The sequence below is a fragment of the Streptococcus sp. WB01_FAA12 genome (genome assembly GCF_012843315.1).
GTDB lineage: Bacteria > Bacillota > Bacilli > Lactobacillales > Streptococcaceae > Streptococcus.
Genome location: NZ_JABAEX010000011.1, coordinates 1 through 57,671, shown reverse-complemented (window position 1 = coordinate 57,671; position 57,671 = coordinate 1). Strand labels below are relative to the sequence as shown.

Sequence of the window (57,671 nt, the reverse complement as noted above, 5' to 3'; positions counted from 1 at the left end):
TGCAAATTCGCTATCTGCAATCCCTTTATCAACAATAAGCTGTTGATTTTTGACAAGTTGCTCTAAGCGAATTTTTGTTGTTTCAAGGTTATCAATAACATTATTGATCCGTTGAATTGTGCCGACCGGAGAGGTGAAATCAAGTTCAACAGTGTACATATTCTTACCAACAACTTTCAACTCTAATGATTTACCTTGGCAATATGGAGCATCTAACGTGAGTGCTTTGAGTTCAAAACCACGATATTTAGCTAAAGTTACAAATTTAGGAGTTTCAGACAAGTTGTATTGCATATTGTATGCAAGTTGATTACCTGCCTTAGTGGTTGAGTCGGTTGTATATCCGTCTGGAAATTCCATGACAAATGGATTTTTTACAATCGTCTCTTCATCGATAGTAAACTCTACTTTCTTCGTAGCTTTCGCCTGCTCAATATCCATATCAATCTTAGCAAGTTGACGGTTAGTAGCTTCAATACGCTCTTGCGCTGATTTAACACTCTTTTGTGAGAGTTCAAAGTCACGCTTCCATGCAACTTTACGCTTGCTCAACAAGTCCAATTCATTTTCTAACTCAATACGCATCTTCAAGAAAGGATTTCCAGTTGCAATAGCTTTGAAATCTGAAGCAGTCATAGCTTGCTCGTCGATATCACTTGCTGAACGGACAGGAGTTTTACTAGTCATAATTTGACTAATATAACGTAGTTTAGTTTCTTGAATTTGCCATAAGTAGTTATCAAACGAACCTGTTGTGATGTAGTAGTAAATTTGTACACGATTATACAAGTTTCCTTGTCGCACGATACGTCCGTTACGTTGGATAATATCAGACGGTTTCCAGGGCACGTCGATGTGATGTACTGCTTTCATACGTCGCTGAACATTCAATCCAGTACCACCTTTTTCAGTTGAAGCAAGTAAGATACGAACTTCACCAGCATTCATTTTGCGTTGTAGCTGCAACTTGGCATCTTTATTCTTCGCATCATGGATAAAGGCAATCTCTTCTTCTGGGACACCACGTTCAATAAGAAGATTTTTCAATTCAGAGTAAATCGAAAATCCGTCAGTTGAGGGAGTACCAATGTCAGAGAAAATCATCTGAGTACCACGGTTAATAGTTTCACGTTGATAAATTTTAAAGACATTATCAACTACTTGCATGATCTTATTGTTATCTGCTAGCGTGTAACTTGTATCCAATAAGCGCATATCCGTAGCCAATTTACGTGCTTCAGAAGTAATTTTCAACATGTTATCTACCGATGGATCAACACTTCCAGTCTTGATTTTATCAGTACGTTCGACCAATTCCCCTAATTTATCAGTTTGCGAATAAGTCATATCAGACTTAACTGCAATCCTTTCGACATCTGGCACAGGTAAGTCTAAATCTTCGGTCATTTGAATATCAGTGGTACGCTTGTAGAGTTTCATCAACTCAGGTAAGTTTGTAAACTTCGTGAAACGTTTACGAGCGATAAATTTATCACCTGTCGTGTTAATTTCAAGGTTATTCTCAATAACTCCGAAAGCACCAACCCAGGCATCAAAGTTATCCATCCCATACTCACTAAGGATATCTGGTTGGATATAGTTCATCATTACATACATTTCACTGATTGAGTTAGAAACGGGCGTACCAGTTGCAAAGACAACATTAGTACCGTTATGCTCATCTTGTAGGCTACGGATTTTCATTTCCATATCCATGTTCTTCTGAGCGGTTGTGTTACCAATACCAGCAACATTGCCGAGATTTGTAACCGGACGGACATTCTTGTAACGGTGAGATTCATCAACAAATAAGAAGTCAATGCCAAGCTGCTCGAATTCTACGAAGCTATCTGCTTTAGACAGTTTTCCTTCATCTAATTTTTCAATCTGTTTTTCTAAACGGGCTTCCATACGAACAGACTGCTTAAAGGTAACACGGTCTTGTTCACTTTCAGCAAGAGCCATGATGCTGCGAATTTCATCAAGTCGATCTTGATAAAAAGCAAGTTGACGCTCTTCAGATACCTTGATTTTCTCAAACTGGCTATGACCAATCACGATTGCATCATAGTTGTTAGAAGCGATACGTGAAATGAATAGCTTGCGTCTTGATTTCTCAAAGTCCCTTTCGCTTGTGACAAAGACTTTCTTAGTTGGGTAGAAACGTAGGATTTCTTGGCCGAATTGAGCAGTTAAGCTAGATGGAACAACATACAATGGCTTGTTGATTAGTCCAAGTTCTTTAAGTTTGAATCCGGCACTTACCATTGTTAACGTCTTACCAGTCCCTACTTCATGGGCAAGGAGCGCACGTTTATCTTCCAGAATGCGTTGAACCGCATTTAATTGGTGAGGGCGCAGTTCGTATCCTTGAGCTAGTCCTTCGATATGTAAATGACTACCGTCATATTTTTTATTGACGATACGATTGAAACGTTTGTTAAACGTAGTTTCAACCAATTCTTTTACATCTTCGTGATTTTCTACGAAATCAAGGAACATTTTCTGCATCTTACGCTCAATCTCACGTAGTTCAGCAGTTGCTACTTCATTTACAACCTTTTTCTCTTTGCCGTCCTCAATGACAGTTTTTTCGATAGTTGGTTGGTTAGAGCCTAGCAAACGCTCAAAGATAGCATGCCCTTTACTGTAAACACCAGCACCCTCGGAACGTAGTCCAAGACGTTGGTTTTCAGGAGAGTATTCTACATCCCTAACGAATGGAGTAGTTAGACCTCGACCAATTTTACTTGTTGCTACTACTCCTTCTGCCACGTCAGAATTAAGGTCAACTTCATAACCGTCTAGGATATGGTAAGCAAACTTACCAAGCACACGGTTTGGGATCCACATAGAGCCGATATTAAATTCCATATCGACCATTGTGATTGGTTCTGGTACTACCTCATTGATTAGTGAGAGATAGTATTCCCAATCAGCTTTAGTATCGCCTTTATCGACCAGCAGTTCTAGCAACTCTTTTGTAGTTAATACATCCCCGGAGAGAAATGTTGTTTTAAGTTCCCATTCAAAAATACCTTCTTTAAAGTATTTCTGGATATTAGGTGCTACCTCGTTGTAAATCTCAGCAAGCAGTACCTCTTTATTTTCTGCTGGATAGAGGGTAAGCATGAAATCTAAATCAACCCCTCGACCTTCTGAAAGACTGATAGACAAGGCTTTTTCAGCACTATCTACTTGCTCTAGTGATTTTTTAGGACGGATAGTTGGTTCAAAAAATGCTTTCGCTTTCTCAAAAACAACTTTTGAACTGTCATTATCATCTAGTGCTTCTTCTTCCAGACTTGCGATTAAAGGGAAACGATCATCACGCTCAAACAAGCGAGTGTTGACTGGAGTATTGATATACCCATATTCTTTCACGAACATATCATATGTTTCGTTAAGTTCAATCAGCATAGATTGAAACTCGTCAATATCGTAATCATCAGTTGATTGAATATCAATAACAGACTGGTAAGCCTCTTTAATAGCAATCATACCTTTAACACGCGCCACTTCTTTCTCTTCTAAAGGCTTCTCATAGAAATAGACACCTTTATATAGACCTTTGTTTGCGCCACGTACTGACGGTTGAGGACTGATATAAGTGCTTGTTACGACACTTTTATCCTCTTTTCTGAGTGTTTCAAAATCTTCAATCACACTTGCGCCATGTTTTTTATCCCAGGATACAAATTCACCATTAGCATCTTGATAGAATGTAATCTCAGCACCTTTTGACAAAACACGTGTTTCGTGTCCGTTGTGATACACTACCTTGCCATCTTCAAATCCGTACTCGTAAGGACGGACATTAGATTGTGATTGAACTTTAGATAAGATCGTGACATCAGCTACGCTATACCCTGCAAATGTAGGAGCATAGATAGATGATAGTCCCTCTTTAATATCCAAGAACAAGTCAGAATCTTTCCAAGGCTTAACAGATAGTGTTGCACCGTTAAAATAACGGATTTCATAGTCACCCAATACTTGATTGTTTTCAAAGTAAGGGTTAATAAAGACACGTCCCTCTTTGTCAAGGTCAGAGCGAATTGCATCTTCAAAGAAGATTTCATTGCTACTCTTTGTCTTTAGTCTATCCTTTTCAAAGAATAAAATATCAGATGATACCGTAGTACCAGCTAACTCTTTGAAAGCAGAACTAGGTAAGCGTACACCACCGAGGAATGCTACCTCGTCTTTGATTTCTTTCAAAATTGAGTTAGAACGCTTATTAGCAGTACCCATAGAGGTAATAAAACCAATCACACCGTTCTCATGCAGCAAGTCGACTGACTTTCTTAAGAAATAGTCATGGATAACATAAGGCTTCTCGTAGTTTGTATCAGAAATACGAAACTCAGAGAATGGCACGTTAGTCATGATTAAGTCAAAAGGTTTACCGTCAAATTCGACTGTTTCAAATCCTTGGATAAGGATTGTTGCATCTGGGAACAGTTGTTTAGCAATCTGGCCACTAATTGTGTCCAATTCAACCCCTACAAGAGTAGACTTCTCTTGAATTTCTTTGGGCATAGTTCCAAAGAAAATACCAGTTGCCATCGATGGATCAAGAATGTTTCCACCTTTGAAACCATTTTTGATAAGGTAGTCCCACATCTGCTCGACAATGCGAGGATCTGTATAGTAAGCAGTTAAAGAACTTCTTTGCATAGATTGATACTCTGTTGGAGTAACGAGGTTTTCCAAGCGCGTGCGCTCTTCCTCAAACTTGCCAGTGTATCTATCAAAGAACACGTTAGCAAGTCCACCCCAACCGACATACTTTGCTAAAATTTCTTGTTGCTCTGCAGTTGCTTGTTGTTGAGTTTCCTCTAACCTTTTTACAAGCGCTACTGCTTCTACATTAGCGCGGACTTTTTCCGCATCAGTTTTTGGAAAATTAAATCCTTTGAAGTTAAAATTTTTCATTGTTTCCTTATAAAATAAAAAGGCCATGAATTATATCACGACCTTTTCCCTTTCTTCCTTTTAATTTAGACTGCTATCTTATGCTTTTTAGCAAATGAAAGTAATTTCTTAGATGCTTCCAGAGCATCATCAGCAGCAGCTTTATTTTGTTTTCCTCTTAATTGAACAATCTTTCCATTACTTATTTCTAAGGTATAGAGTGGATTGTCAATTTTCTCTTTTTGACGGACAAAAACAATAACAGTTTCACCACTAGCAACACGGTCAGCATAAGTACCGACACAGTGGCTTAAGATTTTACCTTCTTCTTTTAACTCTTGCAATTCTTTAGGTAGGACAAAGGTATAATTACCGATAGTCTGTTCCAATCCCAAGAGTTTCTGAAGTCTTTTGTGGTATCCTTGTCTCTTGATCTCGTCCTTCATGTTATTGTAATTAGTAATTGCTAATTTATGAGCCTCGTTGAAATTTTTTGGCATAATTCTGAAGTCACCTTCAAAAGCTATACCAAGTTTTTCAAGCATGTTTCGGTAGTCCCTATATTCATACGCTTTCACTGAGTTTTTGATAACCCAATTTTGAAAGCGAATAGGTTTTATCCCCTTTGGAATATATTGTAAGTCTCCTGCGGTTCTGAAATATTTGTTGAACCCAGGTAATACCTTTCCACCTAATGCTTTTTCTAGCTCTTTTCTAATCTTATAGTCCTCAAAACCTTCGTCTGAATTTTTGAAAACATTTTTATGTGTTCGTAAAAACTTAAACGTCAGCTTTCCCATGTGAGCATGACAATGAGTATAACTGTAACCATACCCATATGTTATCCCACCAATCAAATCTTTGTGAATACCACGCGCATTTATTTTCTGCGCATATTCAATGATAGCTCGATATTTATAGATATGAGGCATCATCGTTGGTAAACAAAAAAAATATTTTGATAAGGAAATAGATTCTTTGATCTTAGTAAAGTCTAAGTATTTTAGCGCATCATTCTTTTTGAAACGCTTGAACACATCCTCTAAAGATTGTAGTAGCCAATAGTCTGAGTAAGCTCCTCTAAAAATACCAAGCATCTTTAGTCCAGGCACATATTCTGTACCGTAGTAGTGAACACTTAATCTGATATGTTCTTTCTCAGTGAACTTCTCAAAGTTATAGAGAGTGACAGAGAAATTCTCTTGTCCGTTTTCAAAGTATTGTTGAATACGGTACATTTGAAACTCAACTCTAGTCTTTGAAACTCCTACCCAGAGGAAATAGTCATGAGTATCCCAGAAATCAAGTTTGCTTTTCTTTGTCAGACGCTTTTGAATAACTTTAGCATCTTTTTGAGTGCGTTCAGAACTAACAATCTTGTCAGTTTTATTTTCCCAAATGTAGATAGGAAATTTCTTATAACACTCCGTAAAGAAAGACTTAGGAGGTCTTAAAGCGTTTTTAATATGTTCGTTGTTAGAGTTAGTAAAATCAATCATTCTACTTCACCTCCAAACAAATCAAATGTCACTTGCCCACCTTTTTCAATTCTGAGATTTTTGTCTTCTGCAACTACTTCCAGCACCTCTTCGACTTTTGGAACTGAAGCTAATTTTCTACGTAGCATCTCACTAGCAGTCAGATTAGCCATAGGTTTTGGTTTCTCAACTTCAATATGTTCTAACTTAAAGTATTCAACCACCCACTCAAAAACTTTCGTGTGATGCAATGCTGCACCATGCACGCCAGTTACCTTATGTTCCATTGACTGATATTGCTTAAAAGCAAGATCATATGCGTATTGATACGCTCCACCAATCGAGCGACCTTCTTTTAAAATACCAGTCACTAAATCGATGTCATAAGGCAACTCGTCACAAAGTAAATTGTGAATCAAGTCAAGGTCTGGTGAGTGTGGCTCACTCAGTTCTTCCAAAAGTTTAGCTTCAGCTAGAGTAAGCATAAACTCATTCACTACTGCTACTTTTCTTTCAATAACATTTTTCATTTTTAACTTCCTCCATACTATCTTTTAGATAGCTTTTTTAATACAAAAAGACTATGCGCGTGAGTTATCAGTTACATAGTCTATACTTCCTTAATTAAATGATATTTTTAAAACTTAAAAATTGTGAGCTTTGACGGTTTGTGTCAAAGCCTCTTTACTTAGCAAGAAATCATCTAAGCCTTTACCAATTTCCCAGGTAAAAACAGACACTTGTTTGTTTTTATCTTGTTGGTGAATGTATTCGATAATTCTCTTCAAGTAAGTATAAACAGCATCATTATCCTTGAAATCACTATCAAATGCGAGAAATACTCTAGCAAATGTAGTTTTTTTCAAGTGATATGCGACTTGTTTCCAAGAGTTCACACCTGCCATTGCTAAAACTAAGGTAGAACCCAACTTCTCTAATCGAGTGTTTGGAACTTGCGTAGCGATAATATCGCCCTTCAGCAGTCCCTCAGTTACAATGACGCTTTGGCAAAGCGAAATAAGGTTAACTAAACCGTTCCCGTTTTCGTCAAATCTAGCTTGCGCTAGAACAAGGTCTGGAAAAGCATAGTGCGGAACATTTTTAGCACCGCAGCCATACTCTTTAGACGATGTTGACAGCCAGACATATTTAGCTGATGTTTTTATCTTAAAAGATAAGCCATTCGGAAACGTTAGTTGTTTCTTTGGCGTAGTTCCCTCAGAATACACATCATAGTCTGGATACATGTAGATAGTGTAATGGTATTGACCGTCTACATGTTTAATGACAACCCTAGCTTTATCTTTCCAGATATCATTGACTTCAGCACTATATTTCATAGAAGCCTCGTCAACTCTAATCTGACCGCCAATAATCTGACCAAACTCATTTCTGTTTGGAATAAAAATTCCACGGTGAGTTGGCATGAAGATCGGCGTCTGGTTTTTAGTATCGTACCAGAACCCAGCGACACCTTTCCAAGCGTCACGGCTTAGTCCATTCTGTTCAAACAAATCTTCCCAGACAGTTTTACCGACGGTCTTATCGCCAACTGTTTCTTTGGTCTTGATTTGTTTTCTCAAGGTTTCTTCTGTAAAAGAAGCATAACCTCTTAGATAAGTCTGGTCTAAACTAAAACCTCTTTGCATCATCAGATGTGTTAAATGCTCGTTATCTAAACCGAAAAGCTCGATTACAAGCGAATACACCTTATGTAATACATTAGCAGGCGCTTGCTCTAGTTGTGGGATTTCCACAATTTCAATGTCCTTAACGTTTGAACCGTCAATGACATATTCAGTAGCGCCAGCAACACTAGGCTTGTCCTCGTCTAATTGACGGCAGCAATAAGCCTTTTTACAATCTGATGCCAGAAAGCACCAGTCCGTTTTTTTACAGATAGGACAAGGGAATGTTCTATCTACTCGCAGAAACGTTTGTTTCCCAATTTTAAAAGTTTTCATATAACTTCCTCCGAACCCTTTTGGGCTTTCTTAACTTTCTATTTTTTTCCATGAGATAATGTATTCTCGACACCTATCAATTCAACATTACCTAGAGCTAACATAGGCTTGCCAATCATCCACACGGACAAAAGCCTCACCTACCCCTACACCGTTGTCTTTTAAACACGAAAAAAAGAGCCTACAACTCAATACACCTATTTCCCTCAGTCCCTATCCAGTAAGTCCTAGAGTTACTCTCTATGTTCTGAGAACATAGAGAAAATAAGTGGTTAAATCTTCTGCTCTTTACAATTCTTTCAATATCTAAAAACAACTCATGCAATACACGACACTAAAACACCAAGCACGGATTGGTTTTATATTTAAATAAGTCTTAGTTGAAAACAAGTAATCTGCTTTAGAAAAATAAAATGATCTAAAGGCTATGCAGTTACAAGAAGTTTTTATCCAGACACCTGTCCAGACAGACATATCATAGCGATAAGTCTTGAAAATGTAAAATATTTTTACCCCCTTAGTATATCACAGTTGCTGCAGATTGGCAAATAGATTTTTTCTACTAAACATAAAAAAGACAGTGTATTTCTACACTATCTTTTTGGTTGTTTATTGTCTAATCTAGCTAGCATTTCTTGTTTTTGGTGCTCCAGTTCAGCCTTCGTCTCATCGCTCGTGGTATTTACATAGTTAGGATTTGACCACGAAGGAACGTTCGTTTTCTTGGGTTTAGTTGGTTTTTTCTCGTCTAATCCAGCTATCAATTCTAGTGTTTGTTGTTCTAGTTTTTTCCTTTCTTCTTCTTCTGTTGTATTTACATAGTCAGGATTAGACCAAGAAGGGACATTCGTTTTCTGAGGTTTAGAAAAAATTTCATCTTCTGCTCCTTCAATATCTTCTAATTTCTTAACACCTTGCTTTTCCCAATTTTCAAGCATTTTGAAAAGCCACCCAGCACCACGCTTCTTATCCATGGCTACTCTATCTAAAGCCTCTTCTACTACGTCATCAGACATACTTTCGCAGAATGCTATCAGTCTTTTTCTATTGTTTTTATTGTCATACTCTTTTTGACCGCTAAAGGTTTCTAGGAACTTTTCGATAATTCGTGTATGTTCTATTTGATTATCTGGTGCATTCAACTGACTTGTAAATGTAATGTTGTTCCCATCTATTCTTTTGATATAGTTTAAATCTACTGAGAAAGGCTTAAAGGTGAATGTATATTTTATTATTTTTCTTTTTCTTCGCTCGACAGTATATTCTAAATCTCTAAAGATTGGTCGTCCGTCAGAATATGTAAGATTTTTCAATTCTTCGATTGCTTTATTTAAGATTTTTATTTTTTCTTTTTTTGCAGACGGAGTAATGAATTTCATTATGACATTTTCAAACTCTTCTGCCTCTATAGGTATTGGATGCGTGAAAGAACGATACTCAGATATCCATCTATATAGGTTTTGGGCATACTTATTTAGTTGATTATGGAGTTCTCGTCCAAATTTTAAATATTTTGTTTCAGACCAATTTTCGTTATTAAATAAATCAGCAATACTTTTCTTTTTTTGGATAACATTGCCATCTTCGTCTATTATCTCATCTTGATAAATAGAGTCTGATATATGAACGGTTAATTCTTGATCGATATGATTTACGTCAAATTTATCCGTAAATAGAAAGTAATCATAAAAATGACTTTTTCCATTTTCATCTACCTTGATAAGTTTTCTATATGAAACTCTATGTATTTTCAGTAGGAGATTTTCTATAAATTTGTCGAAATGACTACCAGTGTTAGCATAGTATCGTCCTTTACTGTCTTTCATTACATTATCAGACATATAGGCAATATCTGTATATGAAATAGTTATTCCTTCTGGAGAGTATCTATCTCGGATTTCACCTAAAAGAGCATATACAACATTTGCCTCGTTTTTAGATAAATCACCAAGATTAAAATATTTTGGGAAATCTCTATCATATTGAATAACTGCTCTATATTTTTTTTGATTTTTTTCTTTTGGATAATTCATGTTTTTTCACTCTTATTTTTTTAAGTTTATCCATGTCATATATCACCTAAACTCTTATTTTTTTAAGGTTATATATCTAATTCAATGGATATTCATGTCATATATCACCTAAATTCTCATTTTTCTAAGGTTTTAGATGATTTTTAATATATTTTATCATGTTTTACCTTTAAAAAAAAGAGTGAACCTTAAAAAAATAAGAGTGAACCTTAAAAAAATAAGAGTAAACCTTAAAAAAATAAGAGTAAACCTTAAAAAAATAAGAGTGAACCTTAAAAAAATAAGAGTGAACCTTAAAAAAATAAGAGTGAACCTTAAAAAAATAAGAGTGAATACCGTGGAAGTCTTTGATATAATTGTTTTTTTACCCCCCTCTAACTAAATAACTTAGCTAACTTAATTAACTAGAGTAATCAATAACTATTATTAACTGACAGATATCCAACTTATCCTATCATACTTTGATTTACTAATGATTTTTTGTTATCCTAGTATTATAGAAAAAAGAGAAAATGAAAAGAATTTATGAATAAATTAGAACAGAATTATCAAGAATTGGAGAGCATCCTTTCTCCAGATATTCATTTATACCTAGATTACTTTTTCACTACGAATAAAAGGAACACCTCTAGCTACTATAAGCTAGTTGAGTTGAGAAAGTTTCTGGACTTCTATGCAACTGAATATCTAAAGAAATCTATCAGCGAAATCACTATGGACGACCTAGAGCAGACGCCTCTTGATGCAGTCGTTGATTATGTAGGCTCACTAAGGGTCAAACCAAATGGAAAGAAACTAGTCATTAAGATTTTGAGTGCCTTCTGGAACTACTATACCGTGGCATCTTTCACAATCGAGAAACAAGCACCTCACTTCTATCGTAACGTGATGAACGAGTGGGAGGTTGTTTATGGTGCTACTACTCTTTCCTCACAAAGCAAACCAAAGGAAAACACAGGCTATATCGAGAGTTACAATCTTCAAGAAATCCTTGACTATCTGGATATGATTGATAATTCTCTTGTTACCTACCTTACCAAGACAAAAGCACGAAATTGGGAGCGAAACAAGGAACGTGATTTAGCTATTGTTGCCTTGCTTGCTGGAACTGGAGTTGATATTGAACAACTCGCACAAGCTACATATCGAGATATCGACCTTAAAAAGAGAACTTTGAGTGTTTCTACACATAGAGGGGAACTCATTCAAAAGTCTATCATTAAGGAATTTATCCCTTATATCGCGCCTTACGTCAAAGAACGTAAGAAATGGTACAATACTGTTGCTACTTTTGGCTCACTATTCTTGAACTACAAGAAGCAGCCACTATCCTCACAAGGTATTGCATCCGTGATCCATAGGATTTCCACGGTTGCTAAGAAACCTTTATCAGCTATCATTCTAAAACAGACACACTCAGTCATTCTCTTTGAGAAAAACAAAGACTTGTCTGACTTAACAACGGCAGAGTCACAACGATTGACTAAATCTATAAAAGAAAGAGGGGGAATACTATGAGAGATAAAGAAAGAGGTTGTGGGTTAGGTTGCCTAAAGAATTTCATTATAGGACTACTGCTTATCGCTTGTGGTTTTTGGTTAGGAGATAGAGTTGGAATAAGTCCTATTGATATCTTCAATCAAGTATCCTCTTTTGTCAAGAATTCTGGAGCTATCGAGGACTTTAATAGTCAAGCAGATAAAGTAAAGAATAAAGTAGAGGGCGCAGTATCAGAGAATAAATCAGATACCTCTAAGGACACCTCAACTACTTCTACTACTTATACCCCTCTAGCATTCAATGGTAAGAAGCAACTAGAGCTTGGAGAGTATGACAGTCTAGGACGAGCAACATACTCGCATATTCAATTAAACATCAAGGACGCACCAAAAGAGGAACGCGAAGGAAAAATCACCTACGATCCTGTCGGTTGGCACAACTACAAACTGCCAGCCACTATCAATGGTAAAAAGACTGAAAGTTGGCTTATGAACCGAGGGCATCTAGTAGGTTATCTGTTTTCTGGATTGAACTCAGAGGGGAAAAACCTTGTACCAATCACACGTTATCTAAACGCTGGTACAATGGACGATAAGAAGATTGACCGCAGCAACTACTACTCTATGATTTTCTATGAAATGAACCTCAAAGAGTGGCTACGTGATAACTCAGATAAATACCTGGACTATTATGTAGTCCCTATCTACCAAGGCAATGACCTACTACCTAACAAGATTGCTATGTACTGGACTTCCTTTGATAAGAATGGCAATCAACAAGCTATTGAGTTGAAAAGCAAAGGTCAAGCGACCACAGAGGGCAATATCTCGTATGTTATACTGGATAACACTTCCCCTAATGCAACAATCAACTACGCAGACGGAACTGCTGAAGCTAAATAGCAACTCTAAAAGATGAATGTTTTACGCATTCGTCTTTTTTATTTATCAATACAGTATAAAATAAATACTCTATATTTATTCTATAAATAATAATTATTTATTAGGATAAAATAAATCCATTTTATTTATTTATTATTTATAAAATAAACTCTTATTATTTCTTTTAAATTTATTTTTTAAATATTTTTTATTTATTTCTTTTGACAACCTCAACTACTTCTGCTATAATGTAGCTAAATAAAATAATACATAGGAGAATTACAAATATGAAGATTATCAGTTTTAATATTGAGGCTGGAGGAGTTGGAAAAACTGCAATATGCGTCAATGCTGCTTTCTTGCTTGCGAGCAAAGGGTATCGTGTCCTTGTTCTTGGGACAGATAGAAGCATGAACTTAACAAATCGTATGATTGGGTATTATGCGCGAAAGAATGATTTAGACACAGACGAGCTGCTTGCTAATATCAAACCAGAAAATACAGTTGAAATGCTTTTCCAACGTTTACCGTTTTCACCTATTAAGATCACTGACAACATTGACTTAATTGCTGAAACAAAAACACTCTATAACCTATCCGATGTAAAAAGTTTCTCTTTACTACATTGGTGGTGGGATGTAGAAAACTATCTTACAGAAGAGTATGACTATATCTTAATTGACACGCATAACGACCAGTCGGAGTTTACTAAAGCAGTCTTTGCAATTTCTGATATCGTCACTGCAATCATTAACAAGACTGAAAAAACTTACGATAAAAAAGTTGCCGAAGTTAGAGCATTACTCGAAGTTGTTAAAAACGAAAACAGAAGTCGGACAGAAACGTTTGTGAATGCTAGAGTAGTCGTACTTGCTAACATGATTGATAAAGGCACTTTAGGAAAGCAAATGCGTAACATGATGAATAAACTAGTCCGAGAATATCCAGAGGATTTTGTTGGTTGTATTGAGGCGCGAGAGAGTTTTCCTAAATCAGATGCCTTGTATATGCCGCTTTGGGAATATCGGAAATATGACAAAGGGGACTGGAGCTTAGATAAGTTCTATCGTGACACAGAACGCCTTTTGTTGAAATTGGCTGATATGTAATAGCATTAAATAAATAATAACTATTTAATTTTTAAATAACAATTATTTACTAATTAAATACATAATAAATCATAACTAAGGAGAAGATTATGCCAGCTAAACGTCCATCAGATTTTGAAACAAAACCAGTGAAACCCTCTTTTGAAAAACGGAATAAGGATATCAAGGATAATTTATTATCGGAAACACCTACCCAAATCGGAGTGGTAACATATCCAGAAAAACAAGAACCTAAAAAAGAAAAGAAACATATCCCTGCTTTTCAGTTGAAGCCAGATGAAACCATGCACGAAAACCTAGAAGCTATTAAAGAGCTTTTAGGAACAAATAACAAGACTCAAATTGTTAAACAAGCAGTTGCATGGTATAGAAAGAAATTAGAAAAAGAATTATTGTAATTGTAAATATTAGGTATTTATAAAGTAAATAAAAAGAATTTATTTTATAAATCACTTTCATTTATTTAATGTACAAACAAATATAGGAGAAGAAGCATGATGTATGTAGTTCCCAGTGTAGTGTTACTCTTTACACTCATTGGAATTTATCAAAAGAAAATCCGAACCAGCGCATTGGGAGTAGTAGTTCTACTCTATATGATCGCCCTAGTTTTTGAAGTTATTTTTTAATCAAACAAACGAAATCCCATAGGCTAAAATTGGCTTGTGGGATTTTGTCTATCATAGCTTGCAATTTATAGTGGGTAGAGGTTAAAATATAACATATAGAATAAAATAAAATTTAGGAGATATTATGCTACCCTTAAAAATCATACAGGAAAACCACCCAAGTGCGTCTTACTTAACTAAAGACAAAAAACGTATCCGTGATATTGTTGTCGCTGACAAGAAGAAAGGGGATGTATTTTGGTACGATTACAGTAAAAAAGATGAATACAAACTAGAATTTATACCAAAAAACTTGGTTGCTGAAATCAATGACCTATCCAGACCATTTATAACGGATACGCGACCACAGGCATATCGTGATAACATTGCCAGGACAAAAGTATTTCCAGCATTGGTTGAAAGCGTGATTGAATCCATGCCTACACCACACGAAACAGACGATAGCAAGATTGTCTTTAAAGACTACCTTGTTTTAGTTCCTCTTAACCCTATTTACGCTGAACTGAAAGTCTATGTCCCTTCTGATAAAGCAGGTATGCTTAGAATCCCTCGTACTAACATAAGAGATATGGTAGGACGATATGTAAGTTGTAAGATTATCAACTTACAACGTTGTGTATTGCCTAACTCATATGATACCAAAACGATCTGGAACAACTTCTATGCTGAAGGCAGCATTGAGAAAGCCGAACAACTAGCATGCGCTGATATTAAAGCGACAGTAGCAGAAGCACAAAAAGGCGAAGTGAAAAACAATGTTATTCTCAATCAGAGAGTTATCGAGCGTATGAAAGAAGAGAAAGCCGAGATACTTTCTCGTACCTATAATGGAGTTATCGCTCAAACAAGCAATCGTGGTATCTACGTTGTTTCTACTGAAAAGGAATATCATTACTTTACTGTATTTATTCCTAGAACAAAAATTAGTTACTTATACGAATCAGTAGTCCCTACTGCATCTTTAAAATTCAAAATTGGTGAGCAAATCCAGTTCAAAATTTTACCAGAACAGATTTACTTACAAGGTGGAGGACTGGAGAACCAAATCGTCGCTGACGCTAAGTGTTTAGAAGTTCCACCAAGAGAGCGTATTCTTAGATTGATTGACGAGAATAAGATAGTGGGAACAACTCACAAGGCTTATGTAGTCGCTTATGACGTTACACGTGGACACAGAATTGAGTTTGAAGATATAGCAGGCGCGATTGTCAAACTTAATGCTAACGCACCAATTACACCAGACTTTGTGATTAAACAAACGCCTATCTTTGTTAAAGTTGAAAGAGCAAGAAGAGTTCCTAGTCCAGAGAATGATCCGAGATATACAGTGTACTGTTCTTATATCTCGGATGCTGGAACAAAGGAAAAAGCAGTTAGTGCGTTCGAGTTCTAATTAAACCAGAAACGAAACAAAGACTTTGTTTCGTTTTTTTGAAAGGAGTATCATGGTACACAACATTTTTTCTTGGATAATATTATTTTTCCAGATTGTCCCTTGGATAGTAGTAGTGGTAGGATTGTTAGTTTGGTTTATCAACCGACAAACCACGAATATCAAGTGGAAATATCTATCGTCCCTTTGGGTGATTATCGCTTTAATTGTTATTTACTTGTTTAGGTTCATACCTTTACTAGCTATGTCCTATCTTGAAACTATGAAAGTCAGTTCTGGTGACGCATCGGAAATGTTTAAGGGGATGCTCACAGTTATCCAATTCTTGATAGTTGCAGTTATCTGGAAATTTGCTCAGATACAGTCAACTATATTCTACTATCAGCAAATCATAACAGAGAATGAAAAGCATAGCAGCGGACTTCAAAGACGGTTCTTTCTTTTCGGAGGGATTGCTTTAACCGTATTGACCGTAGGCATCATTGAAATGCTTAAATTTATTTTTTAGAAAAGAGGCAAGATTATTGAAATTCATTCTAAAAAGACTTCCATATTCAATAAATAGAAAGGCTAGTTTTGACTATGTACTTGTCGCTTTGAGAGGTACACTTGCATTCTTTTTTGTAGCAAGTAGTGGACTAGCATTATTCTCTTTAATCACCCTTATTTTTGGTTATACAATATCAGACACTTCTTATAAGGCTCTATTTTTCGCTCTACTGGCTTTTACAAGCGTTCAGCTATATCTGGGGATCTGGCACACTAGGATAACGAGCAGGCAAGTATATGAACCTTTTAAGCGTCCTAATAAGGTCAAGAGAGTTAAACGTGTTGAACTAATGACAAAGGGGTTGCTTGCTTCTTTTGGAGGGGCAATAATCGCACAATTAGGTTTGATCATTCTGACGATTAGCAACTACATTTTAAAGACATTATCAACTACTTATCATTCAGCATCACTCTTCAGCACACATAACGAAACATTCTTAGGTTACAACAACCAAGAAAGTTTACTTGCTTCACCAATACCATTTATATCACCAGAATTGTATAATGCAATCCTAGTGATTGCACCTATCTTTATCCTAGTTATCTTGTATGCAAACTCTTATATTTTTGATATTAGAAAGTATCACAAATTAGTCGAGCAATGGATAAACAGACGATTTTATAAAGACGAGTGTATCGAACACTTAATCTTTGATACAGAAGCTAAAGGAACTTTCTCTTTAACTATCGGTATCAACTCAGAAACACAGTCACCAGTCATCATGGAGCCTAACACTCTAGCTTTAAATACTGCATTCTTTGGATTGATTGGTACAGGTAAATCATCATCACTTGCCAAGCCTATTGTAATCTCAGTATCACAAAACTTTGCTATCTATTTACGTGAGTTTGGTAGTTACGTTAAGAGAGTACAAAAGAAAGTGAAACGACTTCCTCTTTCTGATAAAGCCAAGAAAATCAGAGAGAAAGAAATGATAGAGGAATGGTTTACGAAAGGACTAGGGAAAGACCTCGTAAGTGGTTTTTATCTGAATGAACCAACAGGGGACTTGGTAGGTGACAGTCGCTTTATTTTAGAAAAGGTAGGAATACCTAAAAAGGCTATCTGGGACATTGATCCGTTAAATCCTTACACGGATGCAATCAATATCTTTGACGCAGATATAGAAATGGCATCATCACTTGCTGCAGACCTCTTTAGAGATTTCTCGGAAGGGAATAATAGTAGTGGTAATAGCTTTTTCCTTAACTCAGAAGAGGCACACACAAAGAGCCTTGTAACGCTTCTGATAGCTTCGTCAAAAGTACCAGACATAGATATCAATAAGCACCTAAACGGAGGCGCACCGACCTTCTCAGAGTTCTATCAACTACTAACAGATAACAACTTCATATTCTCACGTGTCAACATTCTACGAGTACTCTATCAGAAAGAATTGAGAGATTACAATAACTGGAAAGCTGACTATGAAACAAGGTACGAAAAAGCCTTTGACGAGTGGGTAAATTCTGGTAGAGATAAAGAACTTTTCAGAGGAAATCAACCACTAGAATTATGGAATGAAGGGCGAGAGTTAGAAGATAAATTCTCAGAGATTAGCAACCTAAAAAGTGCTATTGATTATTTCACTAAATCATACTATATCGACCAGAGAACAAACAAACCAGCCTTTGCCTTTGATGCAAATATCCAAGGTCTTGTGGCAACTATCCGTAGGCTTGCAATGGATAAACGTGTCAGACGTGTATTCTTTTCTCAATCAACTAAAAACATTGACGTATTATTGAAATACGGAGGGGTGCTATTAGTCAATTCTGCATCTGCCGAATTGGGAGAAAATAATAGTAAAATGGTTGCCCAAGTCGCTGAAATCATCATGCAAAGTTCTGCCTTTAGACGACTGCCTAACAAGTATCCTTTATTCGCATTTATCGAGGACGAAAAGAACTCATTCTTAATGACAAGGGATAGTGGATTTATTGATAAAAACCGTAAAGTTAGAACACCAGTTATTCACTTTTATCAGAACTACGAGCAAGCAGTTGCAACGATAGGAGTAGAGAAAGCAAACGCACTTTTCCAATCTTACCGTAACGCATTTATGTTCCAACAACAAAGTCCAGAAACAGTAAACTACCTAAACAATCGTGCAGGGAAAAAGTGGGCACTATCTTCTAGTTTTCGTGGAGCAGAGGGAAGATTATTAGCTTCCAATGACGATAACAAAGAGCAGTTAAGTGAAACAATCGAAGAGGTTGACCAAATCACACAAGCTGACGTTAGCAAGCTAGAAGAAATGGAATTTTTAGGTATCATGGTAGTAGAAAATGAAGTAAGCGAACCTATGAAAGTTACCTCAGTACCAAGTTTCAAAATGCCTATTTTCACTGATAAAAATTATCAACCAGAGTTCGATATTTCCAAGAAGAAAGACAAAGAAGTTTTTGAAATCTGGCAGAATTGTGTTGATGAATTTTATATCGAAAACATCAAAAAAACATCTTACTATGAAGATGATTTTACACCAGAAGAGTGGCAAACTTTATTGGAAGTTATCAACCCTATCAATCTATCTTTAGCATCTTTTGACAACCAAGACGAAGAAGAAAATGCCTTTGCAGTTGGAGAAGAAAGAAACAACTATTCTAAACAAGATCTCGGAAAAAATAAAGACATAAAAGATGATAGAAAAGGAACTACTACGGATTTATACAAGGCTTCAAAATCTGAAACTTTAGACGGAGAAGAAGTACATATAGAAGTACAAACTGACGAACCGAAAGAAGTAAAAGAAGTTATTCCAGAGGTTACAAAAGAACAACCAAAAGAAGAAATCAATCCAGTTGATAGGATACAAGAAATTGATAAAACTATCCGGCCAGAGAAACAAGATACAGTCGCTCAAAACGTTCAATCTTATACCGACTTAACAGAAGTGGTAGAAGAAAAAGAAGATATGTTTTAAAAAACAAAAGCTAGTGAACCATCACTAGCTTTCTTTGTTATCCTTGTTGATTTTGCTCTTGCGATTTTTGGTTTTTAATCGCTTGTTTTTTATTCTGAACATCCTTAGAAATGTTCTTTAGAATATCTTCAACAGTTAAATCTTTATTATCTAAATTGACAAGTTGCGCATAGGCTCTACCAATTTTCAAAAGCACACTTTCCTCATGCTTTTTACGGTCTTGTTTAATCTTTTCAATCTGTTTTTGTAGCTTCTCGATATCACTATCAAAAGTATCTAAAGACTTAGTTTTTACTGCCATGATTTTTTTCTCCTTTCTTTATGACTATTTCATTTTATCATAGTTTTTCAAAAAAGAGAAGTTATGATATAATCTTAGAAAAAGAACCAAGAAAAAAAGAAACCTTTAGGGGTTATATGAGGGCATCTAAACCCTTGATACAACTAATTGTATCTAGTTTTTCAAGTTCCCCGACAAACGTGTTTCTCAAAAAAAGAAACCTTGACTGCCTATATAGAGTGGTCTAAACCCTTGATACGACTGCTTGTATCCAGTTTTTCAAGTTCCCCGACAAACGTGTTTCTCAAAAAAGAAACCTTTAGGGGTTATATGAGGGCATCTAAACCCTTGATATAACTGCTTGTATCCAGTTTTTCAAGTAAGGGGACTTATGTGGTAAATTTTGGTTGTTTTTAATAAAAGTATTGATGAAAGGATAAAATTAGTGGTTAAAAGTATGTATAGTGGAGGTAGCACGGAGAAGAAAATAGAGCATGTGCCTAAAGATGCGATTGCTTATTATCTACCACACCCAAACGGAAATAAGAAAGTGTTTTTTACCAAGGACACACTCTTACTTATGTATCATCTAGTCCGTCTAAAATTCTTTTCAAGAGAAATGATTTTAGATCAGTATTACATCTTAACAGGTAAGGAATTATATAATGACGCATTGTATAATCTGATAGGAAATAGCAGAATGCCTATCTGTTATTTTAAGCCTAGCTATAATATCGGTTGTACTAAATTCATGTACGTTCCTACGGTATTTGCGACATGGCTATTGGATATCATTCAAGAGATACCTGAACTTGCTGAACTGACAGAGGTAACAGAGTTTAAAGGTTCACATTATAGCCTCATGACAAATAAAATGCGAGGGGGGACTTACGGTATTAAGAGTATCAACATTCATGACTTGAATACTCGTAAGCTGACACTCAAAATTGGCAGAAAGATTGTAGATCAGTCCACGGACTTTTCACCCAGAGAAATGAATATCACTTGTTTCTTTCCTACCAATCCGAAGCTCATATCACTTGTACCAGATGCAGTAATTTTTGTAAACGGCCAGAGGTATTTCATCGAGTACGATAGGAACACAGAGCAGCACTATAAACTGCTCGGAAAGATAATCGGATATTTTGAAGAGAAGTATTATAAAGGCGATACAATCTTCTTTGTGTTTGCGAATATATCAGAGCCAAAAGATAACCGTCTGCATAAGCGCGTGGTGAATTTTATTGACAATTTATATACCGTACCTTTTAGAGATAGTGGTTTTTCTTATTATGAAAAAGCACAAGGGAATAACGTGACATTGTTTGCTCTTCCAGAGGTCAATGCACTATCCCAAATCACAGAGGTTATCATACACGATTTAACGATAGACGATAGTCCGGAAAATGAAAGATTGTTAGAGAAGTGTAAGAGTGATGATATCTTACCTTATGATGTAGTATCGGCTGAACTAGTAGAAGATAATGATAGTCCATTCTCTTTAATCTTGACTTACATAGATGATTATTTTGATGAGAAAAAAATGCCACTTATAAAATTAAATTATGGTGACGTTAGCAACCATGATTATTTTGAAAAACTCTATGAGAGATACAAAGACGAATATACTATGGTTGGTTTACTTTTTTCTTCTGAGATTACAAAACAATACTACCAGATGCCTCACAGTGATTTTTTCATGGAACTTTATATCCGATAATTTCTATCATAGTGTAGAACTCGTTGCAATTTTTAAAAATATCCGATACAATGTATCTATAATCAGAACAGAAAGTAGGTGATGATCGTGGTATATCTTCACAGATTTTTAGGACAATGGTTAGACAAAAACCACTCTTCAGATAAATCCTCGATTATCCGAAAAGCATTGTCTATCGGTAGTGGGATTGACGAATATCTAAAACAAATAGAAGTGCGCAGACGGTTCACGCTGGCAGTAAATCAAGACCGATATTTTTATACCGTACCTAAAGAAATTGAAATCGGAGATACCAGGGCAGATAGGTATTATCGTTTGGAAATGAGAGGGTACGAAAACATAGTATCTAACACCGTCTTTTACGGTAACGGAACATCTATTCTAGTCAAGGCCTTGTTTGAGGGCAAGGGAGAGATTGAGCGTATTTATGAATACGAAACACTCGACCTATTCATAGAGGATTTAAGAGAGGAAGTAGCTATCACAATTAGTTGCACCTACAAACCTTGTTATGTTATTGCTAGTGACTTTGAAGTGTTTCGACCAAAGCTAGAACTAGGTAACATTTATTGTCACAATCCTCACGCGCCAAGGTATCGTAAACCTATCACGGAAGTAGAGATTTAAGAAAAAGAAAGGGACTTAACCATGACTACAAACAAATCAGCAAACGCAGCAATCACAAACCATGAAGAGCAGGAAAAAGTAAACTACTTATCTATGCGCTTCCTAGATATTCTGGAACTACCTTACAAGGAGAACAAGCGAACAATCGACATCACGTGTCCTTTAGAAGATAAGAATGTTATCGTTACAATCTCAGTCAAGGAACTAGACGAGCAGGGAACAGTACATCCTAGTCATGAGAATAAAACACTTATGGATATGATTGAGTTATTGTCTGAGCATCGTGCGCGTGAAATCGACGTAACTGTTCCACGGTTGAATGGAGAGGTAGTAGTAGCAACTATTAAAGTCAGCATCAAGGAAAAGACAGTCGCTTAATGAAATAGAAAAAGCAGTGAATCAAGATCACTGCTCTTTTTTTATTTAAAAAATAGTATTCTGTTTTTCTAGCTTTTCTAACAACTCTTTTAAAGTCATTTTTTCTGTACGATATCCTTTTAGACTTTCAATACCCTCTTCGTATTCTTTCAGCATTGCTTGGTAGTCCTCTTCATCTTCCAGAGCGTCAAATTCGATAATCTTTTCTCTGGTAGGACGGTCAGCATCTACATAGTCCACGATAAACTCACAACTATCATTGTAGAATGATTGGTATTTAGCAAAGACCATGAAATCATCACCGAATAAGTCTATATCAGCAAGACATTCTTTGATTAGTTCATCGCTATCGTAGGAAACCTTAATATCATCAACAGACCATTTTTCTTTCTTTGCTAAAGTCTGGAAAGCATCCCAGATATCCTCTAGTGTTTTGTTTGTCGGTAGAATACCGTAGCAGATATAATCAGTCATGACCTCAAAAAGATTGTCGCTATTATCAAGTTCACAAGGCACTTGATATGCAGGGTAACATTCTTGCACCTCGTCCTTGTATCTTTGGGAAATTTCTTCCCTAACCGCGCGTGCTTTTTTGAGATTGTCAATAAACTGTTCTTTTGTCAGCATCTAGTCACCTTTACTTTCCATTCTTGTCAATCCAGGTTTGCACCTTGATAAGTGTTTCAACCGTGATATTCTTAAACAAGCGTTCCTTGTTTCTTAACCTGGTGATCGTTGATTGAGATACACCAGCTTCCTTTGCTAAACGATAAGTAGAAACAGTCTTATCCATTAAGACTGCCTCTACCTTAGTAGTATCTATTTTCAAATCATTCCCTCGTTTTCTAGCAATTCTTGATTTTCGTAGATGTTTCCTACAACAGAGTAGCATTGAATGAAATCAATTAAAGGCCCAGAGATACCATGTGGATTATTTTCTTGGCAGTAATACATACCATCTTTGCTAATGACAGATACATACACCCACCCATCTTCTAGCTCAGAACCTTCATCTGTTAAAATATCCCCCTCAAAGATTTCTTGACCTTCCTTGTCACAAAGACCAGTTGACTGCATGCGGTATTTATCATCAATCGTCCAGCCTTTTAAGTAATTGCATGAAAGTTTTTTGCTATCGTTAGCATAGACATTACCATTCCAGATAATCAATTCATCATTAGTAAACATCTTTTGTCCATGTATATCCCACGCGCGAAACTTCAGTATCATTTTTCTTCCCCCTTGTGAAATTCAATCTTTGCAAAGTGTTTAGGATTTATCGTGATGATAGTTTCAGTAGGTTCAATCTGTTGTAGTTGGAGGCAAGGTATATTACCTACTTCTAACCAACCCAACATATCAGTTATATGCTTGTAGCTTTCCTTTACCTTGATTTCTTCCTCAAAGTAAGGATTTTTCAATACTATCCTAGTCATGTACTATCCCCCTTAATCTTCTTCATTCATGATCTCATTGAACTGTTCTTCGTCAATAAGACCTCGTTCAATCATTGTCTGGACTGTCAGTTCAATCTTAATCAGTCTGTTTAGTTCGTTGTTTGGTAATGTTGCCATAACTACATCTTTCATGTTATATCCTCCTAAAATAATTTCAGTTGTTTTCCATAATCATTAAGTCTTTCTTGAGCAAGGTGAAAAATGCTCCCATCAAGTTCACATCCAACATACTCAAAGCCTAATTCTTGGCAAGCAATCAAACTGCTTGCTGAACCGACGTGAGTATCGAGTATTTTATCACCTTCTTTTGCGTAAGTTTGAAGTAACCAAAGATAAAGATTTATCGGTTTTTGTGTTGGATGGATTCTAATTTCATTCATGGACTTATTCCCTTGTTGTATATGGCCTTCAGAGATTGATTTACCTTGCATCATACCATTCCACATATAGCGAAATAGGCGCGTGCTATCATGTAAGCTGCAGTATGCTAGCTCACAATCTGAAAAACTTGACTGACCATTAACTTTATCCCAAACGATACGGCCAGAACCAAAAGAATAATTAAAGTAGTTCACGCCCCAAATGATTTGATTTTTTGAAACTCTAAATAATTCATCGAAATAATCTTTATTTGGGACTTGCCATTCTGAAGTTTCGCCATAAAGCCTATTGACACCAATCTGACTGACTTTTCGACCATAGTATTTTCTTTTTTCTGGGCCAGAAAAATACGGTGGATCTACAATAGCTAAATCAAAATAGTTATCAGGATATTTTTTCATGACATCCATACAATCTTCATTGAAAAATAGATTCAAGTTACCACCTTTTATCCTTTCACTAATTTTTTTAGTTCTGGGTTTGCATACACATTCCCAATCACTGTTACCTTGTAATCTTCCACCAGTTCCTTTACTGTCAAAATCACAAGGTAATTTTTATCGACTTGATTTTCTTTAACCTTTTCGATAAACGATACAAGGAAACAAGAACCGTCATAGTCAATTTCAGCATAGGTATCATTGATTTTTAGGATGTCTCCCTTGAACATCTCGACATCGTTCTGGTCTTTGTATCCAGTCGCGCGTGATAGGATAACCTTATCAGCAGCAACTTTCTTTTCTGGCAACCCTTTAGCATTGCTTAACCAGACCTCGCCATTATTGATCCACACTTCACGTGGTTGGTACATGACGTTTTCTGTACCAGTTACCCACGCTCTATACTTTTGAATTTTCATTGTGTCCCCCCTTTTAATTTTTAGTATTAAATCCGTACTCACGGTCTGTTGCATTGTACTCAGCTATGTACTTGCTTTCTAACTCCAGTAAATCTTTTTCTGAACCTTCTTTCAGTACGTCTATAACTTCATACGTCCAATCTGTTATGTCGCTATCTTTCATTACTTCATGGAAGTAGCTATCAGATTGCGCTTTGAAATGTTGAAACCAGCGAAAGATTGGATGATTGACGGTCTTGCCTATATATACTCGACCTGTTTCTTTTTGGGTTATCTTGTAGATAAAACCAATTAGCTCACCTTCACGATAAGTCCTTGTATCTTCAGCAAGTTTGTCAGCGTAATACTGATCGCTATGTTCTTGGCAACAGAAGTAGAGGTTGCTATGACCGTTGTTTTTTAAATCAATTCTAGTAACTGGATTTAAACCACAGTATTTGCATGGAACCGGTTCAGTCCAATAAGTTTCCCAATGTTCGACCAGTTCATAAATGTTGACATAAAACAACTCACCTTCAACAGAACGTTGAGGGACTTTCTCAGAAAAGTATTCTGGGTAGTCCTTTTTAATCTGAGCTAATACGTCTTTTTTCGTGTCTAAATCATAGTACAATTTACGCTCTGTTTGTTCTGAATAGAAAGCATCTTTATTGTACTTTCTATGATTTATCCTTACAAACCAATTTGTCACATTTAACTTCCTTTAAGGCTTTCGCCTTTCCTTTCTCTATATAAGTATTATATCATAATATATGACGTACGGCAACTATTTAAACGGTGTTATCTTAATTATTTTTATTTTTTTTATGCTTGCCATGAGGGGAGAGGTATGATATACTAAGAGAGTAAATATTTATTTTTTACTTTCAAGACTTGTCGCTATGATATGTCTGTCTGGACAGGTGTCTGGATAAAAACTTCTTGTAACTGCATAGCCTTTAGAACATTTTATTTTTCTAAAGCAGATTACTTGTTTTCAACTAAAACTTGTTTTGATACAAAACCAATCCGTGCTTGGTGTTTTAGTGTCGTGTATTGCATGAGTTGTTTTTAGATATTGAAAGAATTGTAAAGAGCAGAAGATTTAACCACTTATTTTCTCTATGTTCTCAGAACATAGAGAGTAACTCTAGGACTTACTGGATAGGGACTGAGGGAAATAGGTGTATTGAGTTGTAGGCTCTTTTTTTCGTGTTTAAAAGACAACAGTGTAGGGGTAGGTGAGGCTTTTGTCCGTGTGGATGATGGTCAAGCCTATGGTAGCTCTAGGTAATGTTGAATTGATAGGTGTCGAGAATACATTATCTCATGGAAAAAATAGAAATATATAAAGCCTATCAATAAGATAGGTAAGGAGGAAGTTATGTTTAATAATTTTAGAACAGCACGCGCTTATGTGAGCGCACGTAAACAACAGAGAACTGCTCGACGCAGAACTTTCTGGGACGCAATCTCATTGACCGAACTCACTCCTAGCGAGTGGGCTAGCGAAAAAATGCTAGGTCAAGATAGTCTCCTTGATTTACGAGTGTCTAATGACACGATCAAGGGTAGAGAAAATCTTCCTAGATTGGACTACAAGTTAGGTACGCTACTAAACGGACGTCGTTACCGTTTAGGTGATAAAAAGAAACCTGCATCTGAGATCGTGCCTTTTCAACCACGGAAAGACGATGACGACTTGCTGAGCTCAGAAGAGTTCGAGCAGTTGTTGAGTACACTTTAAAAAGTGTTCTGTTGTTAATTTATTTATTTATTTTAAAAGCCTAAAGATAGGCAAGGAGGAAAACATGTACAATAAGGTAATTTTGATTGGACGTACTACGTCAGAAGCAGAACTTCGTTACACGAAAGACAATAAAGCAGTGGCACAAGTAACACTCGCCGTTAATCGCCCGTACAAGAGCGCTAACGGCGAACGCGAAGCGGATTTCATCCGCCTTGTAATCTGGGGAGAGAACGCAGAGCGATTCTCGAACTGGATTAAGAAAGGTTATATCGTGTCCGTAGACGGAGTTCTACGTACTCGTAGTTACGATAATCCGCAAGGTCAACGTATCTATGTGACCGAGGTTATTGTTAATTCGTTTGTCAATTTGACAAAACGTGACGATAATCAAGGTCAAGGTATGGAACAGACACAAGGTTTTGGTGATGCGTTTGGAGGAGGTTTCCCAATAGACGACGATTTACCATTCTAATCTAAAAAATCAAAAATAACTTATAATGTAATGTAAAGGAAAAAAAGACTATGCAAGGTATCACGCGCATAGTCTTTTTGTATTAAAAAAGCTATCTAAAAGATAGTATGGAGGAAGTTAAAAATGGAAACTAGTCTAGTAAAAAAAATCGAATCAAAGATTTCTGCAATCAAAAGCGATAGCACAAGAAGTTTATCAAAAGGTCAACTTGACCTACTTGTTAATACTAATGCGTCAAAACGCGCATTGGAGGACTTCCTTGAGGATGTTACTTTCGTAGTCAAGTACCAATAATAGAGGTAGTTTTATGGAAATGGAACTACCAATATTAACGGAGAAAAACTACTATGATGATGTATTCTATATGTCTAATAGTAGATTCAAGGAGTACATAGCTTGTCCGTTAAGGCAACAAGCTATTGACCTTGGGTTCTGGAAAGGGAAAAAGTCTACGGACGCTCTTTTGTTAGGAAACTACGTTCACTCTTACTTTGAGAGTGAAGAAGCTCACGCTAAAATCTTAGACGAGAATGGAGCAGAGTTGGTTTCTAATAGGGGAGCTACCAAAGGTAAGCTAAAGACCGCCTTTAAGATAGCTGATACAATGATTAAGACCTTAGAGAAAGATGAATTGTTTAACGCATTTTATCATGGAACTGAGGACGATATCGTTATTAAAGAAGCTATCCTTACAGGTGAGTTGGAAGGAATACCTTTTAAAGCAAAGGTTGACAGTCTGAATATTTCCAAGGCTTACTTTGTCGATTTAAAGACAATGGAGTCTATTCGGAAAGAAGCGTATTCACCTACTCTTAAAACGTACACGAAGCAAGCTATCTACAACATTGTAGAATATAGCTATCATATGCAGATGTACGTTTATAGAGAGTTGCTAATGCAGCAATACGGATATGAATTTACTCCGTACATTGTCGCAGTCAGCAAAGAGGGAGTACCAGACAAGGAAATCCTTGCTATAACTGATGACATCTTGGAAGTAGGCAGAGAACAATTTGAAGCACACGCTGAACTTATCCGCGAAGTGTTTCTTGACGGTGCTACACCAGACGGTTGTGGGCATTGTGATTTTTGCTTAACTCACAAGAAATTGGAAAGAGCTATCACGCTCGATGAACTACTAGAAAAATAATAAAGTCTGTTTATACAGATATGGAGGAATAGAAATGACTAATACTAACGCAAATTTTGAACAAAACACTGATTTACTTCAACGTCTTATCGACGCTGAAGTTGCTTTAAAGGTTAAAGAAAACATTGAAGGCTTAGAACCTGTTGAAAATACAGATAGGTCTGAATTGTTTGAGGCTCTTGCTCGTGCGCAAGCCAACTTCGACCAGGTTAAGAAAAGTGGGAAAGCTAATATTCCTACTAAATCTGGTGGAAACTACACCTATAACTTCGCTAAATTGAGCGATGTTTTAGCTGCAACTGTCCCAGCGCTTAACGCTGAGGGGATCTACTTTAGTCAGCATCCAAACTATTCATTGAATGGTAATGGAGCGATGGTGACTATTGTTAGCACCTTGAGTCACAAGTCTGGCGCTGAGATCGCTCACGAGAGCATTCCATTGTTCTATAATATGAACGATGCGAAGCAAGCAGGTAGTGTGATGACGTATCTACGTCGTTATGGCGCGTGCCAACTACTTGGGATTGAGGGTGACGACGACGACGACGCTCAAGTAGCAACTATGAACAACTCTTATAACAACTATAAGAGTAAACAACCAGCTGCTAAACAAGTGCCACGTCAAGCGCAACAAGCACCTCGCCAACCACAACAAGCACAAGGGCAGGCTAAACCAGTTGAAACTACTCAACCAGTAGCAGAACAACCAAAGCCAGAAACAAAATCAGTTGTTGAACCAGTTGTAGAAAAAACACAAACTGTTGAAACAAACCCAGTAGAGCAAGTGGAAACACCACAAGCGACTACTGAACCAACAGAACAAGTGGGCCAAACACATACGACTGAAACAAAATCAAGCGTAGTGGAAACTATGGCTATCCCAAAAGCGCCTAAACGCGACATGAGTGTCGTTTTCCAGAGTGGTTTAGATAGTGCCAAACAATTTGGTGCTACTGATGAACAACTCGCAGAATGGACTGCAATGACTCATGAAGAGGCTATCCGCGAAATGAGTACATTCGTTCGCGATAAAGCTAGCGGGAAGTAAGTAGATTAGTAATTTTATAAAGGAAAGAAAGACTATGCAAGGTATCACGCGCATAGTCTTTTGGTTTTTAAAAAAGCAATAGCAGAGCTATTGTATGGAGGAAGTAACATGAAAGCAGTAACAGGTATTACAGAGAATATCCAAATAGCAGAAAGCATGGAAGATGAAGATTTATTCGCATCTATGCTAGAGAACTTAACACGTGGACGATTGAATAGGACTGAAGTCTATGAGGTAGCAAGAAAAATGCTCGACAAAAGAGGTTTTTTTGCTCGCATAGATACCGTTTCTGTTACAGAGCTTATGGACTTTGGTCTTGAAGAACAAGAAGCACAAGCACTTGTATCCATAGCTGAAATCCTAAAGCGCTCATTGGTTAAGAAGTCTGAAAGAAAAGCTGTCTTTAGTAGCAAGAGTTTTGGTGCTAAGTTGATTGCTCAAATTGGCTCAAAAGAGCAAGAGCATCTAATGGCGGTCTATCTTAATACTCAAAATGAGATTATCGACGAACGTACTATTTCTATCGGAAGCAATAAACGCTCAGTGGCATCACCGTCAGACATTCTACGGTATGCAGTGAGATGTAATGCGTCCTCTATCATTGTAGCGCATAATCATCCGTCTGGGCACGTTGTACCAAGTAACCAAGATAGAGATTTTACAAAAGTTCTCATGGAATGCTCAAAGCTATTTGAAATTGTCTTGCTCGACCATATTGTAGTAGGTAGAGATACGTACTACTCATTTAGAGAGCAAGATTATCTGTTTGATTAAAGGAAGTCCGTAAAAACGGATATGGAGGAAGTATAATGAATTACACTGAATTACAAACTTTGTACTATCATTCGATGGTACAAGTAATGACAAACGTATTCTTTGGGATAATCGTCTTTATGGTTATCCGTAGAATGCTCCAAAATAAAAAAGCATTTAGGATGCTATCTATCGCAGTTCTAATCGTTCCTTTCTCAATATTGGCGATTGCTATGTCTATTCTGGACTATGTACGTCATTAAGAAGGAGGGATGATATGACTGATTTAGAAAAAGCACGGTGGCTGAAGAAGAACTATCGAGAGTACGCTCTTGAATGGTATCTCTCAGACCACGCGCGTCTGAATGCTATCTTCCAGAAAGAGTACAAAAAATACCTTTCTAACCTCAACAACCAACTTGTAGAAGAGCAGCAATCTCAATTCAATGAAATTGAAGAGAGGATGTTTAAAGCCTACAAAGAGGTTTACGGTTCTGACTATCTCGTAGATACGTTAATTGACCGTAGAGGTACTTTTAAAAAAGTACAGGAAATCCGAGACCTTTGGGCACCTGTACTCGCTCATTAAAAGGAGGAAGCTATGGAGCGTAAAGAGCAGATCGAGCTTGTCTATCACTTGTGCCAGAGAAAGGGCTTTACTTACTACAAACTAGAGGACAACTATAATGGAACTGGTATGGTGCTATTTACTGCATTCAATGCAAAAGATACACCTATTATCCGTTATCAGTTCTACCCTTGTGAAGTAAATGCAGTCACAAGCCTACTAGATAGCACACTGATAAGACAAGCAGAAGAGAAACGAAAGTTTCTATCGTTGTCGTTATCCAAAAGGATAACACAGTAGTCATATAAAGAAAACTATCAGAAAGATAGTATGGAGGAAGTAAAATGTTAAATTGTATTTACAACAATTCAGGCAATGACTTGAAAAGTGCTAGATTGCGATACAATAGCTTGCTAAAAGCTGGCTACAGTGTCGCTCTTCATGGAATGACCGATGAGGATTTCAAGAACTTTGAAAAACTCAAAATCAACCCCTTTGCTCATGCGAAAGAGGGTTGGAGGTTCATCATCTATGACGACCAATCTGGAAAGTTCTTTGTGGACGGTATGGAAGAAATGTCGCCTAGAGATTTTCCAGACTACTTTCGACCTCGGTTAGAGCGTCGGTTAGCTTTGGAACTAGCACTTGAAAGAGCTTATGCTTGCGGAGTGTAATAACTGTTAATGGAAAGAAAGACTATGCGCGTGATGATACTTGCATAGTCTTTTGGTTTTAGTAAGTCTGCATCAGCAGATATGGAGGAAGAAAGAATGTTTGAAGAAAAATACTACAAAAATAACACTGGCCACATGATCCAAGTTTACGCAGAGTCTAATATAGACGAAACTTCCAACCCAATGAGTTTGGATACTGCGTTTAACTTTAATATTTTTCATAATGGGTACGAAAGCATGCAAGAACACTCTTACAAAGGAGTAGATGATTGGTTTGATGCTCAGACGAGCGAAGGCGCATACTACTTATTGAAAGAGCAAGCAAGTTCAGAAGGGAAACCTCTTAAAGAATTTGTCAATACGCTTTGTACCACTTTGGATAAAGTAGGGATTATCGCCTTTCCTATCCGAGTATATGAACAAACCGACAAAATCACTTATTATTTAGGTGAGTGGTTTGACAGCAAACATGGTAGCTTAGTTGGGTTTGCATGGCAAACTAAAGAGAATATTTACAAAGAATATGGTTGTGAACGGATTACAGATGAACTCCGTCAGAAACTTACTTCTAATGTGAAGCAGACTCTTAAAGACTATTCTAACTATTGCAACGGTTACGTTTACGGTTATAATCTTTTTGACCGTAACGGAGTGGAGATCGATGGAGGCAGTGGCTTTATCGCTGATACTGAAGAAGAATTACTGGAGTATATTATCCAGTACCTTCCGTCAGATATTACCGATAATAAGTTTGTAGAAATGTCAACTGAAGAAATAGAAGCAGTAGCATAAGCTATTGTACGGAGGAAAGAAAAATGGAATTTGAAAAACTAACAGAACTATTGGCAAAAAAAGGTGTAAGACTTGTTTGTCGTGACACTCGTACTAATGAGTGGATTGACTGGACACCAGATATTACAAATACAAACTTTATTTATCTTTATCTGGAGGAAAATGAGAGCTTTGCTTACTTATCCCGTGTTGAACGTTGTATCTCATGGAATAGTAAAGGGGTAACTCTTTCTGAACTGTTAAAAATCCGTCTAGCTTTAGAGAGTATTAAAGCAGACAAGGAAATAATTCCTTTTGTGGAGTTGGTTCGTCACCTCATTGATGAAACTGGTAGCTGGTCTGACTATATTAAGGCCGTGATCCAGATTGAAAATGAGCAAGCATCACCAGAAACTATTGAAAAAGCCTATGACTTTTTCGTAGAAAAAGATGATTGCACTCTTATTAGTCCTATGATTGACGAGTATATTGCTGAAGTTAGTTCAAATGAAGATGAAGCAGTAGCATAAGCTATTGCTTGGAGGAAGTAACATGAAATTTGAAACTATTTTATCTAATTTTGAGAAAGAGGGTATTGAGGTTGTTATCAGTAAGGGCGAAGAAGTTCTTACTGGTAGCACAATCAAAAATGGTGAGCTTACCTGGGACAAAGAACCAGAGCGCAGCTATGATGATTGGCAGAATTTCAGTGTTAATATTGCCTATGTTTATTTACAGAAAGACGAGGTGCTATCCCCTCTTACTGCAATAGGTAAATTTAAACACTGGAAAGATTGGGAAATCAAACTGAGTGACTTGTTACAAATTCACTCAGCAATAGATTATCTTGATATCGAACCAGATCGTGTAATTCCTTTTAGCGAATTGCAGAATGCCCTGGAATTAGAATATAAAAAATAGAAAATAAATTGAATAAAATCCGTAAAAACGGATATGGAGGAAGTAAAATGGTAAATCTATTAAAAGGGAGAAAAGACTTGGAGAAAGCACCAGCTTTCCCTAAGTTTACAACAAAAGACGACGCACTTAGCAAGTTCAAGAAACTCGTGCGATACTATAACAAAGTTATGGATATTAGCGCAGTTGACTTGTCAAATATCCTTGAAGGATTGGAAGAGTGCTATCAATGGTATCGTCATAGGCCAGAAGATTATTCTGGTTATAAATGTTACGACCTTGAAGGTAGTGATGTTTCAGAAATTGTTTATGAGAGTGTGATTAGCATTCTAATACATAGAGCTAAAACTAAAAGTGATGATTTTAAAGACACTAAAGTATTCATTGCTGAAGGGCAAAAGAAAGTGTTTGCAATCGTCCCTCAAGTAGCTTTTTCTAAAGAATCTGCTTTTTACTCTCTCAGAAGTGGAGTAGAGGAACATTACTATGTAGGCTTCAACTCATTAGGTTATATCTTGCTTAAAAGCAAGATCGCTGAACTGAAAAAAGAAAAAGGCTACGACTTTGAGGGCGCAGTCAATCACATTGCCTTTGTGGAGCATAATTTTGTTTTGAACCAGAAATATTCAAGACAAAGCAGTGCCACAATCGCCACTATCCAGACGGATAAAAAATACCAAGATAGCGAGTTGAATAAGAGTACAATCTTTAATCAACTCGGCTTTCGCAAGGTAGAGGTGGATACGCAGAAGTATGAAGGGAAAGAGTTTGATTACAACCTATTCAGGAAAGTTGAAGAGGACTTTGAAGAAATCTGTAACAAACTACCTCACGCATCTGCTCAACCAGAAGTGAAGTTTAGAAAGTTAGGGAAGCATAAGGCGACTGGCCTGTATGCACCGTTTCTAAACATTCTTGCGGTTGACGTGAGAAACACTGAGAGCTTTATCCATGAATATGGTCACTACTTAGACTATAAGCATGGTAATAAAGCAAGCGAAAGCTACTCACTAGAGGATAATTTTGAACATATTATTACTGCTTATAGTAATAATTTCAAGATTATTTCTAAGAAAAAGGAAGATGATTTACTTACTCGCTTGATGAAAGCAAGTAAAGATCCAATTCCTAGTGTTGTTTCCTTGGAAGAAAAACGCTTGTCGAGTGAATTAGAATTAGTGAAACAAACTGAAAAAATGTTTGACTATTTCACTACACCGACAGAAATCTTTGCTAGAGGTTTTGAATTGTGGGTATTTGAAACAATTACCTCTAATTCCTCATTGCTGAAGAATAGAGAAGAATACTCTAATCGCATTGAGTATGCCTCTTTCAATGGTATTAAAGAAAGTCTATTTGCTTTCTTTGCTACAATCTTCCCAGAAGAAACAATAAAAGAGAATAGCTTTGCAGCAAGCAGAACTATTCTCACACCTAAACGTGAATGGACGTTTGTTTCACCTACAAATGTAGGAGAACAAATGAGCCTATTCTAATCTAGGTAGAAGAGTAACAGGGTTTAACCTTGTTGCTCTTTTTTGTTGTAATTTTTTATGATTTCATGGCATTTATAATTGCCTTATGTCATACATTATGATATAATAGGTATATAGAGAAAGGAAGAAAAAATGGCATTTGGAAAAAGTAGATATAACGCATACAGAAAGCGTAGTTTTAATCGTAGTGATAAACAACGCAGAGATTATGCGCAAGCGATGGACGAGCTGGAACAAGCCTTTGACGAGTTAGACGGCTGGTACTTATCCAGCATGAAGGATAGTGCTTATAAAAACTTTGACAAATATCAAGTCCGTCTATCTAATCACTCAGCAGATAATCAATACCACGACCTAGAGAACGGATACTTGATTGTCAACGTCAAGGCAAGTAAATTGAACTTTGTAGATATTATCAAAAATAAGTTAGATAAGATTTTGGAAAAAGTTGATAAACTTGACCTTGACAAATATCGTTTTATCAATGCAACAAATCTGGAGCATGATATTAAATGCTATCTCAAAGGCTACAAGACCAAAAAAGAAGTAGTGTAAAGGAGGATATAAAAAAAGAAACAATGAGAAATCATTGTTTTTTTATTTAGCGTGTGATCCGATAAATCGGACAAAGAAAAAGCACTGTCGGAGGAAGTTTTAGCCCACAGTGCTTTTTTTCAGTTTTATTAGCAAAGGATAGTAGGAAAATTTTAGGAATGATACTATTCTTAGCTCGATTTACTAGAAAGATAGTAGGAGAAAGTTTTTATTACTATCTAATAGTTTAATATAAAGGAAGTTAATGAAAAATACTAACAGGAAGGAGGAATAGTTTAAAAATGGAATTTAAAAAACTAACCCTAACTGAAAAGGTATTTTTGTACTGATATCTCATCGGTACAAGAATAGTATATCAGATAGTCTATAAAAATTGCAAGGAGTTCTACGCAAATTTGAAAATTTTTTTAAAAAATTTTTTTAACGTACGATTTTATCTATCATAGCTTGCCTTTTTGAGTGCGAGTAGGTACAATAATAGTATGAAAGAAAATGATTTTTACGATAATTTACCAAAGACCAGAAGAGAGAGGATAGTTGATTGGTTTATCAACCTAAAGAATATCGGCTTTATCCGTTATCTTCGTAGAAAGGTACTCTTTAGAAAGAGCTTAGTGGCCTTTACCTTGCTGACTTGTTGCCTCTTGCTCGTATTGAACGGTCTGACTTCACCTAAACGTGTTACGTTTAAGGCAGAGCAACTAGAAACTGAAAAATCCTTTGCTAACGATAGTGGCGATATGGAATTGGTAAGCCAGAGATATTCAAAGGAAAATGGTATCGCAGTCCTAGAGTTTGAAACAAAGGACAAGACTAGTGCTATTGAAGAGGGTATCAAGAGTGACAATCTGGAGTGGCAACTTTTTTTCCCACCGAATATCAATGCTAAAAATGCTGAAATGCAAGTAGTTCCTCTAACAGACAATAAGATCTCAGTAGTTGTTAAGAATATCCCAGAGAATTATGGAGTATTCATTGTCCGTGCGACAAATAACTCACCTGTCGATAAGAGCGTTGACGTAAACTACAAGAGTTACAAGAAACACTTGGCAGAGGAAAAGAGCAAAGAAGAAGCGAGTGGGAAGAAAAAAGAGGAACAAGTAGATACCAAACCTACCAAGGATAATATTCTTGATTTCTATGTTACTCTTCAGAATGAAAAGCTGATTGAAACAAGCATCCAAGACCAGACACGTGAAGAGTTTGCCCTTTCTATCTTTAATGCTGAAATTGATTACCAGAAAAGCCAAGTTACTCGCCTAGAAGATGCAATCAAGACCTTAAAGAATAGTGCAGCAAACGATAAGAAGTCGATTGATGATTTAAAGAAAGAGTCTCAGTATGCAGTAGGCGATGAACTTTCTGAGAAGCAAGAACAGATTAAAACCTTAATGAATAGCATTGATGGAAAGAATACTCAGATTGATACTGCTGAAAAGAGTATCAAAGTGACGAAAGAAAACATTGCTAATCTCGAAAAGAATGTAAAAGCAGTCCAGGACGGAACATTCCAGTTTAAAGCACCAGTTCGCTCAGTAAATGCTAAAATTGACTAATGCAGTCAATCGCCTAGTGGTTGCACTAAGGGTTCGATTCCCTTAGAGGCGATAGGGGTAGTAGCACCCCCTTAACAATTATCTAGTTCTCAACGAATAGATAGTCTTTATGTATCGTGGTTTGGCAAGGTTGTTACCACCGTAATCTCCACATAAAAACGAAAAACACCTGCGGTTGCTCAATCCGTGTCGCCAAGGACAAATTGAGTGAGAACAAGCTACGCTTATGCGTGGCTTTTTTGTCTATCATAGCTTTACTATATAGACAATTAGAGATAAAATAGTAGTATGAGGTTTTAAACTGTTTTAAAGGCAGCAAGACCAGAGAACTATCTTGTAGAAAGAAAGAGGAAAACATGGCAGAAGATGATTACAAAGTGTCCGATAATATCTTTGACGGAAACTACGCTATCACTCGTGGTTATCACTCAAAGCTAAAGTATTATGGAGTTAATATCCAAAAAGGATTTATTGTGTTTGGATCATTTATGTTAGCGATACAAACGCAAGACGTAATCTTTCCAACAGAACAATTCTTTCAGTTCGTTCTCTTCGTGATCCTATTTACTAGCTTAGTAACTTATCTAGTTTTACCTGCTCGTACAGGAGGAACAAATGCGAATTGTATCTGGTATTTCCTAACGCATAGAAATAGGCACTATTTTCCTATCGACACAGGAACATATCCAGAGTTTCATGGAGGGGCAGACAAAAAGAACAAGAAACGATTTAGGAGGTAAGAATGTCAAAGCAACATAAAGAGAAATCACAAACACCTTACCTCGATAAGTACACTGAAGATTTAACTGCTAAAGTCAGACGGAACATAGAGGATTTTGAGGCCTATGGACGTGAAGCTGAAATCAAGCAAGTCTTTGTGTCTTTGGTACGCTTGCATAAGAACTCGCCTACCTTAGTCGGAGAGGCAGGGGTTGGTAAAACTCACATTGTAGAGGGAGTATGCGCATCTATTATCAGAAAGAAGAACATTCCAAAAGAATTTGAGAATGTAAAGGTGCGTAGTCTATCTCTAAGTGCGATCACATCCAAGACCAGAAACCAGAACGGTGAGGAAGAGGATATCATCTCTAAACTACATCATATCGTAGAAGAGTTAAAGGCACATAAAGAGGAAAATATCCTATTTATTGACGAGGTACACACTATCATGGGTACTGGTGCGACAGACCAATCTACGCTTGACGTAGCAAACCTCTTGAAGCCAGCCTTATCACGTGGCGATATCTACTTTATATCAGCAACAACTCACAAAGAGTTTCGTCTGATTGAAAAAGATAGTGCTATGGAACGACGCTTGCAACCTATCTATGTTGAAGAGCCAGACCGTAATTCTGCAATCCAAATCATGAGCAAGGTCAAGGCAAAGCATGAGCGTGTTAGAGGGATTGAGATTACTGACGAAGCAATTATCGCAACAGTTGACCTATCCACGCGCTACATGGCAGACAAGAACCTACCAGATAAATCTATCGACCTTTTGGACGAAGCAGTAGCATCAGCTTACTTGAACGGTAAGAAAACCATAACCTATAAAGATATTGCCCAGGTAGTGCATATCCGAAAAGGGATTGACCTTGAAATCCTATTACAAGGAACAAGAACTGAACGGAAAGACTATGAAGAGGAAATCTCAAAGGTTGTCAAAGGGCAGAAAGATGCAGTCAAGGCGATTGCAGATATCACTTATCGTGCCAAGACCGATATGCAGAATAAGAACAAGCCTTTAGGTACTATCTTACTTCTAGGAACTACTGGAGTAGGTAAGACCGAATGCGCTCGACAGACTGCTCGTGCTATCTTTGGCTCAGTAGATATGATGACAAGGATAGACTGTTCAGAGTACACTGACAAGAATGCAGTACCTAGACTAATTGGAACTAACGGTAACGAGGGTACACTAACTGAAAAGGTCAAACGTAAACCTTACCAAGTATTGCTCTTTGACGAGATTGAAAAAGGGCATCCCTCTATCCAGAACTTGCTCTTACAAATAATGGACGCTGGCCGATTGACAGACGGTAGTGATAGGCTAGTCAATTTCAAGAACGTTGTTATCTTTGTTACAACTAACGTAGGTCATGAAACCATTAAACAGAAATTTAGAACCTTAAATGAGGGACAGACCTTTGAAAACCTAGACCAGACTACAAGAAAATCATTCATGTCTAACGTTGATGATGATTTAAGTGTTTATTTCAGACCAGAGTTTATCAACCGTTTTGATAAAAAGGTAGTCTTGAATATGCTGACTGGTAATGTTATTCAAGAGATCATCACCTCTAAAATGAAAATCAAAGAAAAGTTTTGGGCAGAACGTGGCTTGTTTATTAAGTATGTTGGTGAGGGAACTCATGACGATATTAGCAAACAAGAGCAACAAGAAGCGCGTGAGCAATTCTTTGGCTACTTACAAAATATCGGTACAGACGAATACAATGGTGCTAGACCACTAGAAAGAACCATTGAGGATGTACTGGACTATCCAATCACTCGTCAATTCTATTTCCTACGAGATAAGAAAGCTATTGATTATACCGTAGAGGTAGCCTTGACTGGTACACCGCCACGCACTTTATTAGAGGGTAGTGAGGGTAAATACACGGTTAAAGACCGTAGAAAAACTCATGTAAAATTGATACCACGAATTTAGCCTATCATAGTTTTACTTTTTGGCGAAATGACGGTAAAATAGTAGTATATAAAAAAAGAAAAGGGGAAAATATCCTAATGAAAAAGAACTTTTTCAAAAAAGTAACAACTTCAGCAACACTTTTGGCGCTTTCTGCTCAAAACTCACTTGTCTTTGCAGACGATAATCCGTTTACGAAAACAGGTTCAGATGTTACTAAATTTGGTGCTGATTTAAAAGTATTGGCTTACATTGTTGGAGCTGCAATTATTATAGTTATTGGATTTTTATTCATGTTAGGCGACCAGGCTAAACAAAAAGCTATGAAGTGGCTTCCAGCTGTTATTGGAGGTTTGCTCCTTATTGCCCTTGCAGCAGCAATCGTCGGATACGTAAAAGGTCTCGGAGGATAATATATGACTTCTAAAGTCCAAGATTTTGGATTTAGAGGGAAAAGGAGGGTTTCAATTCAAGAGCCCTTATTTCTTTATGTAGAGTGGGGCGAACAGAACCCAGATAACAATGAGGAGATAAGAAATATCATTGATGAAATTGACCTCGACCTCTATCCACATGATCCAAGCAAGAGTATCAAGAAAAACTTACCTTTCTTGACATTCGTACAAGCAGAAAGTCTGTTTGAAGCACTGAAAGAGAACTTTAAGAACTTTACATTCAACGGTATCGCTTTAGTGTCACAAGCAAATCGGAACACCTTGATTAGTGGACGTGTTGTATTCGGAGAAGGGCCACGGATTTCACCTTTTGTCCTTGATGACGAATATCAGAATATTCCACTTGCTCTAATCTATGCAACTAGACGTGATCCACGCTTTAGTCATTACTCTTTTGACGATTTAACCAAGTATTTCTGTACGATAGAACCAAACCTCATGGACTGTTATCAACACAGTTTAGGTTTATCTGTTACAGATATGCCAATCTATCCACCTAAAAATACCATTAAGGGCGAACTAGACCGCGAGGGAGTGTTAGGAGTAACAGAACAAGAACTTATCAATAACTCTACCGAGCCTACAAATGTAGGCTCTGGTAAAGGCGGAAATTCTTTCTGGTTGAAATTTTTTGGATTTCTTTCTTTATTCCTTTCCTTTATATCTATTGGTATCGGACTTGTTAATTTAAGTCATATCAGTAAACATGAAGAGAAAATCAGCTATGTTTATAAGGAGCAGACGGAAATGAAGCAAATCCAAGAAAATGAACATGATATTGACTTAGTTGCTAGATACTTCGTTACTTACTACTTTAGTGGTAGTAAAGAGGCTATTACCCCTTATCTTTCAGACGGTGACGCTAAGTTTACTCAGCCAACCAAGGCACAAGTAACAAGCACTATTCTTGAAAAAATCTCTTTGAACGAGGACGGTGAAACCTATTCGGTATCCTATATCGTAGGCATCCGTACAGATAAAGGGGCAACTTCTTTAGAACGTATCAGTTTTGATATGAAAGCAGACGAGAACGCTCGATATAATTGGGTAGTTACGTCAGAACCTCTAAAAGAACCATATCCGTCAACTAAGGATAAGAAAAATTAGGAGGTGATGCTTTGGCTCTCGAATATGTAGTAGATGATGCGAAGCAAGTCTTTGCCAACTTAAAGGAGTTGACAACCTACTGGACTGCCGAGCATGGATTTGATAAAGTCTATGCACCAGAAAAGCAAGTCTGGAAAGATAACGCATTATCAACCCAAAAAACAGTTGAATTTTTCAACCAATGGAGCGTTTATCTGCATGATGTTTACCCATTTATGCAGATGCTCTATGTTATCCCTGCCTCTTTTGTCAAGTTACTTTTCTTTGTTTCGTCCTCGATAGAAGCATTATTTGATAAGATATTCATTCTCTTTGGATTGTTTAATTATCTGAGTGATACAACAACTTGGCTTGGTAAATTCTATTTCTGGGGTAGATTTATAGGTATTGCAATCTTTGTAACTATGTTGATCGCTCGAATAACACTTAGCTTTATTGGAGGTTCTTTCAAATACAAAGAGTTCTTTAATAACTTAATTATCATCAGCTTTGCCTTGAACGTACTACCGACTGCCCTTGTTGCATCTGGGAACTTTATCTCACACGCGACAACGACCTTACGTACACATAGTACAGATAGCAAGGTGAAACAAAGTCTATCCTTGCAACCAGTTAAGAGTAATATTGTCGATTTATTCTATATCATAGATGAAGATTTTGACACGAAAAAGTTGCAATATGATGTTAATACTGGTTATATACAAAAAGATCCGTCTAAACTTAATGACATAACGGACAGAAATCTACAGTATACGAAGTTAGAAGATTTTATCGGAGCGTCAACAGAGGAAATGTTGAATTTCTATATCTATAAGGACGACGATAAGAAAGAGAAGCGAACAAGCTCAGATGATTATTATGGAGTAGCCACCCTTTTAACCTCAATCAAGAAACAAGGTGAAAAGAGAAATGGGAAAGACCACTACGTTATTGCAGGCGTAGAGATATCAAGTATGTTTGGTATGGACTTCTCTATCTTCACACCAGTCTATCCAAGGTATAAGGTTGACTACCTTGCTATCTTCATTCAGCAGATCATGTTGATTAGTTTAATGCTCGGACTGTTGATTTCTATGCTTCAGACAGTATTCAAGGTTTTGTTATCTTCAGTAGTAGCGCCTTTTGTGGCTTATACATCCGTAGAAGATAGTACAAAATTTATGGAATTGTTACAGACTATGTTTTCTGGTATCGCAGGTATTTTCTTTGAAATCGCAATACTTCAGTTTGCTTTGTGGTTCTTAAAAAATGCGCAGACCATAGCCATAGGAAAAGCGACTTTACTAAGCGACCTCGGTTGGTTCAGTAAGGTCATTATGATTATTATTCTCTATATTGTTACCTACCTTGGTGCTATGCAAGGATCTAGTGCGATTAAATCATGGCTCGGAGTTTCTACTGGTGCTAAATCTGGTGCAATGACTGCTCTAGGTGCTGGATTTGGTGCATATCAAGGCGCTAAAATTGGTACTAATGCAGTTCTAGGTAGAAAGAATCTCATGACTGGTAAGCGTCATGGAGGTTTAGTAGGAGCATCCAAGAAAGGCTTTGGAGCTGCAGGTATGGCTGCTAAATTCGGTACTAAAGGTGCTAAACGTGGCTTTGGTATGGCTGGTACTGGTTTAGGTAAATTGTCTGGCGGTTTTGCTAATCTTCATAGTGGGGCTAGATCACATATGTCTGCTTCTGGAGTTAGTTATGGAGAAGGAATGGCTAAAACAATAGGGGAAAGAGCTATTGTTGGAGGAAATAATGCTATTGGAAGTGCTAAGAAAGGCATCAGAACTGGTACTCGAAAAGTAGTTGGAGGAATTAAGTCTAATTTCAATAAGGTAAGCGCACCAGTTAAAAAAGGTTATGCTAGCACGCGCAACGGTCTAACTAAAAAGAAAGCATTGCCTCTTGAAGCAAACAAGAGAAAAGGAAATACTATTAAAGTTCCTAAAAATGTTATGAATGATTATAGAAATAGACTGGATGCTGCAAAAAAACCAAAAGAAAGTGGAGCGAAACCAGTTAACACAACCCATTATTCTAAAGTTCAACCACCAACACCGAAAAACTCTCTTGAAAGCATTCCAAGTCACACTGGAGAAGTAGAAGAGTTCTAAAATCTAAAAAGTTAGGAGAAATCCTAGCTTTTTTTGTATAGTAGCGTAGAACTCGTTGCATTTTTAAAAAATATCCTATACAATAAGAATATACAAAAAGGAGTTAAATGAATTTAGGAGGTAAAAATATGTTTAATGAATTGTATGTATTTTTAATTGAATATGGAAAATCACTATTGTTACACCCAATCACACATGGTTTTGGATTGCTATTCTATATTTTTTTGTGGCAAGTGATCGGTATTCCAATTATTTCTGTTGTCAGAGATTTAACAGAACCGTTAAAAACAAAATTTAATATGAAAGTTAATTATTTTGTTTTAGTTTTTGGTTGCTTGACTGGTCTATTCTCTTCAATTTATTTCCTGTCTGGATTAGAGGGAGAGAATAATGTATATGACCGTTCCTTTAGATTGATTGGAGTTTTTGGAACTGTCTTTCTTTTCTTTATCCCTGTAACTGTTATCTTAGGCGCAGGGATCATCATTCCTATCTTCTCATTTACCATGTGGATTGTGAATGGTATCATCAGCATCCTACCAGTTCTGGCCGGACTTGCAGTTCTCGTGCCTATCGTATTCTTCGGAGGTATCTTCTCTATTGTAGGAGCAGTAGCAGGGCGATTGTAGTCATACATAATCTTAGGTCACTTGTTGAAAGTGGCCTTTTCTTTATCATAGCTTTACTATCAAGCGAATTAGAGATAAAATAGTAGTATAGAAAAAAATTGGAGAATTACATGAGATTAAATCCTTTTAAAAAGAGAGATAAGGCAAAGTTGCCAGTTGAACCAGTTCAAGAAAAAGGTAGTTTGAATATTATCGCAGACGACCATAATCTACGTTACAAGTATGACGAGAATTGGGAAAATAGAACATTCTTAGATACAGTCAAGATTGCTAACGTTAAAGCAATTCTCACAAACGTACCTGGTGCACCACTTGCATTGGCTAACGGTTTTGGCTACATGCAGATTTTATCTATTGAGGGGAAAGACCTCTTAGCAGCATCTTACGCAGAACAAGTTGAAATTATTAGTGGATATAAACACTGGCTTGACACTATGGAATTTGACTTTACGGAGTTGACTACACGTCTTCCAACCGACTTAATGTTCCAGATCGCTGAATTAAGAGAGTTACACGAAGAGGTTACACAAGAACTCTTATCGCCTCACATGGACGAGCGTAAGAGAGCGCAGAAAGAATATCGACGCGATGTTTTAGAGCATCAGATCAGAATTCTTGAAGTTGTGGCGCGTGACCACTTCAATACAGAGTTCTTTATCATGTTTCATGGACGGACACTAGCAGAGTTAGCTTCTAAGGTAACGGCTTCAAACAATGCGTCCAAAACATTTAGACCAAGAATTGTATCTGTCGAGAAAAAGGAACAGATTATCAGAAACCTTAATAACCCAAATGGAAATGGAGAGTAATAGTAGAGTATGTTTTTATCAAGAAGAGTAATCAATGCATATATTAGAAATGGTTATGATCTTAATCTCCAAGGTAGAACACAACCGGAGGGAATAAACTTTAAGGAGAATGACACTTACGTTAGATACTCTAATGGAGTACGTTCTGTCCTCTATATCGCAAATGGTGACTATCCAAAAGGGAGTCTACCACCATTCTGGGCAAGTCCACTGATACAGATAGACGGAGCAACTGCTTTACGTTTCTTTTCACCTAATAATAAGGTTTCTGAAGAGGTTGATAAGTCTATTTCAAACTTGGGACATTCTTCTAACCGAAAAGGGACAGATGATGTAACAGATAGTAAAGAACTTCAATCCTTGCTTGAGTTGAAAGAAGCTGCTGAAAGCAATGGTAAAATCAAAAATGTAGCAGTCAGCTATCTAGTTGACGCTGACACAGAGGCACAACTAAAACAAAAAGAGCATGGGGTGAAAGCTAATTTGTCTGGATATTCAGTTCATGTTAGTCAAGGTATGATGCAAGCAGAACTGGATGCTAACTTTGCACCAGCAAGCTATCATTCAAGTATGCCTCAAAGTAGAAAACCTCAACCAATAGATACTGGAACATTGAGTATAGGATTTCCCTACATTCACACTAGCTTGATAGATAAGCATGGTATTTTCTTAGGATTTACTCGTACTGACGGAGTTGTCCTCTTTGATATGTTACAACGTGATAGTGAGCGCTTATCCCCTACGTTATTGATTGCAGGGCAGAATGACGTAGGGAAAGAAAAGTTGCTTGGGAAGTATTTAGACGGTCTATTTGCTAAAGGACACACTTTGATCAATATTGATATTTCTGGCGCTTTAACTGACCTTACTAGAAAACAAGGTGGTCTGGTTATTGATATCGTGGATGGAGAGAGTGAATACCATATCAATCCTCTACAAGTCATGCCTACACGTATTTCTGATGGTCTTAAAACGGACGAGGTTCGTAGCTATAAAGTTCACAAAAACAAAATGAAAGTCTTGGCCAGTATAAAGGACGAAAGCCTTACCCAGACAGACTACAATAACCTCACGGAAACAATGGATAGTCTATACGCTGACTTTGGACTTTGGGAGTTGAATGAAGCGAAACAGAAAAATGATTATCTAGTGACTACTAATGTAGTCGAATCTGATTTCCCTCTATTGAGTAATCTCGTGGACGCTTTGGATGCAGATTGGCGCAGAGAAAGAAGTAGAGGGGAAGCAGGGCGCTCTAAAGCAGAGAGTTACGAAAGATTATTGAATGCCTTCCGTGCTATCCTTAATGATTATCGTTACATGAACAAGCACTCAAACTTTGTCAATATCGAGGACGAGCAAGTCGTTACATTCAACCTATCTGCTATTGATGATAAAGCCTTGCTTCACATTGTCCTTTACCAACTTTTGAGCTTGGCATCTGCTGAGTCCGTCAAGAACGGTATTAAGAATATGCACGAAGTGGTAGGAGTAGATGATGATAATGAAGTTCCAAATCATGTAATTATCACGATTACTGGTGCTGACAAGCTATTTGAACCAAGCTACGCTCAATCTCTTACTTTCCTTGCTGAAATGATTGACGAAGTGACTAGGAATGATACTGGAATTATCATGGAGGTATCTTCACTTGATAAAATCCTATCATCTACTGAATCGAATGACTTGTCGCCTTATGTCCTGGCAACTCGTCGTGTATTCTCTAGTATGCGCCAACGTATCCTCACTCAACAAGACGTACTGGTTATCCCTAAGATCGCGAAGAGTTTCGGAGATTTAACTCAATCCGAACTAGAAGCGCTACGATATCTACAATACGGACAATATTTCTTGAATATTTCTGGAGTGTCTAATTACACGTTTGAAATGCAACTGACAGACAGACAAGATATTGATTACTTTGCTTTACCGTATGCTGAAACCGCAAGATACTCTAAAATGCGCTAGAAAAGAGGTTCAATGACATCAGCTTTTGAAATGTATTATAAGATACAGAAAAAAATCCATAATACCAGAACGCTTCATTATCTCAATCTTCTAGCGTTGTCTGGAGAAATAGGCTTTCTCTTTGGTAGCTTTTTATCCTACTCTTACCATGTTAGCGAGTTAGTCGCTCGCTACGGTAAGGAGATTGTCTTACTAGGCTTTATGCCTTATGTATTAGTGGGAATAGTAGCAAGCATCTTCTTGCTCATTGTTGGTAAGAAACAATCTATCCCTCTAGTATTGATACTGGTATTCTTTCCTTCGGCCTTGTTAACGGAATCTGGCTTAAATGCTATCTTCCTAGTCGCAGTCGCTTATACAATCCGACGAATTGAACTAGGACATAGACAAATGATTGTGAGTGCAATTTCTGGCTTTTCAGAGAAGTATTCACCACTTTATGAAAAGCGCCTAGCGAACAAGCAGAATTACAGAGAATACTTTCAAGCCTTTATGCTCTTAGAGTTCTTTGATGCAGAGGATTTTATCCTTTTAAGTGAAAAGGACGAGAAATACACGCACAAAAAACTAGGAATTTATGATCGTAGATTAACAAGAACCTTTAAAATCAAAGGAGTGTGGGGCAAGGTAACGGTTATGGACGACCTTTTTATCGCCCCTCAAAAACGCTCAATCTGGACTAGAATAAGGAAAGGAGTTCGATATTTTGGATAAACACGAACACATAGAGGAACTGGAAGAAGATTTCTCTTCTAGTGACTATGCGGAATACTATGACGAGTATTATAGCGAGTTAGACGAGCAAGAAATCGAACGAAACCGTAATAGACGGTCTGGTTTATTCTCACGCAGTCGCATGTATGTTGAGGATATCCGAAGCAGACTGACAGATGAAATCAGTGGCACGATTGACCTACAAAAAGAGTATTACAGTCAAGATGATAACCATTTCTTCTATCACGAGCAGATAAACCGAAATAAAATCTTTTATCGTCAACTATTGAAATTTCTTATTACTGGCGCAGTCCTTATCGGTATCCTATATCTATTCTTACTGATAGGGAGTTAGTGCATGAAGTTATTAAAAGCTAAAATATATCTTATCTTAGCAGAAGTAGGCGCAGTAGCGATACTAGCCTATATGCTCTTTGTTATCCTGGCAGCAATCTTCACCGCAGTTACATCTGAGCAAGCTCGAAAAGCGCATGATTGTAGTGTCAAAAAGACAGAACCGTCAGTAACAGTAGCATCAGAGAATAGAACGGTTGACGATTTTGTTTCAGAACATGAAGAGGCTTATATCCTATCGTGGAAAGCTGGAGGCTATCTACCGTCTTTTTCGATTGCTCAAACCTTTGTCGAGTATGGTTTTAACTTTACTAATCCGTCTGGGACTAGCTTTTGGCTCGCTCACAATATGGGAGGGGTTAAAACTGGAGGAAGTATTGATAACTTTCCTATCACACTCGAAACCTATGGTAAAGACTCGGTTGATTTATCTGGAACACGTTTAGGTACAAACGTCGGAGATAATACAGGAGGGAACTACGCTTGGTTTAAGTCCTATGATGCAGGTATCGTAGCGAAAGCTGAGTTTATGGCTCACCAGACACTCTATAAAGGGGCGATAAATAACACCGAACCTAGAGAAATCTCAAAAGCTATCGCTCAAGGAGGTTGGGCGAGTGATCCAACTGCTTATGAAACCTCTTTGAATAATGCCTACGATACAGTAGGTGCTAAGTATAAGTGGCTTGACGAGAAAGCTATTAAAAAATATGGTAAATCGCCTTTTGTAGAAATTGGCCCTGTTCAACCGTCAAATAGTCTTGGAATTACTACACCTAAATCCAAAGGGAAAGATAAGTGTAAGAAACGTAAGTCTGCATCAGACGGTACTGGTAAAGTACCTAGTGGTGTACAAGTGGACGGTAGTGGTTGGAAACCAAAAGACTTGCCAGCAGAGTTAAAAGAATACATCATTGATCCACAAACTCTTGGATTAGAGTATGATAATCCTACTGGTTGGGTTGAGCATTCTGGCGAGTGCGTTGACCTTACTGTCAGTCTAGGAAATATCCTTTGGGGACATTCTGGGACTGTTATCGGTGACGGTAAAGACCAAGCGAGTGCATGGTCTAAGATTTTTGGAAATACAAATTCAAAAGCTAGAAAAGGAGCTATCTTCTCTAGTATGGAAGAAGCAACGTACGGACATACTGGAGTTGTGTGTCACGTGTTCGAGGATGGTACATTCCTGGTTGTCGAGCAGAATTATTCTGTTAGTGGGAACGCAATCGGTAAAAAGAATACATATAGCTACCGCCTTATCAGCCAGACTGCTAGTGAAAAGAACGGATTTACCTTTGCTTATGGAAATGAATCTAACCTAAAATTGACTAAACAATAAAAAACAGTGACAAGATCACTGCTTTTTATTTATATTTGCGCTTGACCGTTATTTTTCTTGCAATTATAACGCTAAAGCGTTATAATGAAAGTGTAATCACAAAGAAAGGGTGAATAGTAGTGGTAGTAATCACGTTGAAAGAAACGCTATCAGAACGTGGAATAACTCAGTCAGAACTATCTAAACTAGCAGGACTAAGACCGAGTACGGTATCATCCTTATTAAATGGTAGCACGCGCATTGAGTTTGAAACAATCGAGAAGATAGCGAGAGCATTAAATACAGATGATATCAGAGAGATAATCTCATTGAAACAAGAAATAGGAAGGGAGAAAGATTTATGAACGACTTTGATATTTTTGACCTTTGGGAGAATGACACACCTCAAAGTGAATTTGAAAAACTTTCTATCGAGGAAGCCATTGAAGTTAAAAAACGCGAACTCTTAGAGAAAGAGGAAGAGGAAAAGAGAGAAGCAGCAAGACGGAAACAAGAACTTATCAAGGCAAAAAGGGATAAGGAGTATAAAGAATATAGCGCTAAAGTAGAACGATTGATTAAGTGGATGATTGGTTTCTCTTTATTTGTGACTGTATCTGTCGCATACTATCTTTATAAGGACTATTTCTTTATGACCGTACAAGGAGAACTGTTATTTACAGGGCCTACGAAAGAACTTGGGAAAGCGATCCTATCGGTTATTCTCTCAGTTGTTTTATCTTTTCTTGCACCAGCACTAATAACATTCTTTATTGTAGATTTACCAGATAACAAGGAGGAATAAGAATGACTAAACTAAAACTATTATTGATTGCTTTCTTTTCAGTTACAGTAGTTACTATTGGAGCAATCGTTTATATCCAGCACGTCAATAAGACAAAACAAGAAGCGCAGACCGTAGAAACAACGGAAGAGAAAAAAGCGCCAGACCAAACTGCTGAACGAGTAGTGATTACTGAAGATGATAGGAACTACAACGAGGCTTTATCTGCTCTTGAAATGGCAGGACATAAAGCAGATCCAAGTATTGAGAAAGAAGTCAAAGAGGCTTTTAAGGTTGTTATCAAGGAATGTAAGAGAGCGAAAGATTTAGAATTTGATTATTCAATCGAAAATCATTTAATAATGGCTAAGCGTGACATGATTGTTTCCTTTGCAGTAGCATTGCAACAAAACGAATATGACGTTAACGTTGATGATATCGAGGTATATGAATCGAAATCACCTGGAGTAGTGCAATTTATTGTTAAATCGACTAAGAAAGATGCGGATAGCATTTTCTGGGTTGGTAACTATATGACGCAAGAACACCAAGTAAGTATCGAGCGTTACTATGGAGGACACGTAGGAAAGGCTTTTGGGTAAGGAATATGACTACATTATACTTATATCGTTCACTCGTTGTTAAGACCACGGAGAAAGCTATCCTTGTACGCTTTCCTAAGAAAAGTGAATATAACTACATGGCTACGTGGATACCTAAGAAGCGCGTGACAGTCATTAAGAATGAGGACGGAGAGGAATTTTATAAGTTAGAGGTTAAACCATTCTATACTTATGAATTGCACTCTTTGAACAATTCACATGAAAGTACACTATTGATCCGTGCTGAACAATTTATCGAACTGTTTAAGGGAGTTGATAGCTACGCACGTAAGGAACTTGATATCCAAGCTATCGATGAACAAGAGGAACTGGACTTTATTTCTCTTAAAGCTATCCGTGGCTTATTGTTTGATACTAAATTTGATAGCTCACAGTTGGCGCGTGATACTGGTATTTCTCGTCAGACACTTATTTCACTGAATAAGAAAGAAAGACCGTTATCAAACGTGAAACTGGAAACTCTTATCAAGTTGCAGAAATATATCTACTCTAAAGGACGTAAGGAGTAGTATGTTAAAAAAAGACCGTGATTTCTTGAAACAACTCTATAAAAGCTATCTGGTAGTGATGATTGGTACAGGTATCATTCTATCGAGTATCTATCTGACAGTTGAATATAAGGTTATCTATCATTTATCTCTATACGGAGTTCTAGCGTGGCTCATTCTATCTATCGTCTTATCGCCTTTATTTATCTATACCAAGGGCATGAAACATATACAAGAGCATTTTATCTTGTCTAACTGGAGTACACTTCTATTCTTATTGCCTACGATTGTGGCTCTAAGTGTTGGAATGATTGTGGCTCACCAAGAGAACAGACAACAAATGACTAGCTATAATATCGGTATCTCGTTTATGGACTATCAAAAGTCCACCTTTAGACCATATACCGATAAGCAGACCACGGAACTTGCTGAGAAACTAGAAGCAGCAGGCCAGAAAGAACAAGTTCTTGATGATAAAAAGTATTATATCTTCTATAAATCAACTTGCCCTTATTGCAAGGTAGGTTTGACTTCTTTACTTGAAAGACTTCCAGAAGATAGACAACAAGAACTTGTATTTATCGACTTGAATAGTGATGATGCTGAAAGAGTAGCAAATGCTCTAGGAGTTGATAGAGCAGGCACAGTAGTTGCAGTAGTAAAAGATAAGGAGAATGGAAACTCTAAACTTATGAAAGAAACAATCGCTTTTGATGATGATAAGGACGAAATCGTCGCTAATAAAGACCTTATAGACAAGATAGTAGCAAAGGAGAATGTATGAACCTAGCTTTACTCATTCTACAATACTTCCTATTTAGTCTATTCCTATTCTGTCTAAGAGTAGCAGTCCAGGTCTATCGCTATCGCTTGCCGATCATAAGACATGAATTTGAGTTCAGTCAGACAACTAAGTTGCTTATCTGGGCAATACGTAGAGTAGTTTTACCCTTTACTTTTCTTGGAATAGTCATCGAGATCGTGAACACGCAGAATTTCTGGTTAATCATTCCCTTGGTAATCGGATTTATCTTACCGTCATTCTTTTTCTTAGGAAAGAAACCTAAAAACATTTTTCTATCAGCAGTAGATGAATACTTCTATACACGCAGAGCCAATCTCTTTGAGAAATGCCCTCGTTGTAAGGATAGCAAAGTATTCTATTGTAAACTCTATGAGGTAGAGCCTAGTGATATGGAAATAGGAGAGCAGATTGATGATAACTGTTACTACTTAATCAGTAAAGAGGGGCAGTTATACACTCTAGGCTTCCTCTATGATATAAATAGCCTTGCTTTAGCCTTTATCGAAGAACCTCACAAGTTCAATAGCTATATCAATCAGTTTTATCCTTTACTAGAGCCTTACCAATCACTTGCTAATATCATTGAATTGGAAGATGAAATCTTCTGGCAAGAACCAGACCTATTCTGCTCTAAGTGCCACGAACAAGTGAACCAGACACCGATTTATCTCGGTAGGACGTTTATAAGATAATGGATAGTAAATGGATAAAATGTATTTACTAAGTAAATAAAAAATGAATGAAAATGATTTAATTGTTAAATAAAAGCTAACAAATTAGGAGAGCATAAATAATGAACGAACAAGTTAAATTATCAAAAAGCGAAGAACAGCCTATCAGAAAGTATCGTACTGTATTTACAAGCACTAAAGGGCTGTTTAGAAAGAAAAGATGGGTAATGTTGGATATTGATGAACATGGCATCACTTATCGTAGTGAACCAAACTATGCAGGAGCTATGTTTTCTTCAATGTATCTTGCTATAGAGGAAATTGTCATAGATGAACTTGCTTTTACAATAACCATTAAAAAGGACGAATGGGATGATCATAAAGTCTATGTTGTTGACTTAAAAAGACTAGATGGAGATTTGTGGACGAATTTCACTATCATTAAAGAAACAATATCTAGATTTGTAGAAAATAAATTGGTTATTAAAAGGTAGTAAACAGAGGAATAGGAGTAAATAGAATATGAAGTCATCCAGTAAAAACAAGCGAATTATGAGTATCTGCCTATTTATGTTAATTGCTGCTTTTATTACATTTTATTTGTTCTTGAGCTTTACAACGTTCCTTACTTATCAATGGTTTATAAATATGGATTTCAATACTGTAAGAACTAATTATGATTATGATGCGGCAAGCGTAGCATGGTTCAGCGTTCTAAGTGCTATTATTTTAACAACAGTGTTGTATCGACCATTATCTCATTCAATCTGGTTCAAACCACTTTGGGATAAATTGGAACAGGAAGTTATAGAAAAATAATGTGTAGATAAAAGGAGATAAGACAATGACAAAAGACAGTGTAGGAGTTGTTAAACTTCAGCCGTGGGTTATGTTGAGTGGAGAGAAGTATAGTTCAGAAGGAAATTTAGAGGCACATTATTATCATGCAAAGGATAACGATGGCAAGGTGCTTTTTACTACCAAATCTGGCCAACTTAGAAAGAATCCTGACTATGTACTACTTGCTTTACCAGAAGGGCAGAAAGGGGTAATGTATAAACTAGTTGAGCAAGGACGCTATCCAGAGCTACCTAGTAATCCATCTTTTGAAGTTCCTTCACAATGGAAGGTTCAAAATGTAGAACATGAACAAGCAGAACGTTACTACTGGTACGCTTTAGAGGTAGTGTCAGACATTCTAACTAACCTAGACACCAAAATAGAAGTACCAAGAGGGCAGAGTCCACGATATAGTGATATAGACTTGTTTAAAGATAGGGTAAACGTGTATATTCAACAACAATAAGTAACATTGACAGACTAGAGATAGTCTGTTTTTTTGTTTGACATTATACCCCAAATGGTGTATAATATTATTATAGAATAAAGGAAGGTAAAAGATATGGTAAGATTTGAACCGACTATCAGTTATTCAGATGAAGCCTCTAAAATTTTTAAGGAGTATCGTGAGTTAAAGGATAAACAAGAAAAAGCAGAGAAAACACGTCTTTCTAAAGCGATTGCTTATGCTACGTTGAAACTCGATACTCTTACCGAGGATATGGACGAACGTGTAAAAGAGTTTTACAAGGATAATAAAGATAAACTTTCTTATAGTGGAGAAATCATCACGCGCGAATATTGTAGTCAATATTTGAGTGGTAGGAGAGGTGAATTTTTCTTAACTGAAGATTTAATTAACTTTCTCCAGCTAAATCCTGAACACAAAGTAAAGGTAATGGCTATCTATGAAAGTTTTGCTATTATCGAAGTATATTCCAAGGCTTATATCGTTCCTGAAGAATTATTAGCAATAGTAGAGCAGACAGATGATGTTGCCATTGGAAATGAGATAGTTGTAAAATCATACAATCAACTTGTCTTAAAAGATCAGCTTGAGGATGCAAAAAAGTTAATTGAAAAAGTTTCTAAATTTGAAGATGAAGCTTTCGCAGAGCAACTAGCAGCAATCAATAACTTAAAAGCTGAAATGGAAGCACGGATTACTGCAGTTTATGAGTTGCAAGCTAAAATGATGGCAGAGTTACAAGAGAAGATTAAAGCCTATGAGCATGAGCTTCTAATCATGCGTTCAGACCTAACAGCCTTTGAGTATCGTAACGGATTGACAGTTAACTTTATGAACATCCATAAAGGAACTAATGCGCCTACTCAGCAGCCTATCATTATTCATCAAAAACTTATCTATTTGGACGAGGATCTTCCTCGTTTGAAAGACCTTTATGACGAGTATGCAGGGAGCTTAGAGGTGGCAATCAAACACTCTCCAGCTCTGCTTGAGCATATTTGTCCTACAAGCAAAGGCATTACATTCCTTAAAATGCGTAATTCTGCTGGACGATTTGACTTGAATAATACAGTTATGGAATTTGTTAGGGATACGATGCCAAATGAAGTAGGAGTTTTGGTTCGCAATGGAGAGAATACCTGGTTGACATGGCTAGATAGTCAGGATATTTCTTTATCAGAGGACTCTTTCACATCAAAATCTTCTGACGAAGAAACTTCGCTATCATTGGTTCAATCTCGTTACTACTTATTTAATCTTATTATGGGGTTAATTGAGCGTAATCAAATCTTGCAACTAGACCATGTTCCAACAAATATGTTTTCCGATCCAGGTATTATTTGGTCAAATGCTGACTCTCAGATTACAGATTCAACTTACGTTGAATTAGCAAAAATTATCCCTATCTTAAATCAATACTCTAAGGCTGATGATCCAATTTATGTATTGAACTCCTTTACGGATAGTGCTACATATACAGGACGTTATGGCCCTGGCACAACTGAACGTGGCCGTGGAGACAATGCTTTGACAGACAATACTTCTGTTAAGGAAGGTCTGAACAAAATCAAAGGGATTGATTATTTCTCTAATTTCACTTATCGTTTTTATGTTGGAGGTGAAAAATCACTATGGCATTGGGATGACGATAAAAGTAAGATTAGTCCTAGTCTTTATATCAAAAATGACGAGTTTATCAATCTTAAATTTATCAATAGCAATCTTATCAACTACTACATTCACACCAAACGGATTGGTAGGATTTCAAATTCAGGACGTTACGTCGATTACTCACACATGCTTCCTATCCTTTTTGGAATGAAGAAAGCCTTGGAGGAACAGGAAAAAGTTGACCGTCTCCACATCGTTGCGCAAGACTATGATTTAAACTTGTTAACCTCATTCAAGATTATTCATGACGTGCGCGTGGTTACTCCTTACCAAGCTAAACGTTACTCTAAGTGGGTTGCTGGTTTGAGTGAAGATGATAAATCTTACTATAAACAGTTACTCCTTATCAATGACCTAGAAAATGTTATCCGTAAGCCTAAAGTTTATGCTGCTATAAGTAAACCTGTCTTTATTGATAACGAGGATCGTAGAGAGCGAAAAACAACTGAATACGCTATGTTTGCAATTTGTGAAGCAAATGGTTATACAGGAACTATTCTTGATGAAACAAAAGGCTGGCGCGGAGAATATGTTTCTTTTGCTTATGATGAAGTGAAATTGACTCGTTCACATTGGGGTGGCGATAGTCGGATTAAAACGTTTTCTGGACAAGAAAGTTTTGATAAAGCAATGGCTAAAGAAATGGTTTACCAAAATATTATATATCGTAAAAGTGTAAAAAATTGTACGATTGCTAATATCCAAGAATGTTTTGGAGAGCGAGAGTGGTTCTTAGTTGATTTCTTTGATTATGAAGGCAACATTCAGCTGGTGAAAAACGTTGAAGAAATGAATAAAAAGTAGAAGGAGGGTATCTATGAAAGTAGATACAGAGAAAATCAAAGTGCTATTTGAAAAGGAAAATCCTTATCGGATAGCAAAGGATACTGGACTTGCAGTGTCCGTAGTCCAAAGGCTCGCAAAGGGGGAAAGGAAGTTGGAAAATGCAAGCATCCGTGTAGGTGCGATACTGACTGAGTATGCTAACAATCGTAGATTGAAATATTGAAAGAGGAAAAGAGGTAAAAATAATGGAAGAAATTTCAGTTAGAGAAGGTAAAGAGTTAAGAGCGAAGTATGATTTCCCTTTTAAATCAATAGACTATGTTTTTGACGGTTTAGAATTGTTATCTGGAAAGACAAAAGATAATGTTAAGGTTACTATTTACATTCCAGACTTTAAAAAGAACCTTGACGCTCAGTATTTAGAGTCTTTAGCAAAGTTACTAGCTGAAGCAGACGCTAAAGATGAAGTAGTTGAGGAATATGTAGGTGAAGATGTTTACGGTGAAGAAATGCCAATCAACTTATCTGATGAAGATTTAGAGGATTGCTACTATTCAATCGACTATCGAGGTATCCGTAGAACTATTTTTAAACAGAAGTTAGAGGATTTAAAGAAATCTTTACAAGGAAAGTTGGAAAATCGTGATCGAGCAGAATTAGAGAGATTTATGGAAGATTTGTCTTGGGAGTTCCTATCGGATACTAGAACGACTGTTCAAGTCCTTAACAAGATTAAAAGAACGTATCATCCAAAGAATAAATATGATGATAAAGACCTAAGAAAGAATTGGGAAAATGAATTTTTGTATTACTTTGCATCTTGTAGGTTTGATTTAACTGGTAATTATGACCGATATAGTTCTAACTGGTACGTGACACGTGATATGTTCTCTTTAGGACAATTCTCAAAACATAATACACAGTCGATATTGTTTATAGAAAGTTGTGATTTTAAAACACTTTTATCTGGAGTTGAGCGTGGTATTTGTCGGTTCTCAATTTTTGAAGATAAGCGATGCTTTAACCGTTTATCAATGGAATACTTAACTATTGTTAAGGGTAATTTCTCAATCACAACAGGAAGTCATAGTATTGAAGAAGAAAGCGCAAAACTAATTGAGCTAAATGGAACATATCGCATTTATACTTACGATAACAATTTATTTGCTTTTGTGAGAGAGTAACAAAAGGGATAGATGAGCTTATTGAATGTTGAATTAACAAGGAGGAAATTATATGATTTTGTTGTTTATTGTATTGTTTATTATAGGAGTGTGCATTTCATTCAATGGAGTATTGATCATAGCTAAAAATACAGACATTAGACTTGGATTGAGTGGTAGGAAAGATTTCTTTTTGTCTCTAAGTCCGAGGGAATGGATGTTAAGTATATTTTTAATTTTGGTAGGAGGGATAATGATTTACTTCTCTTCTATTGAGTTAATGCCATATATTATAAGTACATTTGAGTTAAAATAGGAGATATACTATGACAGTATTGTATTATTATCTTTTTATAAACAAGGGTATCTTTAAATCAATAAGGAAAAATATTCTTTGTTCTAAAAGTGTATGGAAAGTGCTAGTAAATATCATTTATGGAGCTATCTCGTTTAATGCTATCCCTTTATCTTATTCTTGGTT

The 57,671-nt window shown here is 36.8% G+C and carries 62 protein-coding genes (1 of these 62 running past the window's edge); 48 read left to right on the top strand and 14 right to left on the bottom strand.

The window, feature by feature from the left end:
- The 5 genes from HF881_RS10050 to HF881_RS10650 all read right to left on the bottom strand — a co-directional run.
- A protein-coding gene (locus HF881_RS10050) for an SNF2-related protein (protein WP_169447375.1) crosses the window boundary here: on the bottom strand, nucleotides 1-4,938 show its 5' portion. The gene continues 414 nt to the left of window position 1, outside the view; only the first 4,938 of its 5,352 coding nucleotides appear in the window; the start codon lies at nucleotides 4,936-4,938; its stop codon lies off the left edge, out of view.
- Between the two features lie 65 nt (nucleotides 4,939-5,003).
- Nucleotides 5,004-6,416 carry a PcfJ domain-containing protein gene (locus HF881_RS10045; protein ID WP_169447374.1) on the bottom strand — a complete coding sequence of 471 codons (1,413 nt, stop codon included), beginning with the start codon at nucleotides 6,414-6,416 and terminating at the stop codon, nucleotides 5,004-5,006.
- Nucleotides 6,413-6,925 carry a Cas9 inhibitor AcrIIA9 family protein gene (locus HF881_RS10040; protein ID WP_169447373.1) on the bottom strand — a complete coding sequence of 171 codons (513 nt, stop codon included), beginning with the start codon at nucleotides 6,923-6,925 and terminating at the stop codon, nucleotides 6,413-6,415. Before HF881_RS10040 ends, HF881_RS10045 begins: the two co-directional genes overlap by 4 nt.
- Nucleotides 6,926-7,039: 114 nt before the next feature.
- Complete coding sequence (locus tag HF881_RS10035) at nucleotides 7,040-8,359, bottom strand: DUF3854 domain-containing protein (protein ID WP_169447372.1); 1,320 nt, start codon at nucleotides 8,357-8,359, stop codon at nucleotides 7,040-7,042.
- A 593-nt stretch (nucleotides 8,360-8,952) separates the two neighbouring features.
- Entirely contained in the window at nucleotides 8,953-10,392 is a 1,440-nt protein-coding gene (locus tag HF881_RS10650; protein WP_169447371.1) for a replication initiation protein, read from the bottom strand.
- 525 nt (nucleotides 10,393-10,917) lie between these two features.
- On the opposite strand from HF881_RS10650, the gene HF881_RS10025 reads away from it, so the two are divergent.
- From HF881_RS10025 to HF881_RS09995, 8 genes are all read left to right on the top strand, one after another.
- Nucleotides 10,918-11,910 carry a recombinase XerS gene (locus HF881_RS10025; protein WP_169447370.1) on the top strand — a complete coding sequence of 331 codons (993 nt, stop codon included), beginning with the start codon at nucleotides 10,918-10,920 and terminating at the stop codon, nucleotides 11,908-11,910.
- Entirely contained in the window at nucleotides 11,907-12,794 is an 888-nt protein-coding gene (locus HF881_RS10020; protein ID WP_169447369.1) for a DNA/RNA non-specific endonuclease, read from the top strand. Before HF881_RS10025 ends, HF881_RS10020 begins: the two co-directional genes overlap by 4 nt.
- A 266-nt stretch (nucleotides 12,795-13,060) precedes the next feature.
- On the top strand, nucleotides 13,061-13,882 hold the full coding sequence (locus tag HF881_RS10015; RefSeq protein ID WP_169447368.1) for a ParA family protein: 822 nt from the start codon (nucleotides 13,061-13,063) through the stop codon (nucleotides 13,880-13,882).
- Between the two features lie 89 nt (nucleotides 13,883-13,971).
- Entirely contained in the window at nucleotides 13,972-14,280 is a 309-nt protein-coding gene (locus HF881_RS10010) for a hypothetical protein (protein WP_169447367.1), read from the top strand.
- Nucleotides 14,281-14,376: 96 nt separating this feature from the next.
- Entirely contained in the window at nucleotides 14,377-14,511 is a 135-nt protein-coding gene (locus HF881_RS10615; protein ID WP_277347582.1) for a hypothetical protein, read from the top strand.
- Nucleotides 14,512-14,635: 124 nt separating this feature from the next.
- Nucleotides 14,636-15,904 carry a hypothetical protein gene (locus tag HF881_RS10005; RefSeq protein WP_169447366.1) on the top strand — a complete coding sequence of 423 codons (1,269 nt, stop codon included), beginning with the start codon at nucleotides 14,636-14,638 and terminating at the stop codon, nucleotides 15,902-15,904.
- Nucleotides 15,905-16,148: 244 nt separating this feature from the next.
- On the top strand, nucleotides 16,149-16,412 hold the full coding sequence (locus HF881_RS10000) for a hypothetical protein (protein WP_169447365.1): 264 nt from the start codon (nucleotides 16,149-16,151) through the stop codon (nucleotides 16,410-16,412).
- 331 nt (nucleotides 16,413-16,743) lie between these two features.
- Nucleotides 16,744-19,380 (top strand): TraM recognition domain-containing protein, encoded by a 2,637-nt coding sequence (locus HF881_RS09995; RefSeq protein WP_169447364.1) that lies wholly within the window; start codon nucleotides 16,744-16,746, stop codon nucleotides 19,378-19,380.
- 37 nt (nucleotides 19,381-19,417) lie between these two features.
- Here the strand turns inward: HF881_RS09995 and HF881_RS09990 are convergent, their stop codons facing one another.
- On the bottom strand, nucleotides 19,418-19,681 hold the full coding sequence (locus HF881_RS09990) for a hypothetical protein (RefSeq protein ID WP_169447363.1): 264 nt from the start codon (nucleotides 19,679-19,681) through the stop codon (nucleotides 19,418-19,420).
- Nucleotides 19,682-20,063: 382 nt separating this feature from the next.
- Between HF881_RS09990 and HF881_RS09985 the strand changes: the two genes are divergently transcribed.
- The 3 genes from HF881_RS09985 (at nucleotide 20,064) to HF881_RS09975 (ending at nucleotide 22,385) form a co-directional block, all read left to right on the top strand.
- Complete coding sequence (locus HF881_RS09985; RefSeq protein WP_240956805.1) at nucleotides 20,064-21,380, top strand: hypothetical protein; 1,317 nt, start codon at nucleotides 20,064-20,066, stop codon at nucleotides 21,378-21,380.
- Between the two features lie 81 nt (nucleotides 21,381-21,461).
- Nucleotides 21,462-22,007, top strand: a complete 546-nt coding sequence (locus tag HF881_RS09980; protein WP_206283217.1) for a hypothetical protein — start codon at nucleotides 21,462-21,464, stop codon at nucleotides 22,005-22,007.
- Between the two features lie 21 nt (nucleotides 22,008-22,028).
- Nucleotides 22,029-22,385, top strand: coding sequence for a hypothetical protein (locus HF881_RS09975; protein ID WP_169447362.1), 357 nt, complete (start codon nucleotides 22,029-22,031; stop codon nucleotides 22,383-22,385).
- Nucleotides 22,386-22,430: 45 nt separating this feature from the next.
- On the opposite strand, the gene HF881_RS09970 is transcribed toward HF881_RS09975, so the two are convergent.
- From HF881_RS09970 to HF881_RS09940, 8 genes are read right to left on the bottom strand one after another with little or no spacing between them, the layout of a single operon-like run.
- Nucleotides 22,431-23,012 (bottom strand): hypothetical protein, encoded by a 582-nt coding sequence (locus tag HF881_RS09970; RefSeq protein WP_169447361.1) that lies wholly within the window; start codon nucleotides 23,010-23,012, stop codon nucleotides 22,431-22,433.
- Nucleotides 23,013-23,022: 10 nt separating this feature from the next.
- A complete protein-coding gene (locus tag HF881_RS09965; RefSeq protein WP_169447360.1) occupies nucleotides 23,023-23,214 on the bottom strand; it encodes a helix-turn-helix domain-containing protein in 192 nt (63 codons plus the stop codon).
- A complete protein-coding gene (locus HF881_RS09960) occupies nucleotides 23,211-23,615 on the bottom strand; it encodes a YopX family protein (protein WP_169447359.1) in 405 nt (134 codons plus the stop codon). The genes HF881_RS09965 and HF881_RS09960 overlap by 4 nt, the downstream gene beginning before the upstream one ends.
- The gene (locus HF881_RS09955) at nucleotides 23,612-23,821 is read right to left on the bottom strand and encodes a hypothetical protein (protein WP_169447358.1); all 210 of its coding nucleotides are present in this window, start codon (nucleotides 23,819-23,821) and stop codon (nucleotides 23,612-23,614) included. The genes HF881_RS09960 and HF881_RS09955 overlap by 4 nt, the downstream gene beginning before the upstream one ends.
- Before the next feature lie 12 nt (nucleotides 23,822-23,833).
- The gene (locus HF881_RS10610) at nucleotides 23,834-23,959 is read right to left on the bottom strand and encodes a hypothetical protein (protein WP_277347581.1); all 126 of its coding nucleotides are present in this window, start codon (nucleotides 23,957-23,959) and stop codon (nucleotides 23,834-23,836) included.
- Nucleotides 23,960-23,985: 26 nt separating this feature from the next.
- Nucleotides 23,986-24,660 carry a DNA methyltransferase gene (locus HF881_RS09950; protein WP_169447357.1) on the bottom strand — a complete coding sequence of 225 codons (675 nt, stop codon included), beginning with the start codon at nucleotides 24,658-24,660 and terminating at the stop codon, nucleotides 23,986-23,988.
- 11 nt (nucleotides 24,661-24,671) lie between these two features.
- Entirely contained in the window at nucleotides 24,672-25,082 is a 411-nt protein-coding gene (locus HF881_RS09945; protein ID WP_169447356.1) for a YopX family protein, read from the bottom strand.
- A gap of 13 nt (nucleotides 25,083-25,095) precedes the next feature.
- A complete protein-coding gene (locus tag HF881_RS09940) occupies nucleotides 25,096-25,773 on the bottom strand; it encodes a GIY-YIG nuclease family protein (RefSeq protein ID WP_169447355.1) in 678 nt (225 codons plus the stop codon).
- A gap of 672 nt (nucleotides 25,774-26,445) precedes the next feature.
- Between HF881_RS09940 and HF881_RS09935 the strand changes: the two genes are divergently transcribed.
- The 37 genes from HF881_RS09935 (at nucleotide 26,446) to HF881_RS09745 (ending at nucleotide 57,211) form a co-directional block, all read left to right on the top strand.
- Nucleotides 26,446-26,808: a hypothetical protein gene (locus HF881_RS09935; protein WP_169447354.1), complete on the top strand. Its 363-nt coding sequence runs from the start codon at nucleotides 26,446-26,448 to the stop codon at nucleotides 26,806-26,808.
- A gap of 64 nt (nucleotides 26,809-26,872) precedes the next feature.
- Nucleotides 26,873-27,283 (top strand): single-stranded DNA-binding protein, encoded by a 411-nt coding sequence (gene ssb, locus HF881_RS09930; RefSeq protein WP_169447353.1) that lies wholly within the window; start codon nucleotides 26,873-26,875, stop codon nucleotides 27,281-27,283.
- A 123-nt stretch (nucleotides 27,284-27,406) separates the two neighbouring features.
- On the top strand, nucleotides 27,407-27,577 hold the full coding sequence (locus HF881_RS09925; RefSeq protein ID WP_169447352.1) for a hypothetical protein: 171 nt from the start codon (nucleotides 27,407-27,409) through the stop codon (nucleotides 27,575-27,577).
- Nucleotides 27,578-27,590: 13 nt separating this feature from the next.
- On the top strand, nucleotides 27,591-28,433 hold the full coding sequence (locus tag HF881_RS09920; RefSeq protein WP_169447351.1) for a PD-(D/E)XK nuclease-like domain-containing protein: 843 nt from the start codon (nucleotides 27,591-27,593) through the stop codon (nucleotides 28,431-28,433).
- Between the two features lie 34 nt (nucleotides 28,434-28,467).
- Complete coding sequence (locus HF881_RS09915; RefSeq protein WP_169447350.1) at nucleotides 28,468-29,481, top strand: ERF family protein; 1,014 nt, start codon at nucleotides 28,468-28,470, stop codon at nucleotides 29,479-29,481.
- A gap of 108 nt (nucleotides 29,482-29,589) precedes the next feature.
- The gene (radC, locus tag HF881_RS09910; RefSeq protein WP_169447349.1) at nucleotides 29,590-30,255 is read left to right on the top strand and encodes a DNA repair protein RadC; all 666 of its coding nucleotides are present in this window, start codon (nucleotides 29,590-29,592) and stop codon (nucleotides 30,253-30,255) included.
- A 35-nt stretch (nucleotides 30,256-30,290) separates the two neighbouring features.
- Nucleotides 30,291-30,497: a hypothetical protein gene (locus HF881_RS09905; RefSeq protein WP_169447348.1), complete on the top strand. Its 207-nt coding sequence runs from the start codon at nucleotides 30,291-30,293 to the stop codon at nucleotides 30,495-30,497.
- Between the two features lie 14 nt (nucleotides 30,498-30,511).
- Nucleotides 30,512-30,823, top strand: coding sequence for a hypothetical protein (locus HF881_RS09900; RefSeq protein WP_169447347.1), 312 nt, complete (start codon nucleotides 30,512-30,514; stop codon nucleotides 30,821-30,823).
- Between the two features lie 12 nt (nucleotides 30,824-30,835).
- Complete coding sequence (locus HF881_RS09895; RefSeq protein ID WP_169447346.1) at nucleotides 30,836-31,102, top strand: hypothetical protein; 267 nt, start codon at nucleotides 30,836-30,838, stop codon at nucleotides 31,100-31,102.
- 44 nt (nucleotides 31,103-31,146) lie between these two features.
- Complete coding sequence (locus HF881_RS09890) at nucleotides 31,147-31,476, top strand: hypothetical protein (RefSeq protein WP_169447345.1); 330 nt, start codon at nucleotides 31,147-31,149, stop codon at nucleotides 31,474-31,476.
- An 81-nt stretch (nucleotides 31,477-31,557) separates the two neighbouring features.
- Nucleotides 31,558-32,268, top strand: coding sequence for a hypothetical protein (locus tag HF881_RS09885; RefSeq protein WP_169447344.1), 711 nt, complete (start codon nucleotides 31,558-31,560; stop codon nucleotides 32,266-32,268).
- A gap of 23 nt (nucleotides 32,269-32,291) precedes the next feature.
- Nucleotides 32,292-32,777 carry a hypothetical protein gene (locus HF881_RS09880; RefSeq protein WP_169447343.1) on the top strand — a complete coding sequence of 162 codons (486 nt, stop codon included), beginning with the start codon at nucleotides 32,292-32,294 and terminating at the stop codon, nucleotides 32,775-32,777.
- A gap of 22 nt (nucleotides 32,778-32,799) precedes the next feature.
- Nucleotides 32,800-33,168, top strand: a complete 369-nt coding sequence (locus HF881_RS09875) for a hypothetical protein (RefSeq protein ID WP_169447342.1) — start codon at nucleotides 32,800-32,802, stop codon at nucleotides 33,166-33,168.
- Nucleotides 33,169-33,215: 47 nt separating this feature from the next.
- Nucleotides 33,216-34,661: a hypothetical protein gene (locus HF881_RS09870; protein ID WP_169447341.1), complete on the top strand. Its 1,446-nt coding sequence runs from the start codon at nucleotides 33,216-33,218 to the stop codon at nucleotides 34,659-34,661.
- Between the two features lie 132 nt (nucleotides 34,662-34,793).
- On the top strand, nucleotides 34,794-35,216 hold the full coding sequence (gene acrIIA5, locus HF881_RS09865) for an anti-CRISPR protein AcrIIA5 (protein ID WP_169447340.1): 423 nt from the start codon (nucleotides 34,794-34,796) through the stop codon (nucleotides 35,214-35,216).
- Between the two features lie 482 nt (nucleotides 35,217-35,698).
- A complete protein-coding gene (locus HF881_RS09860) occupies nucleotides 35,699-36,772 on the top strand; it encodes a hypothetical protein (protein WP_169447339.1) in 1,074 nt (357 codons plus the stop codon).
- Nucleotides 36,773-37,128: 356 nt separating this feature from the next.
- Nucleotides 37,129-37,512, top strand: a complete 384-nt coding sequence (locus HF881_RS09855) for a hypothetical protein (protein WP_169447338.1) — start codon at nucleotides 37,129-37,131, stop codon at nucleotides 37,510-37,512.
- Between the two features lie 2 nt (nucleotides 37,513-37,514).
- Entirely contained in the window at nucleotides 37,515-39,443 is a 1,929-nt protein-coding gene (locus HF881_RS09850; RefSeq protein WP_169447337.1) for an ATP-dependent Clp protease ATP-binding subunit, read from the top strand.
- A gap of 77 nt (nucleotides 39,444-39,520) precedes the next feature.
- Complete coding sequence (locus HF881_RS09845) at nucleotides 39,521-39,835, top strand: TrbC/VirB2 family protein (protein ID WP_169447336.1); 315 nt, start codon at nucleotides 39,521-39,523, stop codon at nucleotides 39,833-39,835.
- A 3-nt stretch (nucleotides 39,836-39,838) separates the two neighbouring features.
- Nucleotides 39,839-40,984, top strand: coding sequence for a hypothetical protein (locus HF881_RS09840; RefSeq protein ID WP_169447335.1), 1,146 nt, complete (start codon nucleotides 39,839-39,841; stop codon nucleotides 40,982-40,984).
- An 11-nt stretch (nucleotides 40,985-40,995) separates the two neighbouring features.
- The gene (locus HF881_RS09835) at nucleotides 40,996-43,095 is read left to right on the top strand and encodes a pLS20_p028 family conjugation system transmembrane protein (RefSeq protein ID WP_169447334.1); all 2,100 of its coding nucleotides are present in this window, start codon (nucleotides 40,996-40,998) and stop codon (nucleotides 43,093-43,095) included.
- 128 nt (nucleotides 43,096-43,223) lie between these two features.
- Nucleotides 43,224-43,724 carry a hypothetical protein gene (locus HF881_RS09830; protein WP_169447333.1) on the top strand — a complete coding sequence of 167 codons (501 nt, stop codon included), beginning with the start codon at nucleotides 43,224-43,226 and terminating at the stop codon, nucleotides 43,722-43,724.
- Nucleotides 43,725-43,834: 110 nt separating this feature from the next.
- The gene (locus HF881_RS09825) at nucleotides 43,835-44,533 is read left to right on the top strand and encodes a hypothetical protein (protein ID WP_169447332.1); all 699 of its coding nucleotides are present in this window, start codon (nucleotides 43,835-43,837) and stop codon (nucleotides 44,531-44,533) included.
- A 9-nt stretch (nucleotides 44,534-44,542) separates the two neighbouring features.
- Nucleotides 44,543-46,501 carry a hypothetical protein gene (locus HF881_RS09820; protein ID WP_169447331.1) on the top strand — a complete coding sequence of 653 codons (1,959 nt, stop codon included), beginning with the start codon at nucleotides 44,543-44,545 and terminating at the stop codon, nucleotides 46,499-46,501.
- Between the two features lie 12 nt (nucleotides 46,502-46,513).
- The gene (locus tag HF881_RS09815; RefSeq protein ID WP_169447330.1) at nucleotides 46,514-47,215 is read left to right on the top strand and encodes a hypothetical protein; all 702 of its coding nucleotides are present in this window, start codon (nucleotides 46,514-46,516) and stop codon (nucleotides 47,213-47,215) included.
- Nucleotides 47,208-47,570: a hypothetical protein gene (locus HF881_RS09810; RefSeq protein ID WP_169447329.1), complete on the top strand. Its 363-nt coding sequence runs from the start codon at nucleotides 47,208-47,210 to the stop codon at nucleotides 47,568-47,570. Before HF881_RS09815 ends, HF881_RS09810 begins: the two co-directional genes overlap by 8 nt.
- A 3-nt stretch (nucleotides 47,571-47,573) precedes the next feature.
- Nucleotides 47,574-48,911 (top strand): CHAP domain-containing protein, encoded by a 1,338-nt coding sequence (locus HF881_RS09805; protein ID WP_169447328.1) that lies wholly within the window; start codon nucleotides 47,574-47,576, stop codon nucleotides 48,909-48,911.
- Nucleotides 48,912-49,251: 340 nt separating this feature from the next.
- Complete coding sequence (locus tag HF881_RS09795; RefSeq protein ID WP_169447327.1) at nucleotides 49,252-49,695, top strand: hypothetical protein; 444 nt, start codon at nucleotides 49,252-49,254, stop codon at nucleotides 49,693-49,695.
- Nucleotides 49,696-49,697: 2 nt separating this feature from the next.
- Nucleotides 49,698-50,276, top strand: coding sequence for a hypothetical protein (locus tag HF881_RS09790; protein WP_169447326.1), 579 nt, complete (start codon nucleotides 49,698-49,700; stop codon nucleotides 50,274-50,276).
- Between the two features lie 5 nt (nucleotides 50,277-50,281).
- Nucleotides 50,282-50,806 (top strand): helix-turn-helix domain-containing protein, encoded by a 525-nt coding sequence (locus HF881_RS09785; RefSeq protein WP_169447325.1) that lies wholly within the window; start codon nucleotides 50,282-50,284, stop codon nucleotides 50,804-50,806.
- Nucleotide 50,807: 1 nt separating this feature from the next.
- Nucleotides 50,808-51,569 carry a hypothetical protein gene (locus HF881_RS09780; RefSeq protein WP_169447324.1) on the top strand — a complete coding sequence of 254 codons (762 nt, stop codon included), beginning with the start codon at nucleotides 50,808-50,810 and terminating at the stop codon, nucleotides 51,567-51,569.
- 197 nt (nucleotides 51,570-51,766) lie between these two features.
- Entirely contained in the window at nucleotides 51,767-52,282 is a 516-nt protein-coding gene (locus HF881_RS09775) for a hypothetical protein (RefSeq protein ID WP_169447323.1), read from the top strand.
- 101 nt (nucleotides 52,283-52,383) lie between these two features.
- Nucleotides 52,384-52,755: a hypothetical protein gene (locus HF881_RS09770; protein ID WP_169447322.1), complete on the top strand. Its 372-nt coding sequence runs from the start codon at nucleotides 52,384-52,386 to the stop codon at nucleotides 52,753-52,755.
- A 350-nt stretch (nucleotides 52,756-53,105) separates the two neighbouring features.
- Complete coding sequence (locus tag HF881_RS09760) at nucleotides 53,106-53,567, top strand: hypothetical protein (RefSeq protein ID WP_169447320.1); 462 nt, start codon at nucleotides 53,106-53,108, stop codon at nucleotides 53,565-53,567.
- 96 nt (nucleotides 53,568-53,663) lie between these two features.
- Nucleotides 53,664-56,045 carry a hypothetical protein gene (locus tag HF881_RS09755; protein WP_169447319.1) on the top strand — a complete coding sequence of 794 codons (2,382 nt, stop codon included), beginning with the start codon at nucleotides 53,664-53,666 and terminating at the stop codon, nucleotides 56,043-56,045.
- A gap of 13 nt (nucleotides 56,046-56,058) precedes the next feature.
- The gene (locus HF881_RS09750; RefSeq protein ID WP_169447318.1) at nucleotides 56,059-56,250 is read left to right on the top strand and encodes an XRE family transcriptional regulator; all 192 of its coding nucleotides are present in this window, start codon (nucleotides 56,059-56,061) and stop codon (nucleotides 56,248-56,250) included.
- A gap of 22 nt (nucleotides 56,251-56,272) precedes the next feature.
- Nucleotides 56,273-57,211, top strand: a complete 939-nt coding sequence (locus HF881_RS09745; RefSeq protein WP_169447317.1) for a hypothetical protein — start codon at nucleotides 56,273-56,275, stop codon at nucleotides 57,209-57,211.
- Nucleotides 57,212-57,671 lie beyond the last annotated feature (460 nt).

What these genes read in the sequence shown, in the direction of transcription:
- HF881_RS10045 (WP_169447374.1), bottom strand. Translation starts at nt 6,416, where the DNA reads ATGATTGATTTTACTAACTCTAACAACGAACATATTAAAAACGCTTTA.
- HF881_RS10040 (WP_169447373.1), bottom strand. Translation starts at nt 6,925, where the DNA reads ATGAAAAATGTTATTGAAAGAAAAGTAGCAGTAGTGAATGAGTTTATG.
- HF881_RS10035 (WP_169447372.1), bottom strand. Translation starts at nt 8,359, where the DNA reads ATGAAAACTTTTAAAATTGGGAAACAAACGTTTCTGCGAGTAGATAGA.
- HF881_RS10650 (WP_169447371.1), bottom strand. Translation starts at nt 10,392, where the DNA reads ATGAATTATCCAAAAGAAAAAAATCAAAAAAAATATAGAGCAGTTATT.
- HF881_RS10025 (WP_169447370.1), top strand. Translation starts at nt 10,918, where the DNA reads ATGAATAAATTAGAACAGAATTATCAAGAATTGGAGAGCATCCTTTCT.
- HF881_RS10020 (WP_169447369.1), top strand. Translation starts at nt 11,907, where the DNA reads ATGAGAGATAAAGAAAGAGGTTGTGGGTTAGGTTGCCTAAAGAATTTC.
- HF881_RS10015 (WP_169447368.1), top strand. Translation starts at nt 13,061, where the DNA reads ATGAAGATTATCAGTTTTAATATTGAGGCTGGAGGAGTTGGAAAAACT.
- HF881_RS10010 (WP_169447367.1), top strand. Translation starts at nt 13,972, where the DNA reads ATGCCAGCTAAACGTCCATCAGATTTTGAAACAAAACCAGTGAAACCC.
- HF881_RS10615 (WP_277347582.1), top strand. Translation starts at nt 14,377, where the DNA reads ATGATGTATGTAGTTCCCAGTGTAGTGTTACTCTTTACACTCATTGGA.
- HF881_RS10005 (WP_169447366.1), top strand. Translation starts at nt 14,636, where the DNA reads ATGCTACCCTTAAAAATCATACAGGAAAACCACCCAAGTGCGTCTTAC.
- HF881_RS10000 (WP_169447365.1), top strand. Translation starts at nt 16,149, where the DNA reads ATGTCCTATCTTGAAACTATGAAAGTCAGTTCTGGTGACGCATCGGAA.
- HF881_RS09995 (WP_169447364.1), top strand. Translation starts at nt 16,744, where the DNA reads ATGACAAAGGGGTTGCTTGCTTCTTTTGGAGGGGCAATAATCGCACAA.
- HF881_RS09990 (WP_169447363.1), bottom strand. Translation starts at nt 19,681, where the DNA reads ATGGCAGTAAAAACTAAGTCTTTAGATACTTTTGATAGTGATATCGAG.
- HF881_RS09980 (WP_206283217.1), top strand. Translation starts at nt 21,462, where the DNA reads ATGATCGTGGTATATCTTCACAGATTTTTAGGACAATGGTTAGACAAA.
- HF881_RS09975 (WP_169447362.1), top strand. Translation starts at nt 22,029, where the DNA reads ATGACTACAAACAAATCAGCAAACGCAGCAATCACAAACCATGAAGAG.
- HF881_RS09970 (WP_169447361.1), bottom strand. Translation starts at nt 23,012, where the DNA reads ATGCTGACAAAAGAACAGTTTATTGACAATCTCAAAAAAGCACGCGCG.
- HF881_RS09960 (WP_169447359.1), bottom strand. Translation starts at nt 23,615, where the DNA reads ATGATACTGAAGTTTCGCGCGTGGGATATACATGGACAAAAGATGTTT.
- HF881_RS09955 (WP_169447358.1), bottom strand. Translation starts at nt 23,821, where the DNA reads ATGACTAGGATAGTATTGAAAAATCCTTACTTTGAGGAAGAAATCAAG.
- HF881_RS10610 (WP_277347581.1), bottom strand. Translation starts at nt 23,959, where the DNA reads ATGGCAACATTACCAAACAACGAACTAAACAGACTGATTAAGATTGAA.
- HF881_RS09945 (WP_169447356.1), bottom strand. Translation starts at nt 25,082, where the DNA reads ATGAAAATTCAAAAGTATAGAGCGTGGGTAACTGGTACAGAAAACGTC.
- HF881_RS09935 (WP_169447354.1), top strand. Translation starts at nt 26,446, where the DNA reads ATGTTTAATAATTTTAGAACAGCACGCGCTTATGTGAGCGCACGTAAA.
- ssb (WP_169447353.1), top strand. Translation starts at nt 26,873, where the DNA reads ATGTACAATAAGGTAATTTTGATTGGACGTACTACGTCAGAAGCAGAA.
- HF881_RS09925 (WP_169447352.1), top strand. Translation starts at nt 27,407, where the DNA reads ATGGAAACTAGTCTAGTAAAAAAAATCGAATCAAAGATTTCTGCAATC.
- HF881_RS09920 (WP_169447351.1), top strand. Translation starts at nt 27,591, where the DNA reads ATGGAAATGGAACTACCAATATTAACGGAGAAAAACTACTATGATGAT.
- HF881_RS09915 (WP_169447350.1), top strand. Translation starts at nt 28,468, where the DNA reads ATGACTAATACTAACGCAAATTTTGAACAAAACACTGATTTACTTCAA.
- radC (WP_169447349.1), top strand. Translation starts at nt 29,590, where the DNA reads ATGAAAGCAGTAACAGGTATTACAGAGAATATCCAAATAGCAGAAAGC.
- HF881_RS09905 (WP_169447348.1), top strand. Translation starts at nt 30,291, where the DNA reads ATGAATTACACTGAATTACAAACTTTGTACTATCATTCGATGGTACAA.
- HF881_RS09900 (WP_169447347.1), top strand. Translation starts at nt 30,512, where the DNA reads ATGACTGATTTAGAAAAAGCACGGTGGCTGAAGAAGAACTATCGAGAG.
- HF881_RS09895 (WP_169447346.1), top strand. Translation starts at nt 30,836, where the DNA reads ATGGAGCGTAAAGAGCAGATCGAGCTTGTCTATCACTTGTGCCAGAGA.
- HF881_RS09890 (WP_169447345.1), top strand. Translation starts at nt 31,147, where the DNA reads ATGTTAAATTGTATTTACAACAATTCAGGCAATGACTTGAAAAGTGCT.
- HF881_RS09885 (WP_169447344.1), top strand. Translation starts at nt 31,558, where the DNA reads ATGGAGGAAGAAAGAATGTTTGAAGAAAAATACTACAAAAATAACACT.
- HF881_RS09880 (WP_169447343.1), top strand. Translation starts at nt 32,292, where the DNA reads ATGGAATTTGAAAAACTAACAGAACTATTGGCAAAAAAAGGTGTAAGA.
- HF881_RS09875 (WP_169447342.1), top strand. Translation starts at nt 32,800, where the DNA reads ATGAAATTTGAAACTATTTTATCTAATTTTGAGAAAGAGGGTATTGAG.
- HF881_RS09870 (WP_169447341.1), top strand. Translation starts at nt 33,216, where the DNA reads ATGGTAAATCTATTAAAAGGGAGAAAAGACTTGGAGAAAGCACCAGCT.
- acrIIA5 (WP_169447340.1), top strand. Translation starts at nt 34,794, where the DNA reads ATGGCATTTGGAAAAAGTAGATATAACGCATACAGAAAGCGTAGTTTT.
- HF881_RS09860 (WP_169447339.1), top strand. Translation starts at nt 35,699, where the DNA reads ATGAAAGAAAATGATTTTTACGATAATTTACCAAAGACCAGAAGAGAG.
- HF881_RS09855 (WP_169447338.1), top strand. Translation starts at nt 37,129, where the DNA reads ATGGCAGAAGATGATTACAAAGTGTCCGATAATATCTTTGACGGAAAC.
- HF881_RS09850 (WP_169447337.1), top strand. Translation starts at nt 37,515, where the DNA reads ATGTCAAAGCAACATAAAGAGAAATCACAAACACCTTACCTCGATAAG.
- HF881_RS09845 (WP_169447336.1), top strand. Translation starts at nt 39,521, where the DNA reads ATGAAAAAGAACTTTTTCAAAAAAGTAACAACTTCAGCAACACTTTTG.
- HF881_RS09840 (WP_169447335.1), top strand. Translation starts at nt 39,839, where the DNA reads ATGACTTCTAAAGTCCAAGATTTTGGATTTAGAGGGAAAAGGAGGGTT.
- HF881_RS09830 (WP_169447333.1), top strand. Translation starts at nt 43,224, where the DNA reads ATGTTTAATGAATTGTATGTATTTTTAATTGAATATGGAAAATCACTA.
- HF881_RS09825 (WP_169447332.1), top strand. Translation starts at nt 43,835, where the DNA reads ATGAGATTAAATCCTTTTAAAAAGAGAGATAAGGCAAAGTTGCCAGTT.
- HF881_RS09820 (WP_169447331.1), top strand. Translation starts at nt 44,543, where the DNA reads ATGTTTTTATCAAGAAGAGTAATCAATGCATATATTAGAAATGGTTAT.
- HF881_RS09815 (WP_169447330.1), top strand. Translation starts at nt 46,514, where the DNA reads ATGACATCAGCTTTTGAAATGTATTATAAGATACAGAAAAAAATCCAT.
- HF881_RS09805 (WP_169447328.1), top strand. Translation starts at nt 47,574, where the DNA reads ATGAAGTTATTAAAAGCTAAAATATATCTTATCTTAGCAGAAGTAGGC.
- HF881_RS09795 (WP_169447327.1), top strand. Translation starts at nt 49,252, where the DNA reads ATGAACGACTTTGATATTTTTGACCTTTGGGAGAATGACACACCTCAA.
- HF881_RS09790 (WP_169447326.1), top strand. Translation starts at nt 49,698, where the DNA reads ATGACTAAACTAAAACTATTATTGATTGCTTTCTTTTCAGTTACAGTA.
- HF881_RS09785 (WP_169447325.1), top strand. Translation starts at nt 50,282, where the DNA reads ATGACTACATTATACTTATATCGTTCACTCGTTGTTAAGACCACGGAG.
- HF881_RS09780 (WP_169447324.1), top strand. Translation starts at nt 50,808, where the DNA reads ATGTTAAAAAAAGACCGTGATTTCTTGAAACAACTCTATAAAAGCTAT.
- HF881_RS09770 (WP_169447322.1), top strand. Translation starts at nt 52,384, where the DNA reads ATGAACGAACAAGTTAAATTATCAAAAAGCGAAGAACAGCCTATCAGA.
- HF881_RS09760 (WP_169447320.1), top strand. Translation starts at nt 53,106, where the DNA reads ATGACAAAAGACAGTGTAGGAGTTGTTAAACTTCAGCCGTGGGTTATG.
- HF881_RS09755 (WP_169447319.1), top strand. Translation starts at nt 53,664, where the DNA reads ATGGTAAGATTTGAACCGACTATCAGTTATTCAGATGAAGCCTCTAAA.
- HF881_RS09750 (WP_169447318.1), top strand. Translation starts at nt 56,059, where the DNA reads ATGAAAGTAGATACAGAGAAAATCAAAGTGCTATTTGAAAAGGAAAAT.
- HF881_RS09745 (WP_169447317.1), top strand. Translation starts at nt 56,273, where the DNA reads ATGGAAGAAATTTCAGTTAGAGAAGGTAAAGAGTTAAGAGCGAAGTAT.